48 protein-coding genes (2 of these 48 running past the window's edge) are annotated in these 57,671 nt (G+C 40.2%); 28 read left to right on the forward strand and 20 right to left on the reverse strand.

Annotated features, from left to right (window positions below; translation table 11 throughout):
* From nuoL to WBF63_RS09315, 12 genes are all read right to left on the reverse strand, one after another.
* Window positions 1-263 carry the 5' portion of an NADH-quinone oxidoreductase subunit L gene (nuoL, locus tag WBF63_RS09260; protein WP_424369430.1) on the reverse strand. Its footprint begins 1,636 nt before the window's first position, so the window shows 263 of its 1,899 coding nt (coding positions 1-263); its start codon is at window positions 261-263; its stop codon lies beyond the left edge, outside the window.
* A gap of 5 nt (window positions 264-268) precedes the next feature.
* Window positions 269-595: an NADH-quinone oxidoreductase subunit NuoK gene (gene nuoK / locus WBF63_RS09265; protein ID WP_424369431.1), complete on the reverse strand. Its 327-nt coding sequence runs from the start codon at window positions 593-595 to the stop codon at window positions 269-271.
* Window positions 596-745: 150 nt separating this feature from the next.
* Entirely contained in the window at window positions 746-1,270 is a 525-nt protein-coding gene (locus WBF63_RS09270; protein ID WP_424369432.1) for an NADH-quinone oxidoreductase subunit J, read from the reverse strand.
* Between the two features lie 3 nt (window positions 1,271-1,273).
* A complete protein-coding gene (gene nuoI / locus WBF63_RS09275) occupies window positions 1,274-1,777 on the reverse strand; it encodes an NADH-quinone oxidoreductase subunit NuoI (protein WP_424369433.1) in 504 nt (167 codons plus the stop codon).
* 14 nt (window positions 1,778-1,791) lie between these two features.
* Entirely contained in the window at window positions 1,792-2,787 is a 996-nt protein-coding gene (gene nuoH / locus WBF63_RS09280) for an NADH-quinone oxidoreductase subunit NuoH (protein ID WP_424369669.1), read from the reverse strand.
* A 138-nt stretch (window positions 2,788-2,925) separates the two neighbouring features.
* Window positions 2,926-4,023, reverse strand: coding sequence for a 2Fe-2S iron-sulfur cluster-binding protein (locus tag WBF63_RS09285; protein ID WP_424369434.1), 1,098 nt, complete (start codon window positions 4,021-4,023; stop codon window positions 2,926-2,928).
* A gap of 2 nt (window positions 4,024-4,025) precedes the next feature.
* Window positions 4,026-5,384 carry an NADH-quinone oxidoreductase subunit NuoF gene (nuoF, locus tag WBF63_RS09290; RefSeq protein WP_424369435.1) on the reverse strand — a complete coding sequence of 453 codons (1,359 nt, stop codon included), beginning with the start codon at window positions 5,382-5,384 and terminating at the stop codon, window positions 4,026-4,028.
* The gene (gene nuoE / locus WBF63_RS09295) at window positions 5,385-5,879 is read right to left on the reverse strand and encodes an NADH-quinone oxidoreductase subunit NuoE (RefSeq protein WP_424369436.1); all 495 of its coding nucleotides are present in this window, start codon (window positions 5,877-5,879) and stop codon (window positions 5,385-5,387) included.
* Between the two features lie 99 nt (window positions 5,880-5,978).
* On the reverse strand, window positions 5,979-7,208 hold the full coding sequence (locus tag WBF63_RS09300; RefSeq protein ID WP_424369437.1) for an NADH-quinone oxidoreductase subunit D: 1,230 nt from the start codon (window positions 7,206-7,208) through the stop codon (window positions 5,979-5,981).
* Window positions 7,209-7,220: 12 nt separating this feature from the next.
* Complete coding sequence (locus tag WBF63_RS09305) at window positions 7,221-7,754, reverse strand: NADH-quinone oxidoreductase subunit C (protein WP_424369438.1); 534 nt, start codon at window positions 7,752-7,754, stop codon at window positions 7,221-7,223.
* Between the two features lie 14 nt (window positions 7,755-7,768).
* The gene (locus tag WBF63_RS09310) at window positions 7,769-8,341 is read right to left on the reverse strand and encodes an NADH-quinone oxidoreductase subunit B (RefSeq protein ID WP_424369439.1); all 573 of its coding nucleotides are present in this window, start codon (window positions 8,339-8,341) and stop codon (window positions 7,769-7,771) included.
* 37 nt (window positions 8,342-8,378) lie between these two features.
* The gene (locus WBF63_RS09315) at window positions 8,379-8,744 is read right to left on the reverse strand and encodes an NADH-quinone oxidoreductase subunit A (protein ID WP_424369440.1); all 366 of its coding nucleotides are present in this window, start codon (window positions 8,742-8,744) and stop codon (window positions 8,379-8,381) included.
* Between the two features lie 314 nt (window positions 8,745-9,058).
* On the opposite strand from WBF63_RS09315, the gene WBF63_RS09320 reads away from it, so the two are divergent.
* From WBF63_RS09320 to WBF63_RS09430, 23 genes are all read left to right on the forward strand, one after another.
* Complete coding sequence (locus WBF63_RS09320) at window positions 9,059-10,636, forward strand: T9SS type A sorting domain-containing protein (protein ID WP_424369441.1); 1,578 nt, start codon at window positions 9,059-9,061, stop codon at window positions 10,634-10,636.
* A 180-nt stretch (window positions 10,637-10,816) separates the two neighbouring features.
* Window positions 10,817-11,452: a 50S ribosomal protein L21 gene (gene rplU / locus WBF63_RS09325; RefSeq protein ID WP_424369442.1), complete on the forward strand. Its 636-nt coding sequence runs from the start codon at window positions 10,817-10,819 to the stop codon at window positions 11,450-11,452.
* Window positions 11,453-11,477: 25 nt separating this feature from the next.
* Window positions 11,478-11,738 carry a 50S ribosomal protein L27 gene (rpmA, locus tag WBF63_RS09330; RefSeq protein WP_424369443.1) on the forward strand — a complete coding sequence of 87 codons (261 nt, stop codon included), beginning with the start codon at window positions 11,478-11,480 and terminating at the stop codon, window positions 11,736-11,738.
* Between the two features lie 383 nt (window positions 11,739-12,121).
* The gene (locus WBF63_RS09335) at window positions 12,122-13,654 is read left to right on the forward strand and encodes an RHS repeat domain-containing protein (RefSeq protein WP_424369444.1); all 1,533 of its coding nucleotides are present in this window, start codon (window positions 12,122-12,124) and stop codon (window positions 13,652-13,654) included.
* Complete coding sequence (locus WBF63_RS09340; RefSeq protein ID WP_424369445.1) at window positions 13,651-14,094, forward strand: hypothetical protein; 444 nt, start codon at window positions 13,651-13,653, stop codon at window positions 14,092-14,094. The genes WBF63_RS09335 and WBF63_RS09340 overlap by 4 nt, the downstream gene beginning before the upstream one ends.
* 1 nt (window position 14,095) lies before the next feature.
* Window positions 14,096-14,452, forward strand: a complete 357-nt coding sequence (locus WBF63_RS09345; protein WP_424369446.1) for a hypothetical protein — start codon at window positions 14,096-14,098, stop codon at window positions 14,450-14,452.
* A 10-nt stretch (window positions 14,453-14,462) separates the two neighbouring features.
* A complete protein-coding gene (locus WBF63_RS09350) occupies window positions 14,463-14,900 on the forward strand; it encodes a hypothetical protein (protein ID WP_424369447.1) in 438 nt (145 codons plus the stop codon).
* Between the two features lie 278 nt (window positions 14,901-15,178).
* The gene (locus tag WBF63_RS09355) at window positions 15,179-15,673 is read left to right on the forward strand and encodes a hypothetical protein (RefSeq protein WP_424369448.1); all 495 of its coding nucleotides are present in this window, start codon (window positions 15,179-15,181) and stop codon (window positions 15,671-15,673) included.
* Window positions 15,674-15,744: 71 nt separating this feature from the next.
* A complete protein-coding gene (locus WBF63_RS09360) occupies window positions 15,745-18,021 on the forward strand; it encodes an NADP-dependent malic enzyme (protein ID WP_424369449.1) in 2,277 nt (758 codons plus the stop codon).
* Window positions 18,018-18,602: a Holliday junction branch migration protein RuvA gene (gene ruvA, locus WBF63_RS09365; RefSeq protein WP_424369450.1), complete on the forward strand. Its 585-nt coding sequence runs from the start codon at window positions 18,018-18,020 to the stop codon at window positions 18,600-18,602. The genes WBF63_RS09360 and ruvA overlap by 4 nt, the downstream gene beginning before the upstream one ends.
* 34 nt (window positions 18,603-18,636) lie before the next feature.
* Window positions 18,637-25,689 (forward strand): cell surface protein SprA, encoded by a 7,053-nt coding sequence (sprA, locus tag WBF63_RS09370; protein WP_424369451.1) that lies wholly within the window; start codon window positions 18,637-18,639, stop codon window positions 25,687-25,689.
* Window positions 25,690-25,715: 26 nt separating this feature from the next.
* A complete protein-coding gene (gcvH, locus tag WBF63_RS09375; protein WP_424369452.1) occupies window positions 25,716-26,096 on the forward strand; it encodes a glycine cleavage system protein GcvH in 381 nt (126 codons plus the stop codon).
* The gene (locus WBF63_RS09380; RefSeq protein ID WP_424369453.1) at window positions 26,065-26,466 is read left to right on the forward strand and encodes a VanZ family protein; all 402 of its coding nucleotides are present in this window, start codon (window positions 26,065-26,067) and stop codon (window positions 26,464-26,466) included. The genes gcvH and WBF63_RS09380 overlap by 32 nt, the downstream gene beginning before the upstream one ends.
* Window positions 26,467-26,532: 66 nt before the next feature.
* A complete protein-coding gene (locus WBF63_RS09385; RefSeq protein ID WP_424369454.1) occupies window positions 26,533-27,570 on the forward strand; it encodes an endonuclease in 1,038 nt (345 codons plus the stop codon).
* Window positions 27,571-27,678: 108 nt separating this feature from the next.
* Window positions 27,679-29,052 (forward strand): histidine--tRNA ligase, encoded by a 1,374-nt coding sequence (gene hisS / locus WBF63_RS09390; RefSeq protein ID WP_424369455.1) that lies wholly within the window; start codon window positions 27,679-27,681, stop codon window positions 29,050-29,052.
* A gap of 95 nt (window positions 29,053-29,147) precedes the next feature.
* Entirely contained in the window at window positions 29,148-31,307 is a 2,160-nt protein-coding gene (locus tag WBF63_RS09395; protein WP_424369456.1) for a S9 family peptidase, read from the forward strand.
* A gap of 3 nt (window positions 31,308-31,310) precedes the next feature.
* On the forward strand, window positions 31,311-32,960 hold the full coding sequence (locus WBF63_RS09400) for a peptide MFS transporter (RefSeq protein ID WP_424369457.1): 1,650 nt from the start codon (window positions 31,311-31,313) through the stop codon (window positions 32,958-32,960).
* 19 nt (window positions 32,961-32,979) lie between these two features.
* Window positions 32,980-34,506: a peptide MFS transporter gene (locus WBF63_RS09405; protein WP_424369458.1), complete on the forward strand. Its 1,527-nt coding sequence runs from the start codon at window positions 32,980-32,982 to the stop codon at window positions 34,504-34,506.
* A gap of 111 nt (window positions 34,507-34,617) precedes the next feature.
* Window positions 34,618-37,119, forward strand: coding sequence for a WG repeat-containing protein (locus WBF63_RS09410; RefSeq protein WP_424369459.1), 2,502 nt, complete (start codon window positions 34,618-34,620; stop codon window positions 37,117-37,119).
* Window positions 37,120-37,213: 94 nt separating this feature from the next.
* The gene (locus WBF63_RS09415) at window positions 37,214-38,722 is read left to right on the forward strand and encodes a peptide MFS transporter (RefSeq protein WP_424369460.1); all 1,509 of its coding nucleotides are present in this window, start codon (window positions 37,214-37,216) and stop codon (window positions 38,720-38,722) included.
* A 14-nt stretch (window positions 38,723-38,736) separates the two neighbouring features.
* On the forward strand, window positions 38,737-40,443 hold the full coding sequence (locus WBF63_RS09420; protein WP_424369461.1) for an MFS transporter: 1,707 nt from the start codon (window positions 38,737-38,739) through the stop codon (window positions 40,441-40,443).
* Between the two features lie 99 nt (window positions 40,444-40,542).
* Window positions 40,543-42,291: a peptide MFS transporter gene (locus WBF63_RS09425; protein ID WP_424369462.1), complete on the forward strand. Its 1,749-nt coding sequence runs from the start codon at window positions 40,543-40,545 to the stop codon at window positions 42,289-42,291.
* A gap of 37 nt (window positions 42,292-42,328) precedes the next feature.
* Window positions 42,329-42,790, forward strand: a complete 462-nt coding sequence (locus WBF63_RS09430) for a thioredoxin family protein (RefSeq protein WP_424369463.1) — start codon at window positions 42,329-42,331, stop codon at window positions 42,788-42,790.
* Here the strand turns inward: WBF63_RS09430 and WBF63_RS09435 are convergent.
* From WBF63_RS09435 to WBF63_RS09450, 4 genes are all read right to left on the reverse strand, one after another.
* Window positions 42,711-44,774: a ComEC/Rec2 family competence protein gene (locus tag WBF63_RS09435; RefSeq protein ID WP_424369464.1), complete on the reverse strand. Its 2,064-nt coding sequence runs from the start codon at window positions 44,772-44,774 to the stop codon at window positions 42,711-42,713. The genes WBF63_RS09430 and WBF63_RS09435 overlap by 80 nt on opposite strands.
* 77 nt (window positions 44,775-44,851) lie before the next feature.
* Complete coding sequence (locus WBF63_RS09440; protein ID WP_424369465.1) at window positions 44,852-46,411, reverse strand: SGNH/GDSL hydrolase family protein; 1,560 nt, start codon at window positions 46,409-46,411, stop codon at window positions 44,852-44,854.
* An 8-nt stretch (window positions 46,412-46,419) separates the two neighbouring features.
* A complete protein-coding gene (locus tag WBF63_RS09445) occupies window positions 46,420-47,649 on the reverse strand; it encodes an OmpP1/FadL family transporter (RefSeq protein ID WP_424369466.1) in 1,230 nt (409 codons plus the stop codon).
* 435 nt (window positions 47,650-48,084) lie between these two features.
* Window positions 48,085-49,287 (reverse strand): NAD(P)/FAD-dependent oxidoreductase, encoded by a 1,203-nt coding sequence (locus WBF63_RS09450; RefSeq protein WP_424369467.1) that lies wholly within the window; start codon window positions 49,285-49,287, stop codon window positions 48,085-48,087.
* Between the two features lie 217 nt (window positions 49,288-49,504).
* Between WBF63_RS09450 and folD the strand changes: the two genes are divergently transcribed.
* The 5 genes from folD (at window position 49,505) to polA (ending at window position 54,974) form a co-directional block, all read left to right on the forward strand.
* Window positions 49,505-50,380 carry a bifunctional methylenetetrahydrofolate dehydrogenase/methenyltetrahydrofolate cyclohydrolase FolD gene (folD, locus tag WBF63_RS09455; RefSeq protein WP_424369468.1) on the forward strand — a complete coding sequence of 292 codons (876 nt, stop codon included), beginning with the start codon at window positions 49,505-49,507 and terminating at the stop codon, window positions 50,378-50,380.
* A 14-nt stretch (window positions 50,381-50,394) separates the two neighbouring features.
* A complete protein-coding gene (locus WBF63_RS09460; RefSeq protein ID WP_424369670.1) occupies window positions 50,395-51,024 on the forward strand; it encodes a 7-carboxy-7-deazaguanine synthase QueE in 630 nt (209 codons plus the stop codon).
* Window positions 51,025-51,119: 95 nt separating this feature from the next.
* Entirely contained in the window at window positions 51,120-51,623 is a 504-nt protein-coding gene (locus tag WBF63_RS09465; protein WP_424369469.1) for a plastocyanin/azurin family copper-binding protein, read from the forward strand.
* Between the two features lie 10 nt (window positions 51,624-51,633).
* Entirely contained in the window at window positions 51,634-51,966 is a 333-nt protein-coding gene (locus WBF63_RS09470; RefSeq protein WP_424369470.1) for a 2Fe-2S iron-sulfur cluster-binding protein, read from the forward strand.
* A 203-nt stretch (window positions 51,967-52,169) separates the two neighbouring features.
* Window positions 52,170-54,974, forward strand: a complete 2,805-nt coding sequence (gene polA, locus WBF63_RS09475) for a DNA polymerase I (protein WP_424369471.1) — start codon at window positions 52,170-52,172, stop codon at window positions 54,972-54,974.
* A gap of 182 nt (window positions 54,975-55,156) precedes the next feature.
* Here the strand turns inward: polA and WBF63_RS09480 are convergent, their stop codons facing one another.
* The 4 genes from WBF63_RS09480 to WBF63_RS09495 form a co-directional block, all read right to left on the reverse strand.
* Window positions 55,157-55,993: a pseudouridine synthase gene (locus WBF63_RS09480; protein WP_424369472.1), complete on the reverse strand. Its 837-nt coding sequence runs from the start codon at window positions 55,991-55,993 to the stop codon at window positions 55,157-55,159.
* A 218-nt stretch (window positions 55,994-56,211) separates the two neighbouring features.
* Entirely contained in the window at window positions 56,212-57,120 is a 909-nt protein-coding gene (locus tag WBF63_RS09485; RefSeq protein WP_424369473.1) for a geranylgeranylglycerol-phosphate geranylgeranyltransferase, read from the reverse strand.
* Complete coding sequence (locus WBF63_RS09490) at window positions 57,117-57,383, reverse strand: GNAT family N-acetyltransferase (RefSeq protein WP_424369474.1); 267 nt, start codon at window positions 57,381-57,383, stop codon at window positions 57,117-57,119. The genes WBF63_RS09485 and WBF63_RS09490 overlap by 4 nt, the downstream gene beginning before the upstream one ends.
* 4 nt (window positions 57,384-57,387) lie before the next feature.
* Window positions 57,388-57,671, reverse strand: partial view of a mevalonate kinase family protein gene (locus WBF63_RS09495; RefSeq protein WP_424369475.1) — the final stretch only. Its footprint extends 631 nt past the window's final position; only the last 284 of its 915 coding nucleotides appear in the window; the start codon falls outside the window, past its right edge; it ends in the stop codon at window positions 57,388-57,390.

The following is a 57,671-nucleotide window of genomic DNA, read 5'->3' on the forward strand; positions in this document are numbered from 1 at the left end:
CTTGTCAAAGCATCGATTTGGAACGAAAAAGGAACCTGAATCGATTTAAAATTCAAAATATCAAATGCATGAAAAATCAACGGTTGTGCGCCTTCTCCCGAAGGAACATTCATAAATACCAATATTGAAAGTAAAAAGCTGATGAAAACCACACCCGAACCAATGACGGAAATCAAAGATTTCGACAAGGTGTTTTTTCCCAAACCGTTGATGAAAAACCCTAAAAGCGGCAACAAAGGAATTAACCAAATATACTTCTCCATAAATCTTAATGCTTTAATCGGTTCAGGGACTGCACATCCACGTTATACACTTTTCTGTAAAACAGAATCATTATCGAAAGCCCGATTGCTACTTCTGCTGCTGCCACTACCATAATGAAAAGCACAAGCATCTGCCCGTCGATACCGGCTTCGGTGCCGAGGTTTTTGGCTTGGTGCATTTTTGAAAAGGCAACCAATAAAAGATTGACGGAATTCAGCATAAGTTCCACACACATCAGCATGATGATGATATTTCTGCGGGTCATCACCCCGATCATCCCGATCGAGAAAAGCCCCAGTGACAGAAATAAATAGTAACTAATCGGTATCATATTTTAATTTTTTGGCTGGATGATGGAAGAGGGAAGTCTGAAGTTTTTTGTATTCATTCAATACTTCGCTCAATCCTATTTTATCCTACCTTTTCAATTTTTTATTTTTATTTAATCTAATTGACTTCCAATGTCCAATTTTCGCCTCCATTAATCCTTCACATGCAAATCTTCCGTTTTTTTGGACAGTAAAACCGCTCCGATCATCGCGCCCATAAACAGGATACTCGCCAGTTCAAACGGAATCACATAATCGGAATACAAGACAGAACCAAGACTTTCTGTTAATCCAATTTCGCCCTCTGCCAACAATATCTGATTGCCTTCCTTCACATCGGACTGCCAGAAAATCCCCACAGTCAATACGAAAAACAAGGCTGATGCAATCGACCCGGACAGTATGATGAAAGGTTTACTAAAACTTCTATCTTCTTTATTTAAGTTCATCAGCATCACAACAAACAGGAATAAGACCATAATCGCACCTGCATAAACGATAATGTTTACAACGGCCAAAAACTGAGCGTTCAATAAAACATAATGTGCGCTGATGCTGAAAAAGGTGATAATCAGAAATAAAATAGAGTGAACCGGCCTTTTGGATGTTACCGTCAGGATTCCGCTCAGAAGCGTCAATCCGGCCAGAATGAAAAATAAAATCTCTGCAGTTCCCATACTTTAGTTTGATTTTTTAGGATGTGGAATCAATAAATCTTCTTTGTCGTAGATGAAATCTTTTCTTTGATAACTCGCCGGCGTTACGGTTTGGGAAAGGTAAACCGCATCTTTCGGACAAGCTTCTTCACAGAATCCGCAAAAAATACAACGCAGCATATTGATTTCATATTTAGCCGCGTATTTTTCTTCTCGATACAAATGCTCTTCGCCCGGCAAACGTTCCGCAGCTTCCATAGTAATGGCTTCTGCAGGGCAGGCGAGGGCACAAAGTCCGCAAGCTGTACAATTTTCACGACCTTCTTCGTCTCGGTTCAAGACGTGCACACCACGAAATACCGGACTGAAAGGACGTTGTTTTTCGGGATAACTCACTGTTACTTTTTTCATGAAAAAGTGTTTCAGCGTAATCCACATTCCCTTTGCAATCGCAATCAGATAGAGGCGCTCCCAGAAATTCATCGGGCTGCGGTCTACTTGTTTTGCTCTGTTTGTAAGAAGTTCCATTCTTCTTTTATTTTTTAATTATTTAATAATAAAATTACCAATCCTGTAATCAACATATTTACAAGTGCCAGTGGCAACAATGTTTTCCATCCCAAATCCATCAATTGGTCGTAACGGAACCTTGGGATTGTCCATCTTACCCACATAAAGACAAATATGAAGAAACATGCTTTTACAAATAAACTCAGGAAGTGCAAAACCGCCATGGTATTTATTCCCAGGCTTTCGGTCAGTTCAGCATCATTGACAAACGGAATATCATATCCGCCGAAATAAAGCGTTGCTAGAATTACCGAACTGATGAAAATATTGATGTATTCCGCGAAAAGGAAAAATCCAAGTTTCATGGAAGAATATTCAGAATGGTATCCACCAATCAATTCGTTTTCCGCTTCCGGTAAGTCAAACGGTGTACGGTTGGTTTCCGCAAATGCACATACTAGAAATATAATAAACCCAACGGGTTGGAGGATGATGTTCCAATATCCGTCCATTTGTTGTTCCACAATTCCGTTCAGTCTCAGGGTTCCGCTGATCATCAAAATCGTAATCAAAGCAAGACCCATGGGTAATTCGTAAGAAATAATCTGTGAAGCGGCACGAAGTCCCCCCATTAGCGACCATTTGTTGTTGGAAGCCCAGGAACCCAACATGATTCCGTAAACACCTAAGCTTAAAACTCCTAAGATGTATAAAAATCCGACATTGATATCGGCAATTTGTGGAATAATGACAGAATCTCCCAATTGAAAAGGAGTGGACCAGGGAATTACCGCACCGGTCATACAAGCCAGAATCATGGCAAGGGTCGGACCGAGTATAAACAGGAATTTTTCGGCATGACGAGGTGTTATTTCTTCTTTGAAGAAAAGTTTTCCACCATCGGCCAGCGGCTGTAATAATCCACCCCAACCGGCACGATCCGGACCACGTCTGTCCTGAATATAAGCCGCAACTTTACGTTCTGCCCAAGTTGAATACATCGCGACAACCAAGGCAAAGGCTATCATTGCGCCACTTAAAGCTGCTTTTTCACCAATTAAACTCCAAAATTCCGGGTTCATACGTTCTTATTATTTTAAATTTTTGAATTTTGAATGAAAAATTAATTTTCAATTTCAAACCTTCAAATTCTTAAATTATTTTAATCATTCTTTATAATCCAAACTTGTGGGTGGACGATTGATTTTACTCAAATCACGATCCTGCTCATTGACTTCGCTCACGTCGTGAATATTCAGCAATAATTTCGGATCTCGTCCTTTCATCACATTTTTAAAGGTTTCGTTGGGTTTAACCGTTCCGACTTTTCCGGCATAATGCCCCTGACGAATTACCGAATCTCTTGCCACCAGTGATGGTTGTTCAATTACCCAGTCTTTTGTCTCTTTTTTATCGTAACGACAAGTGTTGCAAATCCAGTCTTCGACTTCATTCCATTCGTTTTTGCGGGATGTCACGCGGAAGACTTCATCGCCACGGTACCAAACCTGTGCTTTCCCCGAACAAGTAGGGCAGTCTCTGTGTGCATCTACAGGTTTCAGGAACCAGACACGGTTTTTGAATCGGAAAGTTTTATCGGTCAAAGCACCTACCGGACAAACATCAATCACATTTCCGATGAATTCATTGTCCAATGATTTCCCTAAATAAGTTGAAATTTCCGCATGATCTCCACGGAACATCACGCCGTGTTCACGTTTTCCGGTGATTTGGTCGGCCAATTTCACACAACGGTAGCACAAAATACAGCGGTTCATGTGCAACTGAATTTTATCACCGATGTCTTCCGCCTCAAAAGTTCTGCGTTTGAATTCGTATCGGGTTTCTTCTTTTCCGTGTTCGTAGCTTAGATCCTGCAGTTTACATTCGCCTGCCTGATCACAAACCGGACAGTCCAGAGGATGGTTGATCAGTAAAAATTCAACTACACCTTCTCTTGCTGTCAGCGCACGTTCAGAAGTTTTGTTTCCGACCACCATTCCGTCCATTACCGTTGTGCGGCAAGAAGCCATCAATTTGGGCATCGGACGCGGATCTGCTTCACTTCCTTTGGTTACTTCCACCATACAGGTACGGCAATTTCCGCCCGTATTATCCAGTTTGCTGTAATAACACATGGCAGGGGGCGCCACTTCCTTTCCAATCATACGCGCGGCCTGAAGGATTGTAGTCCCGGCCGGCACCTGAATTGTGTGCCCGTCAATGGTTACGGTAAACAGAGGCGTTTCTTTTATTTCTGACATAATTAAGCCTGTTCTTTTATTTCCAGCGGATCGGCATAACCGGCCAATCCATAATTTCTCGTCAGGCACTCTTCCGGATTCAGAACGTGCCACTCAAACTCATCTCTGAAATGTCTGATGGCAGCTGCAACCGGCCAGGCTGCGGCATCGCCCAACGGACAAATCGTATTTCCTTCAATCTTTCTCTGAATATCCCAAAGTAAATCGATGTCAGACATTTTTCCTTGTCCTTCGTCAATTCGCTTCAAGATTTTTTCCATCCAGCCTGTTCCTTCACGACAGGGCGAACATTGTCCGCAGCTTTCGTGACGATAAAATCTGGCCAAAGTATAAGTGTGATACACAACGTCCTGGTCTTCGTCCAAAACGATGAATCCGCCTGAACCCATCATGGTTCCAGTTGCGAATCCACCTTCGGCAAGGGATTCATAATTCATATATCTTGGTTTGCCTTCTGCTGTTGTCAATAATAAATTGGCAGGCAGAATCGGAACGGAGCTTCCGCCCGGAATACAGGCTTTCAGTCTTTTTCCGTTCGGGATGCCGCCACAGAATTCATCGGAAAAGATAAATTCTTCCACGGTTTGTGTCATATCGATTTCATAAACACCGGGCTTGTTGATGTTTCCACAAGCGGAAATCAATTTAGTTCCGGTAGAGCGACCGACTCCGATTTTGGCATATTCGGCTCCGGTCATATCAATAATCGGAACAACGGCGGCGATGGATTCAACATTATTTACCACTGTTGGTCTTCCCCAAAGTCCTTTTACGGCCGGGAAAGGCGGTTTGATTCTCGGGTTTCCTCTTTTTCCTTCGAGGGATTCGAGCAAAGCGGTTTCTTCACCACAGATATAGGCTCCGGCTCCGCGCTGAACATAAATCTCCAAGTCAAATCCGGTACCTTTGATATCTTTTCCAAGCCATCCGTTTGCTTTGGCTTCGGCAATGGCTTCTTCCAGAATTTCTGCAATCCAGGCAAATTCACCCCGGATGTAGATATAGGAAGTATTGCTTCCCAAACAAAAAGAGGAGATGATCATTCCTTCGATCAAAAGATGCGGAATGAATTCCATCAGGTAACGGTCTTTGAAAGTTCCCGGTTCTGATTCGTCGGCATTTACCACCAAATGGCGTGGAATACCTTCTGGTTTTGCGAGGAAACTCCATTTCATTCCGGTTGGGAAACCTGCACCACCACGACCTCGAAGCCCGGAAGTTTTGACTTCTTCCAGAATTTGTTCGGGCGTCATCGTAAATGCTTTTTCCACCGATTTATATCCGTCATGTTCGCGGTAAGCGTCATAATGACGAATCCCGGGCACATCGGCATGTTTCAATAATAATCTTGTTTCTCCCATTTAAGCGAGTTTTTTCAATTCTTCCAACAATTCATCTACCTTTTCAACTGTAAGGTTTTCACGATAAGTTTTCCCCAACTGCATCATAGGCCCATAACCACAAGCGCCGAGACATTCCGCCGGTTTCAGCGTGAAAAGTCCGTCAGGAGTTGTTTCACCTGCTTTTATGTTTAATTTTTGTTTGATATGGTTCATGATTTTGTCAGAACCACGCAACATACAAGGTCCGGTCTGGCAAACTTCCAAAACGTATTTCCCAACCGGATTCAAATTAAACATCGAATAAAAAGAAGCTACTTCATAAACTTCCACAGGCAAAATTCCTAAGGTTTCGGCCACGTGATCCATTACCGGAACATCGAGCCAGCCTTCATGTTCGGCCTGAACGACATGCAACACCGGAATCAGCGCACTTTTTTGTTTCCCTTCGGGATAACGTGCGATGAGCTCCTTTATCTTTTTATATGTTTCTTCCGAAAATTGAACTGTTGTCATTTTTCTTATCGTTTAAAGTTTCAGGTTTAAAGTTTCAAGTTAATTCTGAAAATTATTTAAACCCAAATCTTATTTATAATTTAAAATTTATCATTCATATTAAGCGTCCAGTTCGCCGGCAATCAAATTCAAACTACTCATGGTGATGATGGCGTCACTCAGCATAGAACCTTCAATCAATTCAGGATAAGCCTGGTAATAAATGAAACAAGGTCTTCTGAAATGCAGTCTGTAAGCCGAACGTCCACCGTCGCTAATGAAATAATATCCCAATTCTCCGTTTCCACCTTCCACGGCATTATAAATTTCGCCGACAGGCAAATCGACTTCACCCATAATGATTTTGAAATGGTAAATCAAAGCTTCCATTTTGGTATAAACATCGGCTTTCAGTGGCAGATAGAAATCCGGCGCGTCTGCGTGGTGTTTGGTAGCTTCTTCGCCTGTCAGGTCATTAATTTTTTGGATGGCTTGTTTGATAAGGCTGATAGACTGCCACATTTCTTCGTTTCTTACCAGGAAACGGTCATAGCAATCGCCTGTTGTGCCGATTGGAACTTTGAAATCAAATTCTTCGTATCGGCTGTAAGGTTTCTGAACTCTTACATCATAATCAACACCGGCAGCACGAAGGTTAGGACCGGTAAAACCGTAAGCCAAAGCACGTTCGGCAGTGATGCCACCCACACCTTGGGTACGTTCGATGAAAATTCTGTTTCGGTTAAATAAATCTTCAAATTCTTTCAATGCTTTGGGATATTCCTCCACAAAACTGTTGATTTTATCCCAGGCTGCTTCACTGAAATCTCTTTCAAATCCGCCGATGCGGCCGATGTTGGTTGTCAGTCGGCTTCCGCATATTTCTTCGTAAATTTCATAAATACGTTCGCGGAATTGGAACACATAAAGGAATCCGGTAAAAGCGCCGGAATCCACGCCCATAATGGAACTGCAGATCAAATGATCTGAAATCCGGGCGAGTTCCATAATGATGATACGCATATAACTAACCCTTGCCGGAACTTCAATTCCCACAAATTTTTCCACCGTCAAGTGCCAACCGATGTTGTTAATCGGCGCTGAACAATAGTTCAGACGGTCTGTAAGTGGGGTTACCTGATACAAAGGTTTTCTTTCCGCGATTTTTTCAAAAGCTCTGTGAATATATCCCACAGTAGGTATTGCACTGATGATTCGTTCACCGTCGATTTCCAAAATGTTTTGGAATACACCGTGTGTCGCGGGATGCGTAGGTCCGAGGTTAATCGTCTGAGTGGTTTTCTCAGTCGCAACTTTAGACTTTTTTATATTTTTTTCTAATTCTGCCATTTTCTCGATCCGTTAAACGGTAAAATTTCCGTAATTAAAATTTCCGCCTCGTCCAAACATTTCGTCGTCCTTGTCAGACCGTGTCTGGTCTTCCAGCGGGAACTCTTTCCGCATAGGGAAATAATCCATTTCATCTACATTCATCACGCGAATCAGATTGGGATGTCCGACGAAATTTACACCGTAAAAATCATAACATTCTCTTTCGAGCCAGTTTGCCGTCGCATGAAGTTTGGAAGCGGTATAAATGTTGGGTTCGTTGATGTCCAGCGCGAATTTCAGTCTAATGTGGAAGTTCTTCGGCATATTATAAGCCAAATAAGTAACCACCAGTTCTTTCCCTTGATTGTTCGGATAATGAATGGCGGTTAAATCAGTTAAAAAACGGAAAGCTAAATCTTCTTCTTCATATAAGAACTGAAGAATTTTCAGATTGAATTCTTTATCGGCATGAATGGCCATCATTCCGAAGCTTTCTTCGTAGCCTATGATTGCTTCTCCGAACTTTTCTCTGAGTTTTTCAAAAACAAATTTATTGTCCAACATATATAGTTTTTCGCTTATGAAATGCCGTAGCTTCTCAATAATTCCTGATATTCCTCGCTGTCACGTCTTCTGATACTTTCTGTTTCCACCAGATCCTGAACACGCATAACGCCGTCCAAAATGGCTTCGGGTCTGGGCGGGCAACCGGAGACATAAACGTCCACCGGAATGACTTGGTCAATTCCCTGTAAAACCGAATAAGTATCGAAGATTCCGCCACTGCTGGCACAGGCTCCCACCGCTACTACCCAACGCGGTTCGGCCATTTGTATGTAAACCTGTCTTAAAACAGGCGCCATTTTTTTTGAAATGGTTCCCATAACCATCAAAAGGTCACATTGTCTGGGTGTGAAGGCAAGGCGTTCACTTCCAAACCGGGACAGGTCATAAGTTGAACCCATGGTTGCCATGAATTCGATTCCGCAGCAGCTGGTCGCAAAAGGCAAAGGCCAGATGGAGTTTTTTCTCGCAAGGCCTACTACTTTTGAAAGTTGCATGGTCATGAAACCTTCTCCCTGATATCCTTCCGGCATATCCACAATTTTCACGTTTGTATTGTGTGTAACCGGTCTTTTATTGTGAATCATAACTCTCTTTTTAAATTAACAACATTCAGAACGCGGATTATTTTTCCCAATCCAGCGCTCCTTTTTTTCTCACATAAATATACATAATCAAAAACAGACCTACAAAAGTTGATACAGCTGCAAATCCTTCCCAGCCCAATTCCTTGAAATTGACCGCGTAGGGATAAAAGAAAATCACTTCTACGTCAAATAAAACAAATAGAATTGCAACCAAATAATACTTGATGGAAAAGGGTTTTCTTGCATTTCCAACCTGTTCGATTCCACTTTCGAAGTTATCTAATTTTTCATCTGTGCTACGTTTGGGTCCTAAAAAATGTGTGGCGACAATAGTGCCAACCACAAAACCAGCGGCCAGTAAAAACAAGACTAAAATCGGGATATAATCAAAAGATGTGTCCATTTTTTTACTACAAAAATCAGCGTGTAAATTTACGAACTATTCATGGTAAGCAAAGTCAATCCAATTTTTATTTGCCAAATATTCGGTAAAATCACTAATTTATATTGATTTTAAATAACCCTTATTGGTAATAATTCTACAAGATAAGTCGTCAAAGTTTGAAGATATTCTATCATTTCAAACGTTTTCGTACATTTTTTTTAATAAGAACCGAAGGGTCTGAGATGAGTGGATATCAGGATTTAACAGAATAATCCTCTGATTAACTATATGAAAATCAATAAATTTGAGATTTTGGTTAAAAAAGTTTAGTTATGAAGAAAAATTTACTCTATGTTTTATCGCTATTCAGCGGAATTCTTTTTGGTCAGTTTAACGGTATTTACGATACGGATTTGGACGGTCAAATTTATTTCAAGAAAAATCTGATTGGTCAACAAGGAAATTCAAATGAAAATCAGCTTGGTCCAAATGAGCTGATGCTTGACTGGAGCGGCCCGGATTTTAACCTGTCTGAAAATCCCACCATCGATTCCTGGGATGTTCGCCTTACAGCCGGTTCCGACAATGTGCCCTATGTAGTTTACAACGATAATCATCCTAATGGTCTTCAAAAGATTATGTTTCGCAAGAAATTGAGTGAGGGAGAATGGAGCGAAGCAATTTTTGTAGATGCAGGGGGTGAAATAGGCGACAGAAATAATCATTTTCCGGCAATCGGAACTTCTCCAAACGGTGATTTGCATGTGGTTTACAATGTCTGGGCTTATGAAAATGTCAGAAATTATATCGGCTATTCCCACTACGATGCTGCAGCGGGGGAATGGTCTGAAGCGGTCAAGATTTCTGATTTAAACGGGACTGTAAGTCATTTCAATGCCCATCATGATGTTTACAGTACTTCTGATAATCTTCCGGTCGTGGTTTGGGGTTATGATTACCGGGAAAACCTTACCAACGAGGAAATCTATATGACTTATTTTGATGGGGAAAACTGGTCGGCGGATGTGGCTGTGTCTGATGTCAGTGATGGGTTGGATGCGGGATATCCGTTTATAAAAGGTATGGGAAATAACCGCGCGATGATTGTTTATTCAGAGAATACATCAGGCGGAACCATTGAACTGAAGTACCGGATTTATGATGAGGCGACGCATACTCTCAGTGAGCCTGAACTGATTTCAAATGAGAATATTGGCTATAATAATTATGTGTTGGCAAGCTCTGGTGAGGGGAATCTGATAGTGGCTACATTGCACAAAGCAAGCGGACCTGACAGGGATATCTTCAGAATTTTCAGTTATGATGAAACCGCAGACGAATTTACACTTACCGATCATCTATTGGAAATTCCGGCTAATGCGGGAGGTTTATTAAAGAGATTTGATATGGATTGTAATTCAAATGGTGATTGCGCGATTATTTATACTGATTTCTTGGCGGAAACCAATTCCTATCTTGAATATTATCCCGAAACCGGCTTTGGTGAGACATTGGTGATCAATGAAGAAGATCCGGGATTTGAAGCGCCGTCTGCCCGGTTTTCTCCTGATGGAAATCTTCATGTAGCCTGGTCAGATTACCGTTTCGATGACGGAGAGGGATGGGATGAAAGAGAAGTAATGTATGAAATGGGGCGCAATGAGCTGATGGGGACAGGTGAAACTTTCAGTTCAGAAATTTCAGTTTATCCGAACCCGACAAATGGCAGTTTTACAGTCAGAACAGATGGGAATTTCCAGATGGAAATCTTCAGTATGTCCGGTAAATCGGTGCATAAGCAAAATATTTCAGGAAGTACACAGTTGAATCTTTCGTTATCATCAGGAGTTTATCTGATTCGTTTAAGCAATGAAAATGGAAATTTTGTAAAAAAATTATTGGTGAGGTAAAGATGAATTATCAGCTTTACAACCGGTGGAAGGTTCTGCCGGTTTCATTTTAAGGAGAGAAATTTCTAATTAATTCGAAAGCAATAAAATAAGTCAAACAAATAATTGCCTGAATCTATTGCAGATAAAAGATTAATTCCTATATTTGCCGTCCGAAAAAATAATTAAAAAGTATAACTAATGTATGCAATTGTAGAAATAGCAGGGCTTCAATACAAAGTTGAGCAAGACCAGCAATTGTACGTAAACCGTTTGCAGGGGGATGCAGGTTCGGAAGTTTCTTTCGACCGTGTATTGCTTACTGACAATGGTTCTGTACAGGTTGGCGCCCCGGTTATAGACGGAGTTTCCGTTGTAGCGAAAATCGTTGAACACGTAAAAGGTGACAAAGTAATCGTTTTCAAAAAGAAAAGAAGAAAAGGTTACAAAAAGAAAAACGGTCACCGTCAGCAGTTCACAAAGATTGAGATTGTTTCGATTGGTGGTGGCAAAGCAAAAGCTACCAAAAAAGAAACCAAAGAAGTAAAAGAAGAAAAAGCGCCTGCTAAAAAAGCGGCTAAAAAAGGAGACGACCTGAAATTGATTGAGGGTATCGGTCCGAAAACAGCAGAAGCTTTGGTAGCAGCAGGAATTGATACTTTCGCTAAATTGTCCAAAAAATCGGTTGAGGAAATCAAAGCGGTTTTGGAAGCGGGAGAAAATTTAGCGCATTTGGATCCTGAAACCTGGGCAAAACAAGCTGAAATGGCTGCTGCAGGTAAATTTGATGAATTGAAAGCTTGGCAGGACGAACTTAACGGTGGGAAGACTGCTTAATCTATAACTGATAAAATAAACTAAAATGGCACATAAGAAAGGAGTTGGTAGTTCCAAGAACGGTCGTGAGTCGCATTCCAAAAGATTGGGTGTGAAGATCTTCGGTGGGCAATCTGCAATTGCAGGAAATATCATAGTTCGCCAAAGAGGTACAAAACATCATCCGGGTAACGGAGTGGGAATCGGTAAAGATCACACTTTGTTTGCTTTGGTAGACGGTACGGTTGTTTTCCGTAAAAAAGCGGACAACAGATCTTACGTATCTATCGATCCGGTAGTAGAGTAATTCTCTTAAGTTGAAAATTTCAAACAGCTTCCTGAATAAGGAGGCTGTTTTTTTTATGGGTTTATTTATGTTTTATGCTCTTCTCAATCTTTTGTGAAATTGTGTGTGAAATCTTTTCTCAAATTCAGGGGTGAAAATGAGGTGAGAAATCATTAAAATTTCTGATTTATTTTAGGGTGTAAAAATGGTTTTTTTTTGCCCTTTTTTGGATTGTTAATAAGTGGACGTATACTGGGCGCATCTATGGCGCATCTATGGAGTGTCTATAAAGGGTGATTTCGGGTGTTTTTCAGGGTGACGGGGATGGAGGGTGAGAGTTTGAGTGTTGGGGGGATGGGAAGGATAGAGAATAGAGAAGCCCTTTGTGGTTCGACATGCTCACCATGACGGGCTTATGGGGATGGATGTTGGATGCGTGTTTATGCCAAATTAACGTTGACCGAAACAAAGGAATCACCAGTATAACTTATAATCATCTGAATCTTCCGACTCAGATCTACTGGGCAGCCGATAAAAAAATTGATTATCTTTACAATGCGGCAGGTCAAAAACTAAAGAAAACAGTGAGGGACGGCAATACCATAAAAAATGTAGATTATCTGGACGGCTTCCAATATGCCGGCGGAATTTTACAATTTTTCCCGCATGCAGAAGGCTACATAAAAGCTACTCCTCAATCCAATACGCCAAATGGAGAACCTACGTCCTATACATACAATTATGTATTTAACTACACAGATCACTTAGACGAACGAAATCAAAGCATTGCTTTGATTGAAGTTTGCGAGCGAAGCTCTGTGAGGGTATCTTATTCTAAAGACCCCGCCACCAACCAGCTGAAGATTTTGGAAGAGAATCATTATTATCCTTTTGGGCTTAAACATTCTGCTTATGATACAGGCAGCAAAAGAGATTTTATGAAAGGGATTGACCCTAGTGATCCTCCTGTGAGGCTTGAATATGTATTGGAAACGGAGTACCAGTATAAGTACAATGGCAAGGAGCTTCAAGACGAGTTGGGGCTTGGGTTGTATGATTATGGAGCGAGAAATTATGACCCAGCTTTAGGACGTTGGAACGTAATTGATCCAATGGCACCTAAATACTTCTCGCATAGTCCATATTCATATGCTTTAAATAACCCTGTTTACTTTATTGATCCTGATGGAATGCAGGTAACCAACGGGGATGAAATCATCAATGAAGATGATCCTATCATTTTAGAAACTGCAAATATCGTATCTAAAATCGTATCTAAAAAGGGTTCCGGTAGTTCATGGGTATATATCCCACCGAATTATAGAAATTTTGATATAGGACGGAATGTGTTTGGGTATAATTATGAAAAATATTCTGACTTATATAATGACCCTGATTGGTTCGCAGGCTACAAAAAAATGTACCAAGCTAAGCGGGAGGGGGAATGGTTTGCAGTGGGTGTTTTCGGTGGGAGTATTGTAGCGATTTATGCAGCTCCTGCTGTGATCACTTACGGCTCTATGTATGCGGAGACGCAGGTGGGTAGTTATGTGGTTCAAGCCCTTGGAAAAACAGGTATAGACGCCACCGCCCAATATGCAATTACAGGCGATGTCAACTGGCTGAATGCCGCTGCCGGGTCTGTGCTGCCAACTAAAATAAGAGGGGTAAATATAGAAAAACTCTCTCCTTTAGCTACTGAAGTTTCTCAATCAATCCAAGATTATAATGATGGAAATTTTGACTTAAGTAAAAGTGCATTAAGAACAGGAACAAATTTTATAGGTTTTGGTCTTGGAAAAACAGCCAATTCTGTTGGTATGGATAACGGATATAGTACAGCACAAAATTTTATATTTCAAAACGGTATTCAATCTTTCCATAACAATATGCAGGGTGAGATGATTAAGTTGAATGTTTTAAATAGCAAAAAATGACATTTTTAGGCTCATTCTTTAGAAAGTATAAAGATTGGATTTTAATTATATTTTCAATCATTGTCTTTTATACTATTATGCCTATCTTAAATAAAAAGAGAATTGAAGAAAGGGTGAATACTTCTAACGAAGGTGTTTTTTCAATTGCAAAAATATTAGAGTTTAGAACTGAAACAAGAAGCGATTTTTATAGATATTCGTTTTATTTTAATAACAAGTTTTTTAAGGATAGATGTTATTGTGGGGGTAGTTCGAGTTCCTTAATTGTTGGTCAAGAATATTTTATAATTATAGACCCTGAAAAACCAGGATATAATAATTTCTTACTCTATAATTATCCCGTTCCCGACAGCATCACTTCCGCTCCGCCCGAAGGTTGGGAAGAACTGCCCATTCCCGTGGATAAAGAAGAAATCCGCAAATTTTTAGAAGATTATTGATATGGAGGTAAAAATCGAAATAAACGCTAAAGTTCAATACCTAATTACAGGCGATGTCAACTGGCTGAATGCCGCTGCCGGGTCTGTGCTGCCGGGGAAAGTGGGAACTGCATTGTCACCAATTATGAGTGAAGGGGCGGATGCCGCTCAAATTTACGTAGAAACAGGAAAATTTAATCCTACTCAATCTGCATTAAAGATTGGCGCGAATTATATAGGAAATGGTTTAGGAGGAGCTGCAAAATCAGTAGGTCAGGAAAATGGTATGACACAGTTCGAAACTTTCATTTTCGAAAACGGAATTCAGTCTTATCATAATAATCTTCAATCTGGAATGATTGACCACATAAATAAATAACTATTTGTCAATGAATGCCAAAGATTTCTTTGTTAAAAATAAAAACACTTTTCAGATTATTATTTTCTTGATAATTTTATTCTCTATAATACTTCCATGTGCGAATAAATTTAATCAAAAAAGAAGATTAATTATATATGATAGAGGCGTGTATTCAATAGCTAAAGTAACGGAATATAGGAACGAATCTAGGAGTAGCCATTATAGATATTCATTTATATATAATAACAAAATTTATAAATCAAGATCTTATTACAAAGGAATTAATTTAAAATTAGGACAAAACTATTTTTTAATCATAGACCCAAAGCATCCAGAGCTTAATAACATTCTCCTCCAACCCTTCCCTATTCCTGACAGTATAGCAGAAGCTCCATCCGAAGGATGGAAAGAATTACCGATCCCAGTAGATAAAGAAGAAATAAGGAAATTTTTGGAAGAATATTAAAAATGCAACAAGCAAAACGAGAAGGTGAATGGTTTGCAGTGGGTGTTTTTGGTTCTGTGTTAGCACCAGCAATTCTAGGTAGTATTACATGTGTGGATGATAAAAAATAAAAATGCGAAATCACAGGATACTCCCGAAGCGTCGGGAGGATCTTTCAGTTTAAAATCTAAGGAAAAGACTCTCTAGATGCAATCAGAAAAAATACATCAAAAAACATTTCCGTTTGAAAATTTCCAAACTCTTTTTATATTCGCTGAAAGTTTGATTTTTAACGACTAATGAAAACAATCAAATTCTTCCATCCGGAAGAAACCTTTACGTACTACATAGAGAAATGTTTCTGCAAAGTAGTTTATTCAGGAAAACAGCACCAATTACTTATTGAAATTCATTCAACAGACGAACTCGACCATGTGGAAGATGATTCCTTGCAGAATGATTTTGCACAGGTGATTTTGTCGGTTGACGATTTCCCTGTTCCGTTTTCATCTCCCTCAGAACTTGTGGGTAAATCCATCGAAATCCCGCTTTGTTATGTGGAACAGGAAGACGAAGAGGGTGAAATGGAAGATATATTCTATACCAATGTGAATTTTTCCGATGAAAATTTCGAAGCAGATCAAAATCATTTATCCTTTTCCAAGGACGATTCCGGAACGCTTTGTCTGAAGTGGAAAGGAGAAGTTCAGGACTTTACAGAATCCACAGATGATTATATTCCATTTGAGCTGGAATGCGCCTTTTTGCCTGCTTCATTTGAAGAAAGAGAATAATTCCTTTTCTGAAAGTTAGATTTTCTGTTTGCTATTTCCGACCTTTGCACTCTTGTTTAAGTTAGCAAAAGATGAAAACGGAAAAAGACGATAAACTGCGTATAGATGCTCTGAAGTATCATGAATCGGGAAGAAAAGGAAAAATAGAAGTAATTCCCACCAAGTCTCATGATACCCAAAGAGACCTTGCTCTGGCTTATTCGCCGGGTGTAGCAGAACCTTGTTTGGAAATAGAAAAAAATCCCAATGATGCTTATAGGTATACGGCCAAAGGCAATCTGGTAGCCGTGATTTCAAACGGAACAGCGGTTTTGGGTCTTGGCGACATCGGTCCGCTTGCGTCCAAACCGGTAATGGAAGGAAAAGGTCTATTGTTTAAAATCTTTGCAGATATCGACGTTTTTGATATCGAAATCGATGAAAAAGACCCTGAAAAATTTATACAGACCGTAAAGGCGATTTCTCCGACTTTCGGTGGAATCAATCTCGAAGATATCAAAGCACCCGAAGCTTTTGAAATTGAAAGAAGACTCAAAGAAGAGCTCGATATTCCCGTGATGCACGATGACCAGCACGGAACAGCGATTATTTCGGCGGCGGCGCTTCTCAACGCGCTCGAATTGGCCGGTAAAAAGATTGAAGATGTTTCTTTTGTGGTAAACGGAGCCGGAGCTGCAGCCATTGCCTGCACCAAAATTTATGTTGCGCTGGGCGCCAATCCCGATAAAATACTGATGTGCGACAGCAAAGGTGTTATTAATCACCATCGTATAGATTTGAACGATGAAAAACTTCCTTTTGTTCGTCAAACCGAATTAAAGACACTGGAAGATGCCATGAAGAATTCCGATGTTTTCATCGGACTTTCCAAGGCAGACGTGGTATCTCCCGAAATGCTTTTGTCCATGAATGAAAACCCGATTGTTTTCGCCATGGCCAATCCGAATCCGGAAATAACCTATGATTTGGCGGTTCAGACCCGACCCGATGTGATTATGGCAACGGGTAGATCTGATTATCCTAATCAGGTCAACAACGTTTTGGGCTTTCCGTTCATATTCCGCGGAGCATTGGATGTTCAGGCTTCAAAGATAAACGAAGCTATGAAAATTGCGGCGGTTCATGCGTTGGCAGAACTTGCCAAAGAACCTGTTCCGGAAATCGTGCAGATGGCTTATAAAATTGGGAATCTTAGCTTTGGGCGGGAATACATCATCCCGAAACCATTTGACGGACGTCTGATTACCAAAGTTTCTATGGCAGTTGCAAAAGCCGCAATGGAATCTGGTGTAGCAAGAAAGCCGGTTCACAACTGGTCGGTTTATGAAGAAGAATTATTAAACCGAATGAGCAGTGACCAGAAGCTCATCAGAATGTTGCATAACCGTGCGAAACAAGACCCAAAAACAATTGTTTTCAGTAATGCAGCCGAGTATAATGTTTTGAAAGCAGCTCAAATTGTTCATGATGAAGGAATCGGAAAGCCAATTTTACTTGGAAACAAAGAAAAAGTTGAGGAAATAAAAAGAGAATTTGACATTCATTTAGATGTGCCGATAATTGATCCGAAATCAAAAGAATCGGAAGAACATGTAGCAAGATTGGCGGAACTACTTTGGGCTAAACGTCAGCGAAAAGGAATGACACTATACAATGCCAAACGTTTCCTGACCAATCGGGATTATTTCGGTTCTATGATGGTGGAAGCAGGTGAAGCAGATGCTTTCCTTACCGGAAGTACGCGCAGTTATGCCAGTTCGCTCAAGCCGGTTCTTGAAACCATTGGCTCTGCTCCGGGCGTAAGTAAAGTAGCGGGTTTAATGATGGTTATGACCAAAAAGGGGCCTTTGTTTTTTGCAGATACTACGATTAATGACAATCCAACGGCAAAGGAATTAGCCAAAATTGCAAGGATGACAGAATATGTTGTACGGGGAATTGGAATCAGACCCAGAGTTGCGATGTTGTCATTTGAGAATTTCGCTGCCAGAACCGAAACTTCCAAAAAAGTCAGCGAAGCGGTAGCGCTTTTGCACAGGTCGCATCCGAATATGATTGTGGATGGAGAAATCCAACCTGACTTTGCTTTGAATGAAGAATTGATCACAAAAACTTTCCCTTTTTCAAAATTAAACGGAAAACGTGCCAATGTGCTGATTTTTCCTAACTTAGCGTCCGGAAATTTATCGTACAAAATCTTGAGAGGAATTGAAAATTCACAAGTTATAGGGCCGATTCTGATGGGGGTGAACAAACCGGTTCACATTTTACAGATGCGCTCAACGATTGAAGAAATTGTCAATCTCGCCACGATTGCTGTACTGGATGCTCAACAAAGACAAAAATGATTGCACATTTAAACGGAAAACTCTCTGAACTTCATCCAACCCATGTGGTGGTGGAATGTCATGGTGTGGGTTATCATGTCAACATCAGTCTGAACTCTTATTCGAAATTTGGGAATCAGGAAAATATAAAAATTTTCACTCATCTTGTAGTCCGAGAAGATGCTCAGATTTTGTATGGGTTTCATTCTCAGCAGGAAAGAGAAGTTTTTTTGAAACTGATTTCGGTCAATGGCGTAGGGCCTGCCTCTGCGATGATGATGATTTCTTCGTTGGAAATAGAGGAAATAAGAGAAGCTATTGAGTCTGCCGATGTAAAAAAGCTGCAAACTGTTAAGGGAATAGGTGCCAAAACAGCTCAGCGAATTATTATTGATTTGAAAGACAAATTAGAAGGGGATATATTTAATTTTAACATAAATTCCGATAATTCTAAAAATAAATCTAAATTTGAAGCGTTATCAGCATTAGACGTCCTCGGAATACCAACCAAAACAGCTGAAAAAATATTGGAAATCGTTTCAAAAGACTTTCCGGATGCGCAGGCGGATGTATTGGTAAAAGAGGCACTTAAAAGAATATAGTTTTTTGAAACAGCTTTATATACACATGAGGAGGATGAAAAGCTTGTTTCCGATAATTTTTTTACTATTAATTGTCGGGATAGCAAACGGGCAAGAGCCGGAAGAATCAGATACACTAAAGTATCCTTTTACAAATCAGGATGGTGGTTTGTATTTAGATGATCAGATCACTTATGACATCATATATGATCCTGTAAGAGATCAATATGTGCTTTGGCCAAAAATCGGTGAAATCATTGTGGGTCAGCCCATTTATTTATCAAGTCAGGATTATCTGGACATCATTCTGAACCGTGATATAAACTCCTATTACCGTGATAAATCCAGAGCATATGATCAGATGTACCGCTCCAATTCTTTTGGTGATCAGGAGGGCGAATCGGGCAATATTTTACCGAGTTTAAGAATTAAATCCAGAGCTTTTGAAAGTATTTTTGGCGGAAATGAAATTCAGCTGATCCCACAAGGTTCAGCTCAATTGGATTTGGGTGTTTTCATTCAAAAAATAGACAATCCGCAATTATTGCCTCAAAACCGGAATACGGTTACAGTTGATTTGCAACAACGTATTCAGATGAGTGTTTTGGGTAAAGTCGGGGAAAATCTACAACTAAAAGCAAACTACGATACACAGGCAGGTTTTGGTTTTGAAAACCAGATGAAACTGCAATGGAAAAATATGAAGGACGGTGGTGAGGACGACATCGTTCAGAACATTGAAGTGGGGAATATTTCCATGCCGCTCAATACTTCGCTTATTACGGGTGCGCAGTCTCTTTTTGGGGTTCGTACCGATTTGCGTTTTGGGAATACAGATGTAAGCATGGTATTTTCGGAGCAAAGATCTGAAACCAAAAATATTACTGTTCAGGGTGGAGGTGTATTAACCGAATACCGGATTTTTGCTGAAGATTATGACTACAACCGTCACTTCTTTTTAGGGCAATTTTTCCGTGATTCTTATGACACTGCATTATCTAATTATCCGCAGATTTCAAGTGATATTGTCATCACCCGACTGGAAGTCTGGCGAATTGACAATGGCGGTGCCAATCAGGATCAGCGCAAAACAATGCTTGCATTGAGGGATCTTGGAGAGGAAGGTGGCACGCCGACCAACGGAACACTTTACAATCAAGTGAGTTCACTTCCTGGAATCCGTGTGGCGAGTACCGCGCGTTCAGCGATGAATGGGTTCACATTTGGTCCAAATATTTATCAGGAAGGTGAGCATTATTTGGTAAATGAAAACGTACGGAAGTTAAATCCGTCTGAATATACCTTTTATCCATCACTGGGATATATTTCATTGAATCAACCTTTGGTGGATGGTGAAGACCTTTTGGCAGTTTCATTTCAATATACCAAAAACAGTACACCGGGAGTGATCTATACGGTGGGTGAAATGTCTGACGAACAAAATCAATTGTTAATTACGAAATTAATCAAACCCAATACGACTGTAAATACGGCTTCGCCACTTTGGGATTTGATGATGAAAAATATTTACTCTATCAATGCCTTGAGTATTTCGCCTGAAGATTTCATCATGAATGTAGAATTCAAGGATAACAGCGCCAATTCTTCAGGAGTGATTAATTATTTACCGAATACACCGGTTCAGGATCAAACGCTTTTGCAAGTTATGAATATGGACCGCCTGAATCTGAACGGTAACCTGCAGATGAGCGGAAACGGTCATTTTGGAGATGGTTTGTTTGACTTCGTTCACGGGGTTACTGTAAATCCGACTCAGGGTACTATTATATTTACGACGGTTGAACCTTTTGGCGATCATCTTGCAGACGTTTTAGGTGATCCGAATTCTCAATATGTTTTCAACGAACTATATAGCCAGTTGCCTAATACGTTGGATGCAGAAAGACTTGCACAGCGATATAGTCTTGCGGGACGATACAAAGGAGAAGTTGGGGGTGGAATTCCACTGGGAGCGTTTAATGTGCCGGAAGGTTCTGTAAAAGTAACAGCCAACGGTATGGAGCTGGTGGAAGGTGTGGATTATACCGTGGACTATCAGTTAGGTCAAGTGACCATCATCAACGAACAACTGAAAAACTCCGGTGTTCCGATTAACATCAGTATGGAAAACCAGTCGATGTTCAATATGCAGAAGAAACGTTTCATGGGACTGAATGTTGACCATCATTTCTCAGATAACTTCTTAGTCGGGGGAACGATTGTTAACTATCAGGAAAGACCCTTGACTCAAAAAGTTCAGTTTGGTTCGGAACCTGTAAGTAATACTATTTTCGGATTACATACACAATACACAGGAGAATCTGAATTCCTGACAAGACTGACAAACAAAATTCCGGGAATCAAAACCGATCAGATTTCACAAATTAACTTCAGTGCAGAAGGAGCTTATCTGATGCCCGGACAAAACAAAGCAGCCGGTGGCGCTTCTTATATTGACGATTTTGAAGATTCTCAGTCCAGAATAAGTTTGTTGGACGCCGGTTCCTGGAGAATGGCCAGTGTTCCGGGTAAACCCGCAGGTTTATCAGGTAATACGCATCCTTTTTTCCCAAATGGAGCGAACAATGATGATCTTTCTTATGGAAACGGCCGTAAACTGATGTCTTGGTACAGCATCGATCCGAGATTCTATGGAATCGGCGGAAATGCACCTGCCGGAATTACAGATGCTGAACTATCTCAACATCGTGTTCGTAGAGTTGAACTTCGTGAATTGTTTGACCAACGCGATGTGATGGCCGGAACAGCGACTTATATGAGTACGCTTGACATGACATTTTATCCGGAAATTACAGGACCATACAACGTCAACCCAAATGCAACTGATACACAGGGATGGGGTGGAGCAATGCGTCCGATTTCCGTAACCAACTTCATTGATTCAAATGTAGAATACCTTGAGTTCTGGATGATGGATCCCTATGCAGACGGTGTAGGAGGAAGTGGTGATTTGATCATTCAGTTAGGTAATGTTTCGGAAGATATTTTGAAAGACGGACAATTGATGTATGAAAACGGGATGCCACATTCTGGAAACGGAGCTGCTGTTTCTACTTCAGCTTGGGGTAAACAACCCGATAATTATCCGATTATTTATGCTTACGATACCGAAGGTGCTGCCCGAAAAGAACAGGATTTAGGTTATAATGGTTTGACCGATGCTGAAGAAGCTGCTACCTACGGAATTTCCAATACCAATCCCATCACCGGTCAAAACGACCCTGCCAATGATAACTATGTTTTCTATTTAGATGACAGATGGGGACAAACCCAGGACGCAGGTTCCATAACCGCGAGATATAAATATTTCCAGGGACCACAGGGTAACAACTCTACCGATGATCTGCTTCATGCTTACAGTATGCAGCCAGATGCCGAAGACATTAACCTGGATTATAACTTGGATCAGACTGAAATGTACAATCAGTACACTGTGAGAATGAGTCCTTCTGATCTGATGAACAATTCAAATAACATGATTGTGGCAACCAAAACTGCTGAAGTTCAGTTGCCAAACGGTCAGACTCAGGAAGTAACCTGGTATCAGTTTAGAATTCCGGTTGATAATTTCGATACTGATATTGACGGCGATGGTGTGGAAGATCTGGTAACTGACGAACAATTATCAGCTGCGAAAAGCGTTCTGACATCGGCACGTTTCATGCGTGTTTTGATGAGAGGATTTAATGAAGAAACAACCCTTCGTTTTGCCACTATGGATTTGGTTCGAAGTAATTGGAGAAGGTATCCAAAAACTTTGTTCCCGATTCCGGGCTCAACCGGGCCTGAAGAAGGTGTGACAGAAGATCCTTTCCTGAGCAATCTTGAAATTGGTCAGGTAACTATTGAGGAGAATTCAACCAATGTGCCGCCGTATGTGCTTCCTCCAGGAATTCAGCGTGAAGAACTTCAGGGAACTACAGGATACCAGAGCCAGAACGAAGCTTCGATGTTGCTGAAAGCAAAACTTAGCGCCAACAGTCCGACCAAAGCTGTATTTAAAAACACAAATCTGGACTTGAGACGATACAAACGTCTGGAAATGTTTGTTCACGCAGAAAACCTTTTGGACGTGACCAATCAGTCATTGGATGAAACAACTAAATTGTTCATTCGTTTGGGAAGTGATTATTCAGACAACTATTATGAATACGAAATTCCACTAAAATATACAGCCAAAACTCCAGATGGAAATCCATCCAGAATCTGGCCTGATGAAAACCTTGTGGATATCTTAACTGATTATTTCGTTGAAGCCAAAAAAGCAAGAGATTTAGATGCGTCTTACAATACACTTGAGCGATATTCATTTGTGCCGGATGAAGAAAATCCGTTGAAAACCATTTATGTAAAAGGGCGTCCTTCATTAGGCGGAGTAACTTCGGTCATGATTGGATTGCGTTCAACGAGTGCGCAGGACAAAGAAGTTTTGGTTTGGGTAAACGAACTTCGTCTGAGCGAAATTGACAATGAAGGCGGATATGCCGGTATGGCAAGTCTTGGTTTCACACTTGGAGATTTTGCACAAGTTCAGGTTTCGGGAAGTATCAGTTCAGCCGGATTTGGTGCAATTGATCAGGGACCAAGTCAGCGCAATCAGGAAGATTATCGTGATTATGCGTTGAACGCACAAGTTAAACTGGATAAATTCTTACCTGAAAAATGGGGTCTTGAAATTCCGTTTAATGTTTCCATGAGCGAACAATTCGCAGATCCAAAATACAATCCGCTTGACAATGATATTTTGTTTGATGAAGATCCTAGAAAAGAGGAATTAAAAGATGTGGTCAGAACTTATGCGCAGCAGAAATCTTTCACATTTAGTAATATCAGAAAAGTTAAGACCAATAATAAACCGGCGAGATTCTATGATGTTTCCAACTTTGCTCTATCATTTATGTATGCAGATATGTACAACCGTGATGTTTACACGGCTTATAATCTGACTAAAAATGTGAAAGCATCTTTGAATTATAATTATAGTTTCCCGATAAAGAGCATACGACCGCTTCAAGACTGGCGTGCGGTTCAGGATACTGCTAAATCGGCCAAATATTTAAAATTCCTGAAGGAATTCAACGTCAATCCATTGCCGACGAGATTGTCGTTCAGAACGGATATTGACCGTGTTTATTCGGAAAGACAGTACCGTGATCTGAACCAGTTCTTTGGTGGAACTTCTTCTTACTTGTTCCCGGTTGCATTCAGTAATAATTTCCTTTTCTCCTGGCAGTACAATGTTGGATTTGATCTGACGAAATCTTTGCGTCTGGATTATACATCATCCACCCGTACGCTGAACGACGGAGCTGCATTTGAATATGCCGACAAAGGATTGATCTGGAATGACCTTTTCAAAGTAGGACGTCCGGTGAATTATGACCATCAGATTCAGTTAAACTGGAAAACACCGATTCATTTGTTCCCGTATATGAGTTGGGCAAACATTGAATTGGGCGCTACCACAAATTACAACTGGCAAGCACGTTCCACGGTATTCTTAAATGCACCGAACACGGGCGGACAAGGACTTGGAAACATTGCCCAGAATATGAGTAATTTCAATATGATTGGTGATTTTGATCTGACGAAATTATATACAGAATTCAGAGGTTATAACAAAGTGGATTCCATCAAACGTGGTAGAAAACGCGAGCTGGATTCACTGACGCGTGCCTACGAAGGAATGACTTTCAAAGCGCTTCGCAAGATTACGAAACCTTATAAATTCAAAAGTAAATACCGCGGACAGGATTATGCATGGATGGTTGTTTCGAGCATCAAACGATTCCAGTTCAATTATAATCAGACAAACGGAGCTATTATTCCGGGGATTTTGGCAGAACCTAATTTCTTCGGATTTGGAAAGGATGGCGGCCCGAATGCCGGATTTATCTACGGAACCGAATTTGACATCAAACGTAAATTCATCGAATCTGGAAATGACTGGGTCACGCGAAGTGAGCAATTGCTGGAACCTTATGTAATCACAAGAGGAACTAATTTCACAGCGACTTCCATGGTAGAACCATTCCCGCATCTGAGGATTGATTTAAATGCCAAACGTTCATCGTCTTATAGAAGTTCTGAAAACGGATTTAACCTGAAGACTTATGATAATCCGAATATAAATACTTATTTGGATCGCCAGCAAACGCTTAACAGTAGTAATATTGCGATATCAACGGCCTTTATGGATCCGGACGCATTGTATCAGAATTTTCTTGATAATACGCAGGTGATTTCTGAAAGATTGGGTATGGCCAATGGAATGGCGCCGCTCGGAGACGGGTATTATGACGGATACGGATTGTCAAATTATGATGTTTTGATTCCCGCATTTGTTTCGGCAGTAGAGGGTAGAAATGCCAAAAACACTTCATTGGGCTACAACCGTAAAGTTCCATTGCCTAACTGGTCGATTACTTATACCGGTATGAGAAATATTCCGCTGATTAATCGTTATTTCGAAGTGTTTGAATTGTCTCATACCTATTTGTCTTCCTATACCGTAAACGGAATTCAATCCAATCCCAATCATTTTATGAATCCGAACGGAAGAGATTTAAATGATAATTTGTATTCCAAAAACATTTACGGAACTGTTAATATGATTGAGTCTTTCTCTCCGCTCATCGGGGTTGATATGACTTTCAGAAACAGCTTCCAGTTGAGAGCGCAGTATAACCGTGACCGTTTGATGACGATGAGTCTGAGCAATTATACCTTAACCGAAGACTATGGTACAGAATACGTACTCGGAATGGGATATGTAATCAGAGATCTGAAATTCAGAATGCGTTATCAAGGCAAAAACAAAACCTTTACGGGTGATATGAATTTCCGTGCAGATGTGCGTTTACGTGACAGCGAAACAAGAATCAGAAGAATTCTTGACGGAGACTCTCAGGTAACAGGAGGACAACAGTTATTGTCTATCCAATTCTCAGTTGACTATGATTTCAGCAAAAACTTAAATCTGAGATTTTTCTGGGATCAGATGATGACCGAATACAAAATATCAACCGCTTATCCGATTTCAACCATAAGAGCCGGATTAAGTTTGACCTTATCATTTGGAAATTAATTAATTTTATAGCAAAAAGCATAAATATGAACGTTCCACAAGAATTAAAGTACAGCAAAGACCACGAATGGATCAGAGTAGAAGGTAATACAGCCTACATCGGGATTACAGACTTTGCACAAGATCAGTTAGGAGATATCGTTTATGTAGATATCTCGGTTCAGGAAGGCGATGATATTGCCGAAGGTGAAACATTTGGTTCCATTGAAGCCGTAAAAACCGTTTCCGATTTGTTTATTCCGGTTTCAGCAAAACTTCTGGAAATCAATTCAGATTTGGAGTCCGCACCTGAAAAAATCAATTCAGATCCTTATGGAGAAGGCTGGATCATCAAAATCGAAATCACCGATGCCTCTGAATTAGATGCTTTATTAGATGCAGCAGGTTATCAGGAAATTGCCGGCTAAAAAAGGCAGTTTACTTTCCAGAATCCTTTTTGGTGTTTACACAGTTATATTACTGCTGGCAACACTTCTTCCAACTGACGTGATTTCTTCAGGGGGAAAAGGTTGGATTTCAAAAATATCATTTGACAATGGAGACAAAGTGGTGCATGCCGCTTTGTTCTTCATTTTCACATTTCTGCTTTATTTGTCGGGAATCGTAAAAACCTGGCGAAGCCTCATTTTAATTTCTGTTTTTACAGGTTTAACCATTGAAATTGTTCAGCATATTTCAGGTTTCGGACGGACTTTTGACTGGTTTGACATTCTGGCAAATATCATTGGATCATTGCTCGCCTATTTATTATTTGCCCGGTATTGGAAAAGTTTCTGATAACTTAATTTTAAATTAAAGCTTAGTTCGTTTAATAATCATAGTTTCGGGTTTTTAAATTCCGATATGATAAGAATTTTATTTTTTCTGCTCCCGCTGAGCATTTTTTCACAGGTTCCGCAATACTACACAGGCATTGACTTTTCTCAAACCGGAGCCGATTTAGAGGAAGACCTTTCCGCACTCATAATCGCTACACATACCTACGAACTTATTTATACGCCGGAAGTATGGGATGCACTCAAGCAAAGTGACCTCGTTCCTGAAGATCCTTCAAAAGTCTATCTCATTTATGGATACGATGATTATGATCAGGATCACATCAACGACAGGACACGAGATGTAGATGATAGCTGTCATACAAGTTCATGTAGCGGGAAATGGGTACGGGAACATGTTTTTCCAAAGTCATTAGGAAATCCTTCTTTTGACAACGAAGGACCGGGTTCAGATGCGCATTCCATTCGCGCAGTGGATTATACTTGGAACAACAGTCGCTCCAACCGGAAATTTGTAGCCGGTGAAGGTGATTCCCACATCAACTCTCAGGGATTTTTCTATCCGGGCGACGAATGGAAAGGTGATGTTGCCCGAATGATGATGTATATGCATATCCGATACGAAAACCGATGTACAGCCAATCAGGTTAGTATTGGCGAGCATAACTATCATGCCGATATGCCGGATATTTTCCTGCAATGGAATGCTGAAGATCCCGTTGCTGAACATGAACTCGTAAGAAATGACGTATTGCAGGACATGCAGGGAAACCGAAATCCCTTTATCGATAATCCTTATCTGGCAACCGTGATTTGGGGTGGTCCCGAAGCCAACAATACCTGGCCGAACATGTCAGTAAGCGATGAAATTTTTGCCGTTACACAAATATACCCTAATCCTTCCAATGGAAATTTTCATTTGAAATCCAACAAAATCATTCAGTCTCTGACAGTATTTTCGATGGAAGGAAGCAAAGTTTTCGGAAAAAACCTTTACAAATCAGAAGCAGATGTTTCAATTGAAGAACTGAATCAGGGAACTTATATCTTATTGATTCAATATTCTGACCATACAAAAGAAACCAAAAAAATAATCATACAATAATAGATTTTTTCACTTCATTATTTAAACCGTGAGCCATTTTTACTGAGGTTTGCGGTTTTTTTTATGCCTGAAAATTATCATCTTTGCCGTGAAAATAAACCCGATTCAATGGCAATTCAGAAACCATCTATCCCAAAAGGAACCCGTGATTTTTCACCCGAGGAAGTAAGCAAAAGACAATATATTTTTGACAAAATCCGTCATCAGTTTCAGCTTTTTGGCTATTCGCCGATTGAAACACCTTCCTTCGAAAATCTCTCCACGCTGACCGGGAAATATGGAGAAGAAGGTGACCGCCTAATTTTTAAGATTCTGAATTCGGGGGATTATTTAGCCAAAGCTGATGAGAAATTATTAGCCGAAAAAAACAGTCAGAAACTCATTTCACAGATCTCAGAAAAAGCTCTTCGTTATGATTTGACGGTTCCCTTTGCGCGTTATGTGGTTCAGCACCAGAACGAAATTACTTTACCATTTAAGCGCTATCAGATGCAGCCGGTTTGGCGTGCCGACCGCCCGCAGAAAGGCCGTTTCCGCGAGTTCTATCAGTGCGATGCCGATGTGGTGGGAAGTGATTCTCTTTTGCAGGAAGTCGAATTGGTTTCTCTGTATGATGCGGTATTTTCGGAATTAAATGTTCCGGTTGAAATTCATTTCAACAACCGAAAAATCTTGAGTGGACTGGCCGAAGTAGCCAATATTTCTGATAAATTAATTGATTTCACCGTTGCTTTGGATAAATTGGACAAAATCGGCGAAGAAAAAGTCAAAGAAGAAATGACCCAAAAAGGAATTTCCAACGAAGCGATTGAAATCCTTTCGCCTTTATTCAGTATGTCGGGAGATTTCCAATCCCAATTGACTTCTTTGGAATCGATTTTAAGTTCGTCCGAAATCGGAATGAAAGGAATCGAAGAAGTCCGATTTGTATTTGAAAAAGTTCAGAAGTTAGGATTGAAATCGGCAGAATTGGTTTTGAATCTGACTTTAGCACGAGGATTGGATTATTACACAGGAGCAATTCTGGAAGTAAAAGCCAAAGGCGTTCAGTTGGGTTCTATCGGAGGTGGAGGTCGTTACGATGATCTGACCGGGATTTTTGGATTGAAAGGACTGTCCGGAGTGGGGATTTCTTTTGGTTTGGACCGAATTTATCTGGTTGTGGAAGAATTGAATTTATTCCCGGAATCCATCGAGAATTCCCTCGATGTATTGTTCATTAATTTTGGAGAAAAAGAAGCCGATAAATCCATGGAACTTGCCATGAAACTCAGAACGAAAGGAATTCGCTGTGAAGTTTATCCGGACGCTGCCAAAATGAAAAAACAAATGCAGTATGCCGATAAAAAATCGGTAAAATTTGTGGTAATGATTGGCGAAGAAGAACTGAATTCCGGAAAACTTACGCTGAAAAATATGGAAAGCGGTACACAAGATGCGTTGGTATTTGAAGAATTAGCAACAAAACTCCAACATTTATAATAGATAAAAGGGTTTTGCCTTTCAAAAGTTAAATTAAACCCAAACTTTCCCAAATTTTTCTATCTTTGATTCTGCTCAAAAGCGAAACACAGAGGATGAGAAATTTTATTTTACTGATTTGCGTATTCAATGCGCTGACTATCAGTGCTCAGAATATAAGTCTTGAGGCCATTTGGGGTGGGAAGTATTATGCCCAAGGCTTGCGCGGAATCAACTCTATGAATGATGGCGTTCACTATTCCATCAACGAGGGAAACGGCATTTACAAGTATGCCTACAATTCTTTTGTTAATAAAACCGATTCCAGAATAGCTATTGTAGAAGGGAATTTTGACGAATATTCTTTCAGTTCTGACGAGAAATACTTACTTCTTGCCTCAGAAGTTAACCCGATTTATCGACACTCTTTCACCGCAAAATGGCAGGTTTACGACTTAAATTCTCATTCATTTAAACCAATTTTCGAAGGGAAACCCGTTCAGGAAGCTACTTTTTCGCCCGACGCTACCAAAGTCGGATTTGTGTTTGAAAACAATTTATATTATCAGGATTTAACATCCGGAAAGGTGACGCAAATCACAACAGACGGAAAGAAAAACGAAATCATCAATGGGATTTGTGATTGGGTTTATGAAGAAGAATTTGGTTTTGTACGTCATTTTGACTGGAACGCAGATGGTTCTGCGATGGCTTTTGTGAAGTTTGATGAGTCTCAGGTGCGCGAATTCTTCATTCCGGTTTATGAACATAGTCTTTATCCGCACGAAATGCGGTTTAAATATCCGAAAGCCGGAGAAGACAATTCAAAAGTGAGTTTACATATTTATGATTTGAAATCGGCAAAAACCAATTCGGTAAACCTTACTTCGGTGGAGAATTATTACATACCCAAAATTAAATTTACAAACGATAAAAATACACTTTCGGTTTTAACTTCCAATCGTCATCAAAACAAAGTCGATGTGAATTTCGTGGATGTAAATTCATTGAAAGTTAATAAGTTATTTTCTGAAACAGATCCGAAATGGATTGATACAGACGATTTTATTCTGGAATTTTTGGATGACAATAGTTTTATTTGGGCTTCTGACCGCGATGGAAATCGTCATATTTATTATTATGAAAAATCGGGAAAACTTAAAAATCAAGTTACCAAAGGAGATTGGGAACTGACTGATTTCTATGGATTTAATCCAAATGACAAAACGATTTATTTTCAATCCAATGCATTTGACGGAAAAAGAGTTTCCACTGAAAGTCAGGTTTATAAAATCGGCTTGGACGGAAAGAATTTAACAGCTTTGACCGATAAAAAAGGAACGAATTCCGCTGAATTCAGTAAAAGTTTTGAATTTTTCATCAATTCATATTCATCAATTCAGCAACCTACAACTTATTATTTGCGAAGCGGAAATGAGAAAAAAGAATGGGCAACCATCCGCGAGAATTCCCGTGTGGCAAATCAACTTTCGGCCGATGGAGCCGGAACCAAAGAACTATTTACCCTCAAAGTTAACGGAACTGATTTGAATGCCTGGATAATCAAACCCAAGGATTTCGATCCCAAGAAAAAATATCCGGTTTTGATGTATCAATACAGCGGTCCGGGGTCGCAGGAAGTAACCAATTCTTGGCACGATCTGAATGATCAATGGTATTTCATGTTGGCGCAGAAAGGCTATTTGGTGGTTTGTGTGGATGGACGCGGAACCGGTGGAAAAGGTGTGGCTTTTAAAAAGCAAACCTATATGGATTTGGGCAAAATGGAAGTGGAAGACCAAATTGCCGCAGCGAGATTATTGGCAACTTATGAGTATGTGGATGCTTCGCGAATTGGGATTTGGGGTTGGAGTTACGGCGGATATATGTCGAGCAATTGTATTTTCCGCGCCGGCGATGTTTTCAAAATGGCGATTGCGGTAGCTCCGGTTACCAACTGGCGTTATTATGACACGGTTTATACCGAAAGGTTTATGCGTACGCCGCAGGAAAATCCGAATGGATACGACCGGAATTCGCCCATAACTTACGCCGGACAATTTGACGATCAAAAGAATAAATTCCTTCTGATTCACGGAACGGCAGATGATAATGTTCATGTTCAGAACGCGATGGATTTGGCTTCGGCACTGATTGAAGCCAACAAACAATTTGATATGATGATTTATCCCGACAAAAACCACGGGATTTATGGAGGAAAAACCCGAATTCAACTTTATACATTGATGACTAATTATATTCTGGAAAACCTCTAATCTATGAGCGAGACAATCAAAACCAAACATCCCAAAGGCCTTTATTTCTTGTTTTTTACCGAAATGTGGGAACGTTTCGGCTACTATCTGATGCTCGGGATTTTCGTGCTCTACATGATCGATGTGGACACAGGAGGAATGGGTTTTCTGGATAAAAATGCCGATGATATTTTCGGAACGTTTATCGCGCTGACTTATCTGACACCCTTTTTAGGCGGATTTCTGGCGGACCGGGTGCTTGGTTATGTGAAATCTGTTTACATAGGTGGCGTGCTGATGGCAGCGGGATATCTCGCACTGGCACTTCCGGGACTGACTTCTTTTTATGTGGCTTTGGGATTGATTATCATCGGAAACGGATTGTTTAAACCTAATATTTCCACATTGCTTGGAAATATATATTCGACAGAAGAATACAAATCAATGAAAGATTCCGGATATAATATTTTTTATATGGGAATCAACATCGGAGCATTTGTTTGTAATATCATTGCCGCCTTCATGCGGAATAAATTCAGTTGGGAAGCAGCCTTTGCCACAGCAGGAATTGGGCTATTGCTGGGATTGGTTGTGTTTTCATTCGGGTTAAAACATTTCAAAGAAGCCAACATTATCAAACCAAAGGAAAAAGGAGACATAGGAATTTCAAAAGTTCTGTTGTACGTTTTTGTTCCGGCGATTGTGGCGGGTACTATCGGTTGGCTGATTCCGGGAAATCTTTTGGGAAGCGACAGTACAGACGCCTTTATCTCTGCGTGTTTACCTGTAATCGGATTTTATCTTTCGCTTTATTTCCGTGCCAATCCTATCGACAAAAGACCGATTGCAGCGTTGCTGGCGGTATTTGCCGTAGGTGTCATGTTCTGGGCAGTATTTAAGCAAAATGGAACTGCTCTGACCCGATGGGCGAAATTTTACACGGAACGAGCCGTTTCACCCGAAATGGAAAAGCCTTTGAACGATTTATACTTGGTGGAAGAAATTCTTTATACCGACAGTGAAGTAACTGTTTATGACAGCGAATTCAGAGTAGTTCGAAATGATGCAGGAGAAATTGAAAAGACAATCGGAAAAGATGTTTATTTCAGCAATATGAGCGCGGAAAAACTTCCGACGGAAGGTGAAAGTGTTTTTCTGGTCAATACAGAATTATTTCAATCGGTCAATCCCGCTTGGGTAATCATTCTCACCCCTTTACTGGTCTGGTTTTTCATCAGGCTTGGCAAAAGAAACAAAGAACCGACGACAGCAGGGAAAATCGCACTCGGTTTATTCATATCTGCGCTTTCCTGTCTGGTCATGGTAGCGGCAGCTTACTATGGAAATAATGGTGAATTTAAAGTTTCGCCCTGGTGGCTGATAGCCTGTTATGGTGTGATAACGCTGGGAGAATTATGCCTCAGCCCCATGGGACTTTCACTGGTTTCGAAACTGAGCCCGCCGAGGTTAACGGCACTGATGATGGGAGGGTTTTTCCTTTCCACATCTATTGGTAATAAACTTTCCGGTGTTTTGGCCAGTCTTTGGTATGGCTATGAGCACAAAGCGAATTTCTTTTTGGTCAATTTTATCCTTTTGATGATAGCCACCTTATTTGCAGTGCTTATTCTCAGATGGCTGAACAGAATTATGAAAGAAAATAATGTACATTAGAAACTAAAATCAATACAACATGAGCGACACTACTTCACAATTTGAGGATTTAGAAAAAAAGACTCCGGGAAAAGGACATCCAAAAGGGCTGTATAGCCTGTTCTTTACCGAAATGTGGGAAAGATTTTCCTACTATGGAATGAGGGCTTTACTGACCTTATTTCTGACGGCACAGTTGGTAACGGGTGGTTTTGGACTTGACAGAGCGGAGTCACTTTCCATTTATGGAATTTTTACTGCTTTGGTTTACTTGACTCCGATTTTGGGTGGATGGTTTTCAGATAAAATTCTGGGACAGCGAAAATCCATTCTCATCGGTGGTATTACCATGGCAATCGGGCAGTTTATGCTGGCGGCCAGTGCAGGGGAATTTTTTATGCAGGGATTGGAAGAGAGAAAACACTTTTTCTATTTGGGTCTGGGTGTTTTGATTTTGGGTAATGGTTTCTTCAAACCCAATATTTCGACTATTGTTGGAGATTTATACGATAACGATGATCCCAGAAAGGATGGAGGTTTCACCATATTTTACATGGGAATCAACATCGGGGCGTTTTTGTCACCATTCGTAGCCGGTACACTTGGTGAAAAAGTGGGATGGCCTTGGGGCTTTGTGGCTGCAGGTGTAGGTATGCTGATTGGTGTGCTTTGGTTTCATTTCCGCAGAAATACTTTGGAAGGACTGGGTTTACCGCCCAAAGCAATTGCGGAAGGCAGAACGGATTTAAACAGTAAAGACTGGGTAGATATTCTGCTTTATACCCTCGGGAATGTTGCTATTGTTTTTGGTATAATGGCTTTTTGGGGTGCAACCAGCGATTTGATACATTCTATTGTCATTTGGGTATTTGGGATTTCCGGTGCTTTGTTTATCGGAATGTCGATTTTCAAAGGAACCTCAGGCCCGACTGAGTGGACAAGGGTTTTTGTGATTTTGATTCTTGCTTTCTTTAATATTGTTTTCTGGGCCGGATTTGAACAAGCCGGTGGTACTTTTAATCTTTTTGCTGAAGAAAATACCAATCGTATGGTCGGTGGATTTCAGATTCCTACAACCTGGTTCCAAAACGTAAATCCGATTGCGATTGTAGCCATGGCTCCTTTGTTTTCGATTCTTTGGATCAAATTGGCAGCCAAAAAATTAAATCCGCGAACACCAGTAAAATTTGCCATGGCGATGTTCATCGGGGCGGTTGCTTTCTACATTATGAGCATTGCTGCGAACAACGCCAAAGACGGGAATCTGGTAAGTCCAATGTGGTTGGTGGTGGTTTATTTCTTACTGACTTGTGGGGAATTAATGCTTTCGCCGATTGGTTTGTCAATGGTAACCAAACTTTCACCGCATAAAATCGTTTCGATTATGATGGGTGTATGGATGGCGAGTTTCGCTTTGGGAAATTATCTGGCAGCAACACTGGAACAAATTCTAACGAAATATGACTTCGAATTGTATCCGTTTATTGCAGGACTGATGGTCGTTTCGGGTGTTTGTTTGTTGTTACTTTCCCCGCTTCTGAACAGGTTTATGAAAGGAATTCATTAATAGAATCTTATAAAAATATAAAACAGGGTTCAGGTTTATCTTGAGCCTTGTTTTTAATTTTATACGACCTCAATTCTTTACCTTTGCGGTTTGTTAATTTCAGCAACATCCTTGAAGCCATTATTTATCATCAGCTGTATTTTTACCTTCTCAATGTCGTGTGCGCAGATTCCTGTGCCAAGGGAAGAAATGCGTATGGAAGTCAGTCCCGCCGAACGGGTACCGGACAGAAATCCCGGCCAAGCCGGCTATTATCAACAAGACGGAAAATACGGTTTTGTTTATCCTGACAGAACCCGGCAAGAAGCGGTTTATGACAAAATTACTTCGGGTAGAAACGGTTTCATTGTGGAACAAAACGGATTGTTTGGCATAGCCGACAAAAAAGGTGATCTGATTGGTAAAATGGAGTACGACAGCATCCGTGTGTTGAATCAAAATTATCTGGTCAAAAAGAAAAATAAATACGGCTTGCTCCAAAATGACGGCAAATCTTTGTTGTCCGTAAAATACGACAAAATTTTGGGTGGAAATTCAACAGCCACATTGGTTCAAAACAAAAAAGGTGATGTCCAACTGATATTTAATGAATCCGGAAAAAAACTTCCCGGAAAAGTGGAATATGCTAATTTCTACCTCAATTCAGCCATCATAAAATCCGGTGGAAAATTCGGACTTGTAACAGATAAAGTGGTTGTTCCGTTTGAATATGACAGCATTGCCCAGAGCATAACGAAAAACAAAAATCCGCAACAAAAATTTTCACAATTCGATTTCAGACACCTGAACAGTACGCCTGCTTTTGAAATGGTGGTTGAAAAGAATGGGAAATTGGGTTTGGTCAGTAGTGAAGGAGAATTGATTTATCCACCTGAAAACGATGAAATTATCAGAGAAAAAGTAATGGGATATATCTTGGCAAAGAAGAATGATTTGTTTAGTATTTATTTCACTTCTTCCAAACAAAAAACCGGTTTTGAATTCAGCCGGGTCTGGACCGACGGCTATGGTTTTGTGATGGCAACAAAGAACAACAAGCAAGGTGCATTCGATCTGAAAGGCAAAGAAATTGTTCCGTTTGAATACGACAACACAGGAATCTATCAGCTCAGCGGATTGGGTTTGCGGGTGACCAAAGACCGCAAAAAAGGCATCATCAATAAAGAAGGAAAAATTATTATTCCGCCGATTTATGACGATATCAACACCTTTTACGAAGGTGGATTCACTGAATTATTAAAAGTGAAAACCGGAGAAAAAACAGGCATCATCAACCTGAAAAATGAAATCGTCATTCCCATTGAATTTGATTGGGTGGGGGTAGAAAACGAATATCTGAAAGTGGCAACCCTTGGAGAAGACAGAAAATTCGGTTTGTACAGCAAAGATGGAAAAGTTGTTGTTTCGGCTGAATATCAATGGATTACGGGCAACGATACCGAGCATAGTAAAATCACCATTCTTCAAAAGGAAAAGAATTCTTACAATTTTTTAAGCCAAAACAATGAATTGATTCTGTCTGAAAATGTCAGTGATTTTGGTTATATCCACGATGAAAGTCTTTTGCTGAATCCCTTCAGTTCCAATGGGAAATATTTATTGTTTGTGAAAAGTAAGAACGAAAAATACGGTTTGCTGAATGAAATAACCGAAACATTGGATGTCCCAATGGTTTATGACAAAATCATCCAATATTTTGAGGGTGGAAAACACAACTACTACAGCGTCATGAAAAACGGGAAATTCGGTTTGATCAATGAAAAAAATGAAATCATCATTCCGGTTAGCTATGATGACATCAATCTCGATTTTGTTTATGATCAAAATCCCGAAAAAGAATACAGAATAATTGTTAAGAAAGGAAAGAAATACGGCACGGTAAATCTAAAAAATGAAATTCAAATCCCTTTTCAATACGATGACTTACAGCGAATTTCATATACCGAGCTCTACAAAGCCAAAAAAGATGGGAAATATAAAATCATAGGTGAAAACAAACAATTCATCACCAATGATTCCTTTGATGAAGTCGCCAATTTTGAACCAGTTTCTGATTACGCTTATTCTGATAAACCCAATTTTCAGGCTTTGACTTTTAACAATGGCAAAATGAGGGTAATCAATGAGAAAGGAGATTATGTAAGTTCAGAAACTAAAATGAATCCACACCAGGGATTCCGGTCGTTTGAAGAACTTAAAAACGCTTTTATCATTGCTCTTGACAGTGATGACGATGCTTTGCTGATGGATTTCACGGAGAAAATCGCTCCTTCCGAGCATTTACTTTATTATTTGAAAGAGAATATATTTGACAAAAGCTCATTGAATTATTTTCATCCGCAAATGCTTTCTCAAATTAAAGAGAAATATTACAAGGATTTGCTGAAATTCAAATACCAAGCCTGGAACAGGGAGACCGGATGGGGTTACAACCGTGCTTCGCTCACCGATGTAACGGATTACACGCTTTACCAAAGAGGAATCGTTACCAACGGCAGAAATTCCAACCATGCCTTTGGCGACACAAAATATCTGGAAAAAACTCTGAGAGATGCAATCAAAATCAATGGTTACTGGATCAGCACCTATTTTATGACACGCAACTTTTGGTGATTTTGTAAAAAAAACCGACGATAAGGCTCCACATTCAACTTAATTTTTAAATTTGTGAGCTTGACTGCAATAAGGCTGTCCTGCACTTCACGATATGACAACACTCGAACAAATCCAGAATTTCAAAGGCAAATACCCCAAACAAATCTGGTCACTTTTTTTCTCCGAAATGTGGGAGCGTTTCTGTTTCTACGGTATGCGGGGTATGCTGGTTTTCTTTATGATTGACCAGTTAAACTTTGAAGAGACCGCTGCTAATTTACAATACGGAGCTACACAGGCTTTTGTTTATGCTTTCACTTTTGTAGGTGGAATCTTTGCCGATAAAATTTTAGGATTCAGAAAATCACTCTTTTGGGGCGGACTTTTGATGATTGTGGGCAGTTTGATTCTGGCTACAGATCCGCATCAGTTTTTCTTTTTAGGAATCGCTTTTACGGTTGTGGGAACCGGATTTTTTAAGCCGAATATTTCTACCATGGTAGGGAAATTATATAAAAAAGATGATTCCAGAAGAGACGCCGGATTTTCATTGTTCTACGCCGGAATTAATCTTGGAGCACTTTTGGGTGGATATTTATGTATCGCCATAGGAAAAGGTGAAATGCTTTCTTCCGTAATTGAAGAAGGGGCAAGGTGGAATGTTGCTTTCGGATTGGCTGCAATCGTTATGTGCATCAGTTTGGTCAATTTTGTGTTTACACAGAAAAGTCTGGGGCCGATTGGTTTACAGCCAGTAAAACTAAATATGGACGGAACTTCTACATCCATGGAAAAGTGGAAAGAATATGGTGTTTATATAATGACGCTGGCTTTTGTTCCTCTGATTATGCTGATGGTTTCGGTACCGGAATATACCGATTATTTCATGTGGACAATCGGGCCGGTTGTTTTGATTTATTTATTTTATGAAATGTCCAAAGTGACCCATGCAGAACGGAAAAAACTATATGCAGCTTTGATCTTCATTGTGTTTTCCATTTTTTTTTGGGGAATTTACGAGCAAAGCGGAGGATCACTCAGCATTTTTGCTGCAAAGAATCTGAACAAGGATTTGTTGGGATTGGATCCAAATGGAGTCAATAATTCAGCCGGCGCATTTTTCATCATATTTTTAGCACCTTTAATCGGATTGTTGTGGATTTGGTTGAGCAAAAGAAAAATTGAACCCAATACCGTTGTAAAATTTGGATTAGGCTTCATATTCCTCGGATTGGGATACTATGTTTTGTTTGCGACAAGATTATTTGCAGATTTACAAGGTGTCACTTCTTTGAATATTTTCACAATCGCCCTTTTGGTAATTACTTTGGGAGAACTCTGTTTGTCACCGATCGGTTTGTCCATCATGACTAAATTATCGACCGATAAATTACAGGGAATGATGATGGGGCTTTGGTTTTTGGCCAGTGCCTACGGACAATACGTAGCCGGAATCATCGGGGCAAACATGGCAACGGCCAAAGAAGGTTCAACCAATTATGATGCATTAATTGCGTACACGGAAGGATATAAACAATTAGGTTTATACGCAGTCATCGCCGGGGTTTTGTTGATTATTATCGCGCCACAAGTCCGAAAATTAATGCAGGAAGTTAAATAATTAAAAAATAATTTATGGATGATAACTCCAATTTGATTCCCGAATCAGATTTTACAGAAGGAACCAAAAAATCTTTTTGGCAAACCATTAATTCACTCAACAAAAACTTCTGGATTGCTTCTGTTATGGAGCTTTTTGAACGTTGGGCCTGGTATGGTATTTATGGACTTTTTGGTCTTTATTTAGTAGCTTCAACTGATCCTCAAACGGGTGGTTTGGGTTTTGACCATATTCAGAAAGGGAATATCATGGGTAATGTTGTGGCGATTCTTTATTTATTGCCTATTTTCTTTGGTGTAATTGCCGACAGGATTGGTTATAAAATATCCCTGGCAATAGCCTATGTTCTGCTGATTGTAGGCTATTATATGATGGGTGAAGTAAGAACTTACTCAAGTGTATATATGGTTTTCTTGCTGGTTGCAGTAGGAGCAGCTTTCTTTAAACCCGTTGCTTCGGCAATAGTCGCCCGAAATACTGATGAAACAACCGGGACACTCGGATTTGGGATTTTTTATATGATGGTCAACATAGGCGGATTTGTAGGGCCTGCAATGTCTTCTTATTTACGAACTGAATACGGATGGAAATTAATGTTCATCCAAGGAGCAGTGGTAATTACCATCAATTTGGTCATCTTGCTATTATTTTACAAAGAACCCAAAATTGAAAAACCGAAAGATTCCATCGGTAAAGCCATAGTCGATTCATTAAAAGGAATTGTGGAAGCTTTGAAAGATGTTCGTTTGGGGATTTTATTGTTATTGATGGTCGGATTCTGGACGATGTTCAATCAATTGTTCAATACCCTTCCCAATTTCATTGAAGACTGGGTGAATTCTTCTGTTTTAAGTAATTGGATTAATGCCAATATGCCTTCCGGATTAGCCAAGCTATTAACTGACGGAGCACAGGTAAAACCGGAATGGTTTACCAATATTGATGCTTTGATGATTATATTTTGTCAGGTTTTCATTTCCTTTTTTGTGACCAAAATGCGTCATATAACGGCCGTAATTCGTGGAGCTATCATTGCAACCATTGGGATTGCCTTGTCTTTTTATTTTGGGACGGTTTGGTTTGCCATCATCGGAACCATGATTTTTTCCATCGGTGAAATGATGTCAAGTCCTACGGTTTCTTCCTTCATCGCTTTGATAACACCCAAAGGGAAAGAAGGATTATATCAAGGAACTTATTTTCTTCCGGTTGCCGCGAGTTACTGGGTGACGAGTTTTATTTCGGGTGATTTGTATCAGGCATGGTCAGATAAACTATCTCTTTTGAAAAAGGAGATGACCAGCCGAAATATTGCGATGCCGGAAATTGTTTCAAAAGAACAATTTGTGGAAGAAGGCGCCAATACATTTGGAATGAAATTAAGCGAATTTGAAAATCAATTCAACCTTAAAGCCGATGAGGTAAATTGGGAGGAAGTAAAAAAATCTGTAGGAGAATTGGCGACACAAAAGAATATCGATGTTTCCCAATTGCATTTTCCTTTTTCCAAAAATGAGTACTTTGAGTTGGCCGAACAAAAACTCGGCATGGATCATTGGCAAATGGTTGAAATGTTATGGAATACGTATCAGCCCAACAAAATCTGGATGGTCATTGTAGGGATCGGAATGTTTTCTGTTGTTTCTCTGGTAATTTATGACCGGTTAATCATTAAGCCGATTGAAAAACGAAAATTGGCAGAAACTTCAAAGAATTTGTAATTTTAACATTGAAAATAAGAGAAAAGGCCCGTTTAATTGTAAAACGGGCTTCTTTATTGGAAAAAACTTTCTATTTTCGGAGCTTCAAAAAAATCCAATATGCAAACGCAACAAGATTCATTCTTTGATTCGAAAGTTTTAGGACATCCGTCCGGTTTATTTGTTTTGTTCTTTACAGAAATGTGGGAACGTTTTTCATTTTACGGAATGAGGGTATTGTTGATTCAATTCCTGACCGCTGCGGTAATTGGAAGTAATCCAGGATATGGATGGGATGTTGTGGATGCCACAGCAATATATGGTACCTATGCCATGTTGCTATACGTTACCCCAATTTTTGGTGGTATGATTGCCGATAAATACATCGGTTATCGCTGGGCAGTTGTCATTGGTTCGATAATTATGACGCTCGGACATGGATTTATGGCTCTTAATGGTATCAATTTCTTTTATTTAGGATTAATCTGTCTGGTTCTGGGAACCGGGTTTTTTAAGCCCAATATGACGTCGATTTTATCTGAAATGTATAAAAAATTCCCTGAAAAGAAAGATGGAGCTTACACCATATTTTATATGGGAGTGAATGCCGGAGCTTTCTTTGGAATGATGCTTTGTGGATATTTAGCCGAAAAAATAGGATGGCATTGGGGATTCGGTTTAGCAGGTATCTTTATGTTATTGGGTACTTTACAATTCTGGTTGGCGAAACCATTGTTTGGTAAAATTGGTGAAGTTCCTTCCAAAAGCAATCAAACTGAAGAAACAAAAGCGCAATTATACGGAGCAGATGAAAAACCAAATCCATTTTCAAAATTGGATATTGTGTTAATCGTAATTATGACATTGTTTGGTTTAGGGTATGCTTTGCATGATCCCATCAGAATTATAGGTGGTATAGAAATTTTCCCATTTTCAGTTGGATCCCTTTCTGGAGCAAATTTCGCTGCAATTTTTGCCTTGGTCTTATTCTTCTTTGTGGTGATCAAACGTATGGCAGGCTATACCAAAGTGGTGCGTGATCGTATGATAGCGGTGATTATTTTTGCGGTTTTTGTGGTGTTCTTCTGGATGTCATTTGAACAAGGAGCTTCCTCATTGGTGGTATTTGCACGTGATAACATTGATCGATCCTTAGAAGGGACTACGAAAATAATCTTTGATATTGTCAATGGCTTATTAACAATTGTACCTTTATTGATTATTACGTACGTATTGTTTTTATTAAACAGAAGAACATGGAACAAAATCCCAATGTCCAACGTAGTTTTAGCTGTTTGTTTTATTGGAATTTGGGGGGTTGCTTTATGGATGTTAAACCGTGAATTGCGTTCAGAAACTTCTGAAATTACGGTTTCCTTTTTCAGTACTCTGAACTCATTCTTCATCATTACACTGGCATCTTTTGTGTCCAAAATCTGGGATTCCAAATACAATCCGCCTGCAGCCTTTAAATACGGACTGGGCTTAATCATTATGGCCTTAGGTTTTGGAGCTTTATTCCTTGGAACAAACGGAGTGGCAGAAGGTGTCAGAATTAGTTTTATATGGTTAGTGGTTGCTTATTTGTTCCATACCTTGGGAGAATTATGTTTGTCGCCTGTTGGACTTTCTTATGTGTCGAAACTGGTGCCGGCAAGGATGATTGCCTTTATGTTTGGTATGTGGTACCTTGCGATTGCCATTGGAAATAAATTGGCCGCTTTATTAGGAGGACAGATTGAAAATATTACAAAAGAATATTCGCTATCATATTTCTTCTTGATTTTCACTGTTGTTCCGATTGTGATGGGATTATTGGTGATGGCTTTGCACCCGGTGCTGAAAAAATTAATGCACGGAATCAGATAATTCGTAAGTTTGCATTTCTAAATCATTGAATTTCAAAATGAAAAATAAGTTCGTCTTTGGATTTTTCTTCGTCCTTTTCTCTATTTCATTATCAGCACAAGATATCAATTGGCTGACTTTGGAACAGGCCGAAGCTGAAATGAAAAGGAACCCCGAAAAGCCGCTTTTCATCGATTTCTACACCAGCTGGTGCGGTTGGTGTAAAAAGATGGATGCTTCAACTTTCAAGGAAGCAGAAGTGGTAAAACATCTGAATGAAAATTATATTCCGGTGAAATTTGATGCCGAATCCAAAGAAGAAGTGTCTTTCCGGGGCAAAACTTATAAATATGTACGTCCGCAAACCGGCGGTAGAGGCGTGAATTCCTTTGCTTATTTTTCGCTTCGCGGAAAGCTTTCTTATCCGGCCTATGCGGTCATCAATCAGAAAGGAAATTTGGAAAAATTGCTTTTAGGTTATATGCCAAAAGCCCAGCTTTTGGAGAATCTGGCGTTATAGGAATTATCAGTGAACCCTTTTCACGCGTGTTCCAGACAGGAATTTCCAAATCGCTTAAATGATTCGGATAATTACTGCCATCCACAATGATTTGGGTTTTTGGGTGAATAAATTCCTTATTGATTTCCGAATTATGCTGAACCAATAAATAATTGGCAGCAATCTGAATCTCCTCTTGATTTTCTGACAACCAAGCCAGGTGCTTCCCTTCGAAAAAAATGGAATTCTCTGATTTGAAATAAGTTAAATTCTGAATTTCTTCTAAATCCCTAATTCTATATTTTTTAATTTTCTCTTTTATTGCATAAGGTTTAATTAAATATTTCTCAAGATTTACTGAATCAGAAATATCCATCAGATAAACATCAAGTTGTTGCCCGTTTCGGAAACCGATGACGGAATTTCTAGTTTGATGAAAGACAATCATTTCTTTTTTGTGGTTGAATTTTTCCTGCTGATTCATTTGTTGAATCTGAAAACAAACAATGAGAATAAAAGCAGCCAGAACATTTCGGAAGCTTGGTTTTTTCCAAATGATTCCAATTAAAATTAGCAACCATAGAATCAGAATCGACTCCAAAGGATTAAAGGAAATATTTTCAAAAACCAGCGAATCAAAAGACGAAAGCCAGCGGATATAGGAATTACAAGCTTCAATGATTCTGTTAAATAGAGAAAACCACCATTCAAAATTCCAGTTCAATTCGAGAAAGATGAGTGCGAGCATTCCGCCGGCCATCATAAAATAAGATGCAATGATCATCACGACATTTCCCGCCAGAAATAACCCCGAAGTCTGGTTGAAATACAAAACCGTAAAAGGCATCGTTCCCAATTGTGCAGATACACTCGTTCCTATAAAAGCAATTATGTTTTTTGATAATTTAGATTTAGGTTTGAATAGTTTCTGATAAATCGGATGCAAATAAACGATGAAGAACACCGCTGCAAAACTCAGTTGAAACCCTACATCAAACAGAAAATTGGGATTGATCCACAACAATATGAAAGCAGAAACTGCCAGCGTATGGTAAATATTGGGTTTCCTCCGGAAACTAACGGTGATATAATAAACCGAAATCATTACAGCAGACCTCAAAACGGGCGGCTGAAATCCCACAAAAACCACAAAGCTCCAGATCAAAGCCAGACTCAGTAAAATCCGGATTAACTTTCCGTTTTTCAGGTAAACCAGCGGATAGAGCAAAATCATAAAAATGGAGTAAACCATCATCACATGCAGTCCCGAAATGGAAAGAATATGTACCACGCCGGTTTTCCGATAATTATCTTCAGTTTCGGGATCCATTTCTGTGCGGTCGCCCAAAAGCATTGCGCCAATGAGGTCTGCGGAAGATTTTGTATAGCCGTTTTCGATTAATTTCCGATGGGTTTCTCTTTTGTAAACCGAAGTTTTGAACGCAATAGAATTCCCGGATTTGATTTTTTCATAAACAGTGTCAGAAAAAATTGTATAATGAATCTTTTGCCGCCGTAACCATTTGGAATAGTCAAACTGATGCGGATTGAGCGGTTTTTGAGTAGGAAGAATTTCGGCCTGAATCTGGATTTCATCATTCGGATAAAGCTCCTGATTTTCCTTACGCCAATAAAGAAGTATATAATTATTAGCTCTTAATGAATCAATTTGCAGGATCCGGGCTTTGTATTTTCTGAATTTAGCGGAAGGACGATAGATTTCTTCGATCTTCAGTTTCAGGTTGGAATCTTTACCAAGTTTCTGTGAAGGAATAGGTTCATAAGAATTGAAATTTGAAGTAAACATCCATCCGCAAACAAAGAAAACCATCGAAATCCAAAAGAAATCATATCGTTTGAGTCGGAAAAAGGTCAGAAAAATGACAAAGAATACGAAAATCAAAAGTTTTGCACCATTCGCAATGTCGGAAAGAGGGAGGGATTCAGCGAATAGTATGCCGAGCATCAGCCCGGCCAAAGGCCCGATGAATGGCTGATTTTTCATCTTAAGTTGTTAGTCCACTAAAGATACAAAAAAAACGCCTTCGATAAGGAAGGCGTTTATATATAAGATTGAGTTTATTAAGGAATCGCGATACCCGGATAATTATTCGGATTTACAGTACGAAGTGTAGAACCATATTTATGGTTGATGGCTTCAATGAAATAATTGGCAACCACGGCATATCCTCTTGCTGTAAGGTGAACTGCATCCAGTGAAAATGCTCCACCGCTTACATAAGTGGTGTTGTAATTGGTTCCGAAATAAGTAATACCGGCATCACTACTCAAATCCTGCATTGCCTGATGTGCATCAACCAAAGCCAGATTATAATTAGCCGCAAGCTGAGCAATAGCTGCATTATACGCATTGGTAGCGGCAATTACAGCCTCTTTTTCACTTGGAATCAGTACCCATTGATCTTGTAAGGGATAAGTAATCCCATTGACAGACAATTGAGCAGCTTGTTCTTGCGGAACTCCCATTCCCATTAACTCAGCAACTCTGTCCATATTGATTTGTCCTATTACTGTTTGAGATGTAAATACCAATAAATCCTGAGCAGTCGCCTGACGAGATTGTCCATAAGTCATTCCAAGGATAGTTGCAGTTCCTGCATCTACTCCCTGACTCATTAAAACATCACGAATTGCCGTGGCGAGATTGGAAAGCGTCTCATCCTGAATTACCACAGCACTTGCAGCATCTGTACTGAATACAATTTTTCTTTCAGGAACACCCAGAAAATCAAAAACAGCATTTAATTGCCCGAACTGAGCGTTCAAAGCTGGGATCATTGGTCCGAATGAAGCATTTGCCGGGCTTAAAGGTGCATAAGGAACTGTAGTAAAAAACGGAATATCTGTGATGCTCGGGATATTGGCAATAGCTCCTTTAGCTCCGCCTTGATTGGCCAGGGTTTCCAACACCATCTGAATTGATCCCGCTACGACATTCGGATGAGAAATGTCGTTTCCGCCGTAAGTGGTTACGTCTGTATTGTTGGCTGCCATTTGGTCGGTTCCAACACCACCGCTACTGGCATAAGAAAGCACATCGTTATTTCCGATCCAAAGCGTAAAGAAACTGGGTTGTTGCGCCGCAGCATCAGCCAAAACCGTAGTAGTAGGCGAGGAAGCAAAACGCACGAAATAAGGATTTGCAGTCGATCCGATACCGGATGGATTTCCGTATCCCGGTGCAATCAGGTGATAGGATTTAGCACCCGGAACGCCCATGTTGCCAAAAGGACCTCCACTCGCAGGAGTTAGTGGTGATTGGGCTGGAGTAGGAACTGGTGAAAGACTTCCTTCAACCAATTGTAGAGTCAGTCTCCCGTCTACGCCTAAATTGGTAAACCCACCAATATCATCCGGCATCAAAGGTTGTGCAAAAGCACCTCCGCCAGCCATGGCAAACTGAGCTGCCAACATATTCGGATAGGAATTCTGTTGTCCGCTGATAAATAATGCATTATCAGAAAAACCTGAAGTCAGTGAATTTCCTAATGCAATGTATTTGCTGAAATTTGCATCCCCCGAGGTTACCACAATGTCTTCAATCGGTTCGTCAAAATCAGGTTCGCAACTTGCCAAAACAACCAGGGAAGAAGCAATAAATATTTTTGATAAATTTTTCATTTTTCTCATTAATTAAAGTTATAAGAAAGACCCAAACCGAAGGAAATAGCCGTCAGGTTTACATCACCTTGGAATCCTGTCTCCACATTCTGAACAAAGCGCTCAACTCCCATTGTGTATTGCCCGAATGCATCAATATTGAATCCGCCAAAAGTAAGTCCTAAACCACCGTTGATGGAGTGACGAGAAGTATCGGGAGTTTCAGGAGACCAGTAATCGGCAGGAGATACAAATTCGTCGAAATAATATCCCAGACGGATTGCCAGCATATCAGTAGCCTGGTATTCACCTCCGACTTTCCAAACGGCACGGTCAATGAAATTTTTGGTCGCATAGGAATCGTATGTATCGCCTGTTTCAGTATTCTGCAACTGGATGTCAAGATTCTTGTATTTACCCCAACCATGAACAGAAACTTCACCGGCAAGCATCAACTTTGAAGTTGCCTGATAAGAGAATCCGGCAAGAAATTCCGAAACCAATGGTAGCATTGCATTAAATTCATTGGTTGAAAAAGGCATTGTTGTAGACAAAGCTGACGGAACATTACTCCATGCAACTTCGCCGTAATTAGCCTTCATGTCTATTCCTGAACGATATGCCAAACCGATGTTTACGCGTTGACTCGGACGAAAATAGGCACCAATATTAAAGCCTAAACCGTGTGCATCCGTATCCTCTATTTCCAATCCGATGTCATTCCCAGCCACACTCATCGTTCTTTGCAGATTCACAGAACCCATCGCATAGATAAATCCGGCACCTGCACTGAACCATTCGTTGAATTTTACCGCAACTGTTGGTTGAATAAAATAAGACTTCATGGAGATTTCGGTAATATTAGCTTTACCAGCCCAGTCTTCGGGCCATGTCACTGTACTGCCAAAAGGCGTTGTAAAACTCACCCCTACCGTCACATCCTCAATTGGCCGATAGGAAGCAGCAAAGTAAATTGGTGTCCCTAGCGGACTGTCAGTCTCAGCCGATTCCAAAGTTCCGGGATTTTGCCATTTGACATTGTTAATGATGCCAAATCCACCGGCTGCAATACTCAGTTTTCCTTCCACAAAAGCAAGCCCTGCAGGGTTGTAAAATGCAATACTTGCATCACGGGCATGCATGACACTGGTAAGTCCCATCGATGCCTGACGTACTCCCTGAAAAGACACACGGTAACCTCCGGCAAAAGCAGAAGTCCCCAATCCTATCAGGAGCGCGATTAAATAAACTCTTCTCATGTATTAATTCAATTTATAAATGTTAAATATATGTAAACAAATGTAAACAATAAAATCGAAAATGCTATGCGTACATAATAAACTTTTATCCACCCCGCCTTTTGAAACTGATTTGGGCGCCCCGCAGTGCTTTTCGGGCACGGCGGGCGGGCTGCTCCGGGGTTCCGTCTCGGCTGAGCCGAGACCCGCTTCCTTCGGTCGCTGCCCTCCATATCCCTGGCGCATTTAAAAAAGTATTAAGATTTAAGTAACAAGTATTAAGACATCCTTTTGTGACCTTAGTGTGAAAACCTTGTGTCCTTTATGGTTAAAAAAGTATGAAGATTTAAGTATTAAGACGGGATTGATCTTAATTATTTGAAATTCAATATTTTATAATTGAAATAAGCCTTTCGTTCAGAAAACCTGAAACCTGAAACTTTGAACCTGAAACTTCTAAACTTTCAAAGCTTCCGAAATCAAAAACCCTTCACTCCAGCAAGCCTGAAAGTTAAATCCTCCCGTGATGGCATCAATGTTTAGAATTTCTCCGGCCAGATAGAAATTGGGTAAAACCTTACTTTCCATCGTTTTGAAGTTGATTTCACGCAAATCCACACCGCCAGCCGTTACAAATTCATCCTTAAAAGTACTTTTCCCTTTGACTTTGTAAATCCCTTTGGTCAGTTCAATCGAAATTTGCATGATTTGATTTTTATTCAAATTTGAATAATTCAAATCCACAGGAACTTTTGAAATTTCCAGAATCCGAAGCCAGAAACGCTTCGGAAACGAAAAAGGATTGATCTTATAAACCGATTTTTTTGGATGTTCCGATTTGAATTCATTTAGGAAAGCTAAGCATTCATCTTTGTCTTTCTGAATGAAATTAATTTTGATTTCGAATTCATAATTCAATTTATGCAATTCCAGAGCACCCCAAGCCGAAAGCCGCAGAATTCCCGGACCGCTCAATCCCCAATGCGTGATGAGCATCGGACCTTCCGCCTCCATTTTCAATTCGGGAATCGAAATTTCTGCCCATTCAAAACTTATTCCCATCAGATCTTTCAGTCGTTGATCTTTGATGTTGAACGTAAAAAGCGAAGGAACGGGTTTGACAATCTTATGTCCTAAATTCTTTAGAATTTCCATCGATTTCACGCTACTTCCCGGTGTGAAAATGACCTTTTCAAATTCGTAAGAACCCGATTTGGATTGAACCAGAAAACCGATTTCTGTAGGCGTGATTTTCTGAACGTTTTCATTGAGCCGAATTTCCACCTGATTTTTTTTGGCTTCTGCCATCAGGCATTCAATGATGCTCATCGAATTATCGGAAATGGGGAAAATCCGGTTGTCGTCCTCAATTTTCAGTGGAACTTTTCGGCTTTCAAACCATTCCATCGTATCGCCTGGTTGAAATTTATGAAAAACACTCAGTAATTCCTTTTTTCCGCGCGGATAAAATTCGACCAATTCTTTCGGATCAAAACAAGCGTGTGTCACATTGCATCTTCCGCCACCCGAAACCCTGACCTTCTGCAAAGGCGCTGAAGATTGCTCAAACAAAACCGTTTGGTTTCCCAGTACTTTTCCAAGATTGGCCGCAGTGAAAAATCCGGCAGCACCTCCGCCGATGATGGCAATTTTTCTCATTTAGTTCGAAATTCGTTTGGCGAAGTTCGTATAAAATTTGAGTTTATTAAAACTTTGTAAAATTCCGTTGTCATTGCGTGCGAAAAGATTGCTTCGTGATCGCAATGACCTGTACTTATTTTAGTGAGCGAAATAAAATAAGCGCGGCAACCAATTTTGCCAACTTCAAACTTCGCAGTTCGCTTTACGATTTGTATCTTTGCAAAAAATTTTGGGCATGCAAATTCTGGATGGAATCAAGTTAGCAAAGGAAATCAAACAAGAAATCAAAGAAGCAGTTGAAGAGGCGGTAAATCAAGGGAAACGTAAACCTCATCTGGCAGCTGTTTTGGTCGGAAATGACGGCGCAAGTCAGACTTACGTCAACAATAAAATCAAAGATTGTCAGCAAGTGGGATTTGATTCTTCTTTGGTGAAATTGCCCAATACGGTTTCTCAAACCGAATTATTGGAAGTCATTCAAAAATTAAATACCCAAGAAAAACTTGACGGATTTATTGTTCAGCTTCCGCTTCCGGCGCAGATTGATCAGGAAGAAATCATCGAAGCCATCAATCCTAAACGAGACGTGGACGGATTTCATCCGACGAATTTCGGGAAAATGGCGCTTGATATGAGTACATTCCTTCCCGCAACACCGTTCGGAATTCTGGAAATGCTCGACCGGTACAATATCCCGACTCGGGGAAAACACGCAGTAATCATCGGAAGAAGTCGTATCGTGGGAAGGCCGATGAGCATTTTGATGGGGCGCAAGGATTTCCCGGGAAATAGTACCGTTACCTTGACCCATAGCAATACTGAGAACTTATCATATTATACACATTCAGCCGATATCGTTATTACTGCTTTGGGCGTTCCCGGATTTTTGAAAGCCGAGATGATCAAAGAAGGCGCAGTTGTCATTGATGTTGGGATTACACGTGTGGACGATGATTCCGAAAAAGGTTATAAACTCGTGGGCGACGTGGATTTTGAAAATGTAAAAGAAAAGGCATCTTGGATCACACCGGTTCCGGGAGGAGTAGGACCGATGACCCGTGCGATGTTACTGAAAAATACTTTATTGGCTTACAAGAAGAATACAAAGTGATTACCCTGAATTCCATTACTGAAAGAGAATCAGAATTGCTGAAAGAGGGTCGGCTTCTTCCGGTGATGGAGCATTTCTATACCCTTCAGGGAGAAGGCGCACATGCGGGTAAAGCGGCTTATTTCATTCGTCTGGGCGGTTGTGATGTGGGCTGTCATTGGTGCGATGTGAAAGACAGTTGGGACGCGGAAAAACATCCGTTGACCGATATGGAAGAATTGGCCAAACAAGCCACTTCAAATTCCAAAACCATTGTGATTACGGGCGGTGAACCCTTGATGTGGAATTTGGACTTTCTGACTTCAAAACTCAAAGAATTCGGAGCAACTATACACATCGAAACTTCCGGTGCTTATTCCCTGAGCGGAGAATTAGACTGGATTACATTGTCGCCAAAAAAATTAGCAGAAGTTCAAGCTGATGTGCTGGAAAAGGCTTCGGAATTGAAATGTATCATTTTCAATAATGATGATTTTCGGTTTGCCGAAAAATACGCCGAACTCGTAAACCCCAATGCTAAACTTTATTTACAGGTGGAATGGAGTAAACGCGATAAAATTTCGCAAAAATTAGTGGAATATGTCAAAGAAAACCCCAAATGGCAAGTTTCGGTTCAGACACATAAATATTTGGATATACCTTAAATTGCTCCTGAATAAATCCAATTTCGAAATCAAAATTGACATCAATCATTTGTCAAGTCGGAATAGGTTTTTACCTTTATAGAAAACCAAAAGACATGAAAAAATTAGCAATTACATTCGCTGTTATATTTGGAGTTATTTCCTGTGGTTCCGATACCAAAAAAGTGGAAGAGGAGCAGGTTAAAACTGTACCTGATGCCCAAGTGGAAGAAAAACAAGCCGAGCCCAATGTGTTGGAACTGAAGGGAACCGACGATATGAAATTCGATAAAACCGAATTTACCGTAGAAGCAGGCAAAGAAGTTACGCTGACTTTTACAAATGCCGGTGTTTTGCCCATCGAAACCATGGGTCATAATGTAGTGATTTTAGAAAAAGGAGCTGATGTTCAGGCTTTTGCAAATGCATCAATCAGGGAAAAGGATAACGATTATATATCAGATTTGTACATTACCGATATCATTGCACATACCAAATTATTAGGGCCGGGTGAATCGGAAACCATTAAATTTACACTGAAAGAGGCCGGCGAATATACTTTCGTATGTACATTCCCAGGGCACTGGATTGCTATGAAAGGAACCATTACCGCAATTTAATTTTTTAAGTATGTCTGACGTAAAGATAACCATCATTGACCGTGAAGGAATCTCCCACGAAGTGGATGCGCCCACCGATATGTCCATGAACATCATGGAACTGGTAAGGGCGTACGAGCTTGCACCGGAAGGAACTATTGGAATTTGTGGCGGAATGGCCATGTGCGCTTCTTGTCAATGCTATGTTTTGTCGGAAGATGTCGAATTACCACCCATGGAAGTCGATGAAGAAGCCATGCTGTCCGAAGCATTTAACGTAAAGGAAAACAGCCGTTTGGGGTGTCAGATTCATATTACGGAAGAAATTGAAGGCCTTGTGGTCGAGTTGGCGCCGGAGTCATAAATTAAGGTTTAGGGTTGGGCGTTCTGAGTTGAAACCATAGATTCTTTGATTAGAGTGAACGACTCAAGCCCTGAGATCAGGAGGAAGTTCCTCTTTGTCTTCCTTCTTGAAAAACAAAGTGTCTTTCGTGGTAAAAAACACTAACCCTCCAACCCATCAACTCTCCAACCCTCAAAGCCAAAATTTCCCTACCTTTACCAACTATGAATTCAGATGACAAAAGACTATTTTTACTAGACGCTTATGCGCTCATTTTTCGTGGTTATTATGCCTTTATCAAAAATCCCCGAATCAATTCCAAGGGCCTGAATACATCGGCCATCATGGGATTTTCTAATTCATTGTTCGATGTATTGAAACGGGAAAAACCCACACACATTGCCGTGGTTTTCGATGTGGGACAGGCAACGGTGCGAACGGTTGATTATGAACAATACAAAGCCAATCGCGATGAAACGCCGGAAGCCATTAAAATTGCCGTTCCCTACATTCAGGAAATTCTGAAAGCGCTTTGCATTCCTGTGCTCTTCGCGGAAGGATACGAAGCTGACGACGTCATCGGAACTTTGGCCAAAAAAGCGGAAAAAGAAGGTTATACGACCTATATGGTCACACCCGATAAGGATTTTGCACAATTGGTTTCAGACAATATCAAAATGTATCGTCCGCCTGCATTTGGAAAGGGAATCGAAATCTGGGGAGTGGACGAAGTCAAAGAAAAATTTGGAGTTGATGACCCGATACAAGTGATTGATTTTCTGGGAATGATGGGCGACAGTGTCGATAATATTCCGGGATTACCAGGCGTTGGAGAAAAAACCGCAAAAAAATTCCTTAAAGAATATGGAACGCTGGAAAATCTTCTCGATCATACACATGAACTCAAAGGAAAACTAAAAGAAAACATCGAAGCCAACCGTGAATTGGGTATTTTGTCCAAAAAACTGGCTACGATTATCATCGATGCGCCGGTTGAATTTGACGAAGAAGAACTGGAAATGTGCAAACCCGATGTGGAACGAGTAAAGGAACTGTTTATGGAACTCGAATTCCGCCAGATGCTTGAAAATTTTTATCGGACTTTCAATTTAGAAACCGAAGTTGTTGAGAAAGCCAAAACCGTTTCCCAGCTTGCCGTTCAGGCTTCTTTGTTTGATGAAGGAAATGAGGTTGCGGAAGAAATTTCAGATTCATTTTACAAAGAACTGGAAACTTACGACCACGTTTATCAATTGGTCGAAGGTAAAATCGGACGAAAATTATTATTGGATAAATTACTACAACAACCCGAAGTTTGTTTTGATACGGAAACCACAGGTCTTGATCCGCTCACAGCTGAATTGGTGGGGATTGCTTTTAGTTTCGAAGCTGGAAAAGGCTATTATGTTCCGGTTTCCTCGGATTTTGAGGAAGCCCGCGAAATCATCGAAGAATTCCGTCCGTTTTTTGAATCCGAATCGGTATTGAAAATTGGTCACAATCTGAAATACGATTATAAAGTCTTGTATAAATATGGCATTCAGCCTTCGGGAAAGTCATTTGATACGATGATTGCGCATTATCTTTTAAACCCCGATATGCGTCACAATATGGATGTTTTGTCCGAAACTTATTTGCGCTACAAACCGGTTCCGATCGAAACATTAATTGGGAAAAAAGGAAAAAATCAATTGCAATTTGATCAGGTGGAATTGGAAAAACAAAAAGAATATGCGGTGGAAGATGCCGATGTGACTTTGCAACTGAAACAATTCTTTGCGCCTCAATTGCCCGATGTCAACGCGCAGAAATTATTCAAAGAACTCGAAATGCCGCTGATGGAAGTTTTGGCCGAAATGGAAATCGAAGGAATTCGTTTGGATACAGAAGTTCTGGCGGCGCAATCCGAAAAAATCACAGCTGAAATTCTCAATATTGAAAAGAAAATATATGATTCATGCGGAGTTGAGTTCAATTTAAATTCGCCTAAACAATTGGGTGAAGTTCTATTTGATCAACTGAAAATCGACTCCAAAGCCAAGAAAACCAAAACCGGCCAATACGCCACCGGCGAGGAAGTTTTGGTAAAACTGAAAGATAAACATCCCGTGATTTCAGATATTTTAGATTATCGTCAATTGCAAAAACTTAAATCGACGTATGTAGATGCTTTGCCGAAGGAAGTTCGTCCCGATACCGGAAGAGTTCATACAACTTTCAGTCAGACGGTGGCTGCTACGGGAAGGTTGGCTTCGGTAAACCCAAATTTGCAAAACATTCCAATCCGTTCAGAGCAAGGAAGGGAAATCCGAAAAGCATTTGTGGCGCGTGATGAAAATTACGTTTTGGTTTCGGCGGATTATTCGCAAATTGAATTGAGAATCATTGCAGAACTTTCAAAAGATCCGATGATGTTGGAGTCTTTTAATCGGGGAGAGGACATTCATAAATCCACTGCTGCAAGGGTTTTTAAAGTCAGTTTGGATGAGGTTACGCGCGAACAAAGAAGTCAGGCAAAGACGGTGAATTTTGGGATTATCTATGGAGTTTCGGCTTTTGGTCTTGCGGAACAAACCGGACTTTCCCGTTCGGAAGCTAAACAGTTGATTGATGCCTATTATGAAACCTACCCTGTGTTGAAAAATTATATTGAAAATCAGATTCAGATAGCAAGAGAACAGGGTTATGTGGAAACCATTTTGGGAAGAAGAAGATACCTGAAAGACATCAATTCCCGAAATGCTGTGGTTCGTGGTCATGCCGAACGAAATGCGGTCAATGCGCCGATTCAGGGAAGTGCGGCCGATATCATCAAAATCGCGATGATCCGTTTGCAAAAAATATTGAAAAAGGATTTCCAATCAAAAATGTTGCTTCAAGTACATGACGAATTGGTGTTGGATGTGTTGAAACCCGAATTGGATATTTTGAAGCCCATTATCAAAGAAACCATGGAAAGTGCCGTGAATCTGAATGTGCCGCTTGAAGTGGAAATCGGAGTAGGTGATAATTGGCTGGAGGCGCATTAAACAATAAAAAAAGCCCTTTCAATTTTGAAAGGGCTCAACTACTACTAACCTAAAAAACTATGAAAAACTTTATTCTATGTTTCTATTGCAAAGTTCTGCAAATGAGGTCTTTCAGGCATTGATGTATGATAAGAAAAAGCCATCTCGGTAAGAAATGGCTTAAATATATTTTGAATAATTTTTTAAAGCATTTTCAAAAACGAAACTTCTTTTTCGTCCAATTTGCGCCAGTCACCGCGTTTGAGATTTTTCTTGGTCAGTCCACCAAAAGAAACCCGGTCCAATGATTCAATTTCAAATCCTAATTTTTCAAAAATTCTTCTGACCACACGGTTCCAGCCAATGTGGATTTCGATTCCGACTTCATCTTTTGGTTTGCCTTCGATGAAAGAAACATTGTCCACTACGGCAATTCCTTCCGGAATCAGACGAACGCCTTTTTTGATTTCTTCCAAATCAGCATGTGTCGCCTTTTTATTCAACTTGACATGGTAAATTTTACGAACCGAATGACTTGGATGCGTTAATTTTTTGGTTAAATATCCGTCGTTGGTAAATAATAACAATCCGGTTGTAGCTCTGTCCAGTCGTCCTACCGGAAAGACTCTTGCGGTGGTTGCATTGGCAATCAAGTCCATCACGGTTTTGCGGTCTTTTTCATCGCGCGTGGTGGTGATAAAGCCTTTGGGTTTATTCAAAAGGATGTACACGTTTTTTTCGGCAGAAATGGTTTTTCCGTCAAATTTTACGACATCTCCGGGTTGAACTTTATAACCCATTTCGGTTACGACTTTTCCGTTGACTTGTGCCAATCCGGTTTTGATGAATTCGTCGGCTTCGCGTCGGGAACAGATTCCGGCGTTTGCGATGTATTTGTTGAGACGGATGGTTCCGTCGTCAACGGGAGCTTTTTTCAAACGGGGTTTGAAGGGTTTGCCGGCATTTTTGAAATTGGGCTTTGATGAGTTTCCCGCCGGTCTTTTTGGGGAAGCGTCTCGCCTTTCCTGTCTTTTTTTCATTTTGTGTTATTTTCTAATTGATTGAAAATCTCAATTTTGTTCTGTACCCGCGTGAGGGATGGAGGCTTTGTTTAAGCTCTTTTTTGTAGCCTGAGGTTCTCGAAGGCAACAAAAAAAGCGAGTGCCGAGAGCCCGACCCCGTTGCGGTAAAATTTCAATTTGATCTAAAGTTTTGAATCGCAACGGGGTCACGCCCAATTAACGAATACCAAATTCGGTTAGATAATTCTTTGCAAATCTAAGGGATTTAAATCAATGAACACCATATTGAAGATACCAAATCCGATTAATAGTTTGAAAATCAGGTGTAATATTTTATAAGTTGTTTTGGAATGGGAATTCCAGAGCGGGAAAATGAGCAATAAATTGAGTCCTGCGCTGAAGAGAAAAAAATATTTCATATAGCCCGTCCCGCTGTCGCTCCACATAAAAATAGACCAGGTAGCGGTAAGAATCATCAGCAAAGTCAGGATTTTTTTTGTTTTCCGGTCACCATAAATGACGGGAATGGTGCTGTAATGATAAATGGCGTCGGCCGTGGAGGTGGTCAAATCTTTTAAAATGTCGGTTTCGAGCAGTAAAAGCAAAAGGAATCCGGCGTGGAAGAAGATGATGGTGGAAAAATTTTCGTAATAAAGAAAAAGGGCGAAAAACGGAAAAACCATCAGGATGACCGAATATAAATTATTGAACCAGACGAGTTTATTGACTTTGTGCGAATAAAACCAAACCATAAACTGATAAACCAAAAAGAAGACAGCGACCCTCCAAGAAACCAAAAAAGCGATGCCGAGTGCCAGAATATTCAATGCGAGGTAAACGTTCAATTTGAAGTTCTGAGAAACAAATCTTTCGACATAATTCTGTAAGGGACGGCTGATGGCGTCTTTTTCCAGATCGTAAAAATTATTGATGATGTATCCTGCTGCGGCACTCAATGCGGAGGCGATGATGATAAAGTTGAGATTTTTGTCGAGTAGGATTTGGAGGTGGTTTTTTCCTTCATTGAAGATAAAAAGACTGGCCATGTATTGTGCCAGAATGAGCATGGCAATATTGTATCCGCGAATTACTGTAAAGAGCGCCAGCGTTTTGACAAATAATTTTCGCGGGCTCAATGGACTCATGGATTATAAGATTGGATAACTTTTTCGGCAAACCAGCAACTGGCCGTAACGCTCAAATCATTTTCCTTGGCGTATTCCAATACTTTATACACCAGTTTTTTTCCATAACCGCGCCCTTCGAATTCTTTCAGGACATAGGTGTGGTTAATGGAAATGGCATTCGGATTTTTTTTTCTGAAGGTAACTTCTCCGATTTTTGTTTCGTCGTCATATAGATAAAATCCTCCTGAAAGGTCTTCTTCTTCAAAAATAAATCGTTCCATAAAATCAGAATTTGTAAATGATTTCAGTGTCGAAATCACGTAAATGTTTTTTTGCTTTTTCGTAATCTTTGGTGAATCCCAAGATGTATCCGCCACCGCCTGAACCACAAAGTTTCAGATAATAGGAATTGGTCTGGATTCCGTATTGCCAGGCATCGAGCAAACGTTGTGGAATCATAGGTTTGAAGTGCAAAAAGGCCCATGTTGAAAGTTTTTTCAGGTTACTGAACAAAGGGTTTACATCGCCTTTCACAAAAGCATCAATGCAGGCATTGTTATAGTTGATGA

Origin of the sequence: Moheibacter sp., assembly GCF_049672845.1 — a bacterium.
In the GTDB taxonomy this organism is placed as follows: domain Bacteria; phylum Bacteroidota; class Bacteroidia; order Flavobacteriales; family Weeksellaceae; genus Moheibacter.

Bases quoted from the DNA above. Each gene is read 5' to 3' on its own strand.
- WBF63_RS09355 (WP_424369448.1), top strand. From the start codon at position 15,179: ATGAAAACAATCAAATTCTTCCATCCGGAAGAAACCTTTACGTACTAC.
- WBF63_RS09270 (WP_424369432.1), bottom strand. From the start codon at position 1,270: ATGGGAACTGCAGAGATTTTATTTTTCATTCTGGCCGGATTGACGCTT.
- WBF63_RS09345 (WP_424369446.1), top strand. From the start codon at position 14,096: ATGGAGGTAAAAATCGAAATAAACGCTAAAGTTCAATACCTAATTACA.
- hisS (WP_424369455.1), top strand. From the start codon at position 27,679: ATGGCAATTCAGAAACCATCTATCCCAAAAGGAACCCGTGATTTTTCA.
- nuoF (WP_424369435.1), bottom strand. From the start codon at position 5,384: ATGGGAGAAACAAGATTATTATTGAAACATGCCGATGTGCCCGGGATT.
- WBF63_RS09415 (WP_424369460.1), top strand. From the start codon at position 37,214: ATGACAACACTCGAACAAATCCAGAATTTCAAAGGCAAATACCCCAAA.
- nuoI (WP_424369433.1), bottom strand. From the start codon at position 1,777: ATGGAACTTCTTACAAACAGAGCAAAACAAGTAGACCGCAGCCCGATG.
- WBF63_RS09485 (WP_424369473.1), bottom strand. From the start codon at position 57,120: ATGAGTCCATTGAGCCCGCGAAAATTATTTGTCAAAACGCTGGCGCTC.
- WBF63_RS09285 (WP_424369434.1), bottom strand. From the start codon at position 4,023: ATGTCAGAAATAAAAGAAACGCCTCTGTTTACCGTAACCATTGACGGG.
- WBF63_RS09350 (WP_424369447.1), top strand. From the start codon at position 14,463: ATGAATGCCAAAGATTTCTTTGTTAAAAATAAAAACACTTTTCAGATT.
- WBF63_RS09310 (WP_424369439.1), bottom strand. From the start codon at position 8,341: ATGATTCACAATAAAAGACCGGTTACACACAATACAAACGTGAAAATT.
- WBF63_RS09480 (WP_424369472.1), bottom strand. From the start codon at position 55,993: ATGAAAAAAAGACAGGAAAGGCGAGACGCTTCCCCAAAAAGACCGGCG.
- WBF63_RS09385 (WP_424369454.1), top strand. From the start codon at position 26,533: ATGATAAGAATTTTATTTTTTCTGCTCCCGCTGAGCATTTTTTCACAG.
- gcvH (WP_424369452.1), top strand. From the start codon at position 25,716: ATGAACGTTCCACAAGAATTAAAGTACAGCAAAGACCACGAATGGATC.
- WBF63_RS09315 (WP_424369440.1), bottom strand. From the start codon at position 8,744: ATGGACACATCTTTTGATTATATCCCGATTTTAGTCTTGTTTTTACTG.
- nuoK (WP_424369431.1), bottom strand. From the start codon at position 595: ATGATACCGATTAGTTACTATTTATTTCTGTCACTGGGGCTTTTCTCG.
- WBF63_RS09470 (WP_424369470.1), top strand. From the start codon at position 51,634: ATGTCTGACGTAAAGATAACCATCATTGACCGTGAAGGAATCTCCCAC.
- WBF63_RS09435 (WP_424369464.1), bottom strand. From the start codon at position 44,774: ATGAAAAATCAGCCATTCATCGGGCCTTTGGCCGGGCTGATGCTCGGC.
- polA (WP_424369471.1), top strand. From the start codon at position 52,170: ATGAATTCAGATGACAAAAGACTATTTTTACTAGACGCTTATGCGCTC.
- WBF63_RS09340 (WP_424369445.1), top strand. From the start codon at position 13,651: ATGACATTTTTAGGCTCATTCTTTAGAAAGTATAAAGATTGGATTTTA.
- nuoE (WP_424369436.1), bottom strand. From the start codon at position 5,879: ATGACAACAGTTCAATTTTCGGAAGAAACATATAAAAAGATAAAGGAG.
- rplU (WP_424369442.1), top strand. From the start codon at position 10,817: ATGTATGCAATTGTAGAAATAGCAGGGCTTCAATACAAAGTTGAGCAA.
- WBF63_RS09380 (WP_424369453.1), top strand. From the start codon at position 26,065: ATGCAGCAGGTTATCAGGAAATTGCCGGCTAAAAAAGGCAGTTTACTT.
- WBF63_RS09445 (WP_424369466.1), bottom strand. From the start codon at position 47,649: ATGAGAAGAGTTTATTTAATCGCGCTCCTGATAGGATTGGGGACTTCT.
- folD (WP_424369468.1), top strand. From the start codon at position 49,505: ATGCAAATTCTGGATGGAATCAAGTTAGCAAAGGAAATCAAACAAGAA.
- WBF63_RS09440 (WP_424369465.1), bottom strand. From the start codon at position 46,411: ATGAAAAATTTATCAAAAATATTTATTGCTTCTTCCCTGGTTGTTTTG.
- ruvA (WP_424369450.1), top strand. From the start codon at position 18,018: ATGATTGCACATTTAAACGGAAAACTCTCTGAACTTCATCCAACCCAT.
- rpmA (WP_424369443.1), top strand. From the start codon at position 11,478: ATGGCACATAAGAAAGGAGTTGGTAGTTCCAAGAACGGTCGTGAGTCG.
- WBF63_RS09405 (WP_424369458.1), top strand. From the start codon at position 32,980: ATGAGCGACACTACTTCACAATTTGAGGATTTAGAAAAAAAGACTCCG.
- WBF63_RS09320 (WP_424369441.1), top strand. From the start codon at position 9,059: ATGAAGAAAAATTTACTCTATGTTTTATCGCTATTCAGCGGAATTCTT.
- WBF63_RS09430 (WP_424369463.1), top strand. From the start codon at position 42,329: ATGAAAAATAAGTTCGTCTTTGGATTTTTCTTCGTCCTTTTCTCTATT.
- WBF63_RS09420 (WP_424369461.1), top strand. From the start codon at position 38,737: ATGGATGATAACTCCAATTTGATTCCCGAATCAGATTTTACAGAAGGA.
- WBF63_RS09305 (WP_424369438.1), bottom strand. From the start codon at position 7,754: ATGTTGGACAATAAATTTGTTTTTGAAAAACTCAGAGAAAAGTTCGGA.
- sprA (WP_424369451.1), top strand. From the start codon at position 18,637: ATGAAAAGCTTGTTTCCGATAATTTTTTTACTATTAATTGTCGGGATA.
- WBF63_RS09400 (WP_424369457.1), top strand. From the start codon at position 31,311: ATGAGCGAGACAATCAAAACCAAACATCCCAAAGGCCTTTATTTCTTG.
- nuoH (WP_424369669.1), bottom strand. From the start codon at position 2,787: ATGATAGCCTTTGCCTTGGTTGTCGCGATGTATTCAACTTGGGCAGAA.
- WBF63_RS09425 (WP_424369462.1), top strand. From the start codon at position 40,543: ATGCAAACGCAACAAGATTCATTCTTTGATTCGAAAGTTTTAGGACAT.
- WBF63_RS09300 (WP_424369437.1), bottom strand. From the start codon at position 7,208: ATGGCAGAATTAGAAAAAAATATAAAAAAGTCTAAAGTTGCGACTGAG.
- WBF63_RS09490 (WP_424369474.1), bottom strand. From the start codon at position 57,383: ATGGAACGATTTATTTTTGAAGAAGAAGACCTTTCAGGAGGATTTTAT.
- WBF63_RS09335 (WP_424369444.1), top strand. From the start codon at position 12,122: ATGACGGGCTTATGGGGATGGATGTTGGATGCGTGTTTATGCCAAATT.
- WBF63_RS09450 (WP_424369467.1), bottom strand. From the start codon at position 49,287: ATGAGAAAAATTGCCATCATCGGCGGAGGTGCTGCCGGATTTTTCACT.
- WBF63_RS09395 (WP_424369456.1), top strand. From the start codon at position 29,148: ATGAGAAATTTTATTTTACTGATTTGCGTATTCAATGCGCTGACTATC.
- WBF63_RS09360 (WP_424369449.1), top strand. From the start codon at position 15,745: ATGAAAACGGAAAAAGACGATAAACTGCGTATAGATGCTCTGAAGTAT.
- WBF63_RS09465 (WP_424369469.1), top strand. From the start codon at position 51,120: ATGAAAAAATTAGCAATTACATTCGCTGTTATATTTGGAGTTATTTCC.